A 56,174-nucleotide genomic window follows, 5' to 3' on the forward strand; every position below is an offset into this window, starting at 1 on the left:
GATGGTTGGGAAACCTTGGCTCAGCCCATCGCTCCGATCAGCCTTGACCTCGCGGCCTGATCAGGCCCAAATCCACATGCTCGGAGAACGCCGCCGGAGAATTTCTACCAGATTCGAGACACAACCTTTTGATCCTCATGTTGAGTGTTTCGATGAACATGCCCAAAGCTGGCACCAAGGGGCTGTCAGCGAGAAACTTGCCTCGCGAGGAATGCGCTGGCGCAGGGGAATTTTCTTGTTGAAGAGGGGCTTCCCCCGCGTCTGCTACGGCTGCCCGCTTATGTTCAGCAATCAGAAACACGGCGTTGAGGATCTGAGTTTGGCACTCACAAACTGAACGGTGTCGTCATGCTGCGTCGCAAGAACTGAGGACCAAGAAAAACCGCTGCGGCTTAATGGCGGTCACTCCGTCACTGCGGGGCTTCAGTCGAATATGTTGTCAAAATCAGATGCAGTGCCCTTGCTGCGTGTTCTGACCAAAAGCTCTAGGTCGAGGGCTGCCAACAGCGCCAAGATCGTGTCGAGCTTTGTACCGCCCCGCCCGGCCTCAACTTTCGATATCGTTTCCTGCCAAACACCGCTGCGCGTGGCGAGATCGGCCTGCGTTAAGTTTTTCTCTCGACGAGCCTGACGGATCGCATTTCCAAGATCTCGGGGAATTCGAACGAAGTTCTTCAAGCCTGCCTCCAGCGCCGCCTATGATGCCTAGATCATAGATCCAACATATGATCTAAAGATCATAAACGTAGCAGTCTAGCCCACGAAAACTTACGCTGCAGCGTAATTTTCCTACTTTTGCGCTGTAGCGTAAATTTCGCACCAGTTCTCCTTTTTGCCCTATGCCAGTTGCACCTACCGAGGGGTTGTTCCATGGTCCGTTGACTTTCAGAAAAACATACCATATTTTCTGACAAGGAGTTCGAACATGATTACGTCAAACATCAAGCAACGCATCATCGGAAAAGGTCGCGGCGCAATCTTTGCGCCGACCGATTTTCTCGACATCGGATCCCGCGCAAGCGTAGATCAGGCCCTGTCACGCCTTGCTGATCAGGGTGTGATCCGCCGACTGACGCGGGGGCTGTATGACTACCCGAAGAAGAGCCCGCGCTTCGGATTTCTGTCGCCTTCCGCCGATGACATCGCAAAAGCTGTTGCTCGAAAGGACGGTCAGATCTTGCAACCTTCTCCTTCGATGGCTGCCAATCAGTTGGGCCTTTCCACTCAGGTACCATCCAAGCCGACCTACATGACCGACGGCCCAACCCGCACTAAGAAAGTTGGGCGGCAAGTCATCCAGTTCCGCAAGGCATCCCCCAAAACATTGGTCGGCGCAGGACATAAGACTGGGGTTGTCTTCCAGGCGTTGCGTTATGTCGGCAAGGACCGTGTCGACAGTCAAATCGTCGACCGCCTTGCACGCGCACTGGACGACGATGATCGGAAGCTCTTGGCAACGCAAAGCAGACACGTCCCTGCATGGATGCACCCCGTCGTGCAACAGATTGTTGCACACGCTTAAGCATGGAAAATTTCGCCAACGACGCACCTGAACTCAGAGATGAAGCCTTTCAAGAAACTGCAGCGCAGCTTGGAATGTCGAAGGCAATCATCGAAAAAGATTTCTGGGTTTGCTGGTCCCTAAAGCAACTCTTTGCACTGCCATCTTTTGGCGAGCAAATGATCTTCAAGGGCGGAACTTCCCTGTCCAAAGCCTACGACGTGATCCACCGTTTCTCCGAGGATGTGGACCTCTCGCTAGACCGCGAACAACTCGGGTTTGTAGGCGACCGTGACCCAGAAGACCCGGAGCTATCGGGTAAGAAGCAGAAAAGGTTGCTTCAGGAACTGGAGGAAGCGGCGAAAGAAGCCGTCGGAGGCCAACTACTGGCCGAGATTCAAACAGCGTTTGGCTCCAGCCTAGAACAAAATTTCACGCTATCGGTCGACCCAAGTGACCCGCAGACCATTCTCTTTGCCTACCCTACGTTGGCAAAAAGCGATGCGGGCTATGTCAAACCGGTTGTACGCTTTGAGTTCGGTGCCCGTGGCGTCCAGCTGCCTGCCGAGCAGATCGACATTACACCATACCTGCATCAGGCTTTTCCCGATCTTCTGAAAGACGGTCTGGTCGGCGTGAAAGTGTTGGGGGTCGAGCGCACGTTCTGGGAAAAAGCCACCATTTTGCATATGCTCTTTCATCAAGATGCAACCAAACCCCTCGCAGATCGCATGTCCCGCCATTACTACGATATGGCACAGCTGATTGGGCATGAAGCCAAAAAACGTGCCCTCGAAAAGCTTGATTTGCTGACCCAAGTCGCTCATCACAAATCGGTATTCTTCAAATCCGCCTGGGCAAACTACGACGAGGCCAAGCCCGGTTCTTTGCGCTTGACCCCAAACGCCGATCTCTCTGTCGCTCTTCGAAAAGACTATGCTGGGATGCGGGAAATGATCATCGGTGATGCACCAAACTTCGATGAAATCATCGCTACGATCGGGACCTTCGAGACCGAGATCAACAGCTGACCAGAGGACGCGAATTCTCAAAGGCTTTGCCCTGAGTTCAAGCGCACGAAACGCACTGTTCACGCCGATCCTTTTCACGCCTGCAGCCCCGCAGCGCGAACCTGTTCGGGCGTCACCATCTTTGACGCGATCAAGTCTTCGATCTGTCGGTTGGTGATGTGGCGGCACAAGGGATGGCGCTCTTGGATCCATTCGGCAAGGCTCGCACGGCCTTTGGCTTTGGCCTCTCGTGCCTTCTCGCGGTCCGCCTGTACCTGGGCGAGCCCCTTCTCCCACCGGCGCATCTTGAACCAGTTGTCCGAAAAACAGACCTTGCTGCGCGTGTAGCCTTCGCTTTCCTTGGCATAGGCTTTGATCGCTTGCTTCAGGTCATCGGGCTCCACACCGGCTTTCACAGCCGCTGCAATCAGGCGCAGAGTAGTCCGCCGGTCTCGGATCCTGTCTTCGGGATAGGCCGCCAAGATCTTCTCAGCTTCAAGATCTTCAACCTCCTCCGCCGCCTCGCGCTTGCGCGTAGGTGGTTTATGGATGGTTTTAGGGTGGTTTGGGGTCCACCGTGAACCCCGTACCCCGTTCACCGTGGACCCCGTACCGGGTTCAGGCTGGACGGGGTTCACAGTGACCCCCGTCTCAATCTCGGGCTCTGCAGTAGGTTCGAGCGCGGCCACGCGCTCCAGAACGATGCGGTAAATGACGGTGTAGCCATTCTTGCAGTGCCGCCGCCCTGTCTCGATCAGAATGCCTTCTCGCAGGAAGTCGATGATGGTACGCTTCACCGTGCTCTCGCTGAGCTCTGTGTGGCGCTGGATCGTCCCCTTAGAGCACCAGATGCCCGAGCCATCATCGCTCGCCTTGTCGGCCAGGAACATAATGATCTGCTTGCGCACGGCGCTGCCAAAGCGGCGCTCGGCGCATTCGTTTGCGATGCGCCAGCTCATTGGACCACCTCAACGGTCAGAGGTCGCGAAAAAGCCGACTGAGCGTTTGCGGTGCGGCGCTGGCCTGTGCTAAGGTGCTTCGAAAGCTGACAGGCTTTTTTTATTTGGCCCCGGTTCACAGTTGCCGCTGTGACGGGGCCTTTTTCGTTTTGAACCGGCGAATTTGGCTTTGAAACTTTCGCTTTTTGTTCACTTTTTGTCAGGGGGTGTTTTGCACCCTTAAGCCGTTGGTTTTGCTTCTTGCCCTTCTGGATTGCAAATCCGTGTACAGGAGTTCGATTCTCCTACTCGCCTCCATTTAACTTCATTCAGCTGAAAATTGCGGTCGACGCGCACAAGCGCGTCTGTGGTTTGTGTCGCTCTCCAATGATCGCTCAGATAACGGCACCCTACCACCCTTGCAGAGAGAACCCGCCGACCTGCGCCGGCGGGTTCGAGAGGTTTCAAAGGAACTGGAAATCGTCCACGGTCAGTTGAGACGCCGCGATGCCCTCGACGAGGATCGTATTGCCGTTCACGGTCATTTGCGCGCCCGCCACCGTGTCGACGATATTCATCGCCGCAACGAAACCCGCCAGACCGTTGCCGCCGTTGTTGATGTTCTCAACTCCGGTATCGGGATCGAAACGGCGGATGAAGAAGCGGTCGATGCCATCCTCGAAATCGGTGATCACGTCCGCCTCACCCTCGAAGAAGGACGAGAACACGAATTGATCCGCACCGCTGCCACCGGTGATCTGGTCATTGCCCGCGCCTGCATTGATCGTGTCATTGCCTGCGCCGCCGTCGATCAGGTCATCCCGGCCACCGCCCGCAAGGAAATCATTGCCGTCTCCGCCAAAGATATCGTCGTCGCCTTCGCCGCCGCCCACGCGGTCGTCGCCCGCGCCGGCATCAATCGTATCACGCCCGGTGCCGCCGCCGATGTCGTCATTGCCCGCGCCCGCGTCGATCAGGTCAGTGCCGAAACTGCCCGACATGCTGTCATTGCCATCACCGCCCGAGAGCGTGTCATTGTCCGCCCCGCCGGCGACCACGTCATTGCCTGTGCCGCCCGTGATGCTATCCGCGCCAAAGCCGCCGCCGATGATGTCATCGCCGTCGCCACCGTCGATGGTGTCATTCCCCAGACCGCCACCGATGTTGTCGTGGCCGAGGCCGCCGAAGATCAGATCATTGCCATCCGCCCCGGCAATCGAGTCATTCCCATCTCCTCCGTCGAGAATATCGTTGCCAGACTGACCGAACACACCATCATCGCCCCCCAGACCGCGCAGCACGTCATCGCCTGCATTGCCGATCAATGTATCCGCCAATTCGGTGCCGACACTGGCCAAGGGCACCTCAAGCGCCGAGGTCAGGAAACTCTCGTCATTGGTGAGGGCAAAATCCAATACCGCATTGTCGAAGGCCGCGCTGCCCTCTTGCAATCCCGCCGCAAGCGCTGCATCGCGCGCCGCAGCAAGAACTCCGGGATCAAGCGTGTCCAACGAGACAATCGCACCGGGAAAATCCGACTGAAAGAACCCATCGGGGCTCTCGCCCGCGTCGTAGGTAAAGAGGCTGTCCCCAAGATTGCTGACCCGCCAATCATCGCGATAGGCGCCATAAAGCTCCGAGAAGACCAGGGGCCGTGCGAGCACGGTGCCATCAGCCCGCGCGATGTCATTGTCGGGGTTTCCATCGCCATCGCCAAGCAGCCCCTCAAGCGATCCGAGCAGTTCGGCGTTCAGACGCACGTCGAGGTCAAGCCGACCATCCCGCACCCGCACGACAACCTGACTGTCGCCGTTGCCGATCACCGCATCCGCGCCGGGATAGACAATGGTGTAAACATCGCCGCGCCGGTAAATGCGCCCCTCGCCCACATCAAGCGCCGATCCATCCGCCAGAGCAACCGCCACGCCATTCACGTGCAGCGGTTCCGCATCCGCCGCGTCGATCATCACCGGCGTGCCATCGAGATTGGTGGCAATCGCCTGATTGACGCTGACATTCTCGCCCACCGGAACCATCCGCGCCTGCAAGGCAAAGCCCTGCGCATCGGTGGATTGCAACAGAACGAACTCACCCGCCGCCTGGAAATCGTAATCCACCCCATCCAGGGTCTTGAGATGCGGATCACCAGAGACCCATCCCGGCAGGGCATCGGTCGAAAACTGCGGCAAGAGGTCAAGAAAGGCGTCGACGATGTCAGGATTGCCCGGCCCTGTAAAATCGAAAGCATCCAGCAGCAAGGTATCCGCGGGCACCCCCTCAAACACGGCCCGGATCGCGGCAAAACCAACGGTCAGGATGCTGACATCGCCCGCGGCAATGTCTTCCAGAACACCGATCGACTGATCGATGACCTCCTGCACACTCAGCCCGTCCGGTATGAGATCCGGCGTCAGTATCGCCGAGAGTTGGGCGCGGATCGTGGGGATCACGCTGAGCAGAAAGCTGAAGTCCGTGTTCAGCAGGCTCGCTTCTGCCGCGTCGAGCAAGGCAAGGTATTCTCCAACCGTGATGGTCTCGGGATCGACAGCAAGCGCATTGCTCAGATCCTGATCGTTGAGAAAGGTCAGTGCCGTCAGCAATTGACCATTCAGTGCGGTCAGATCATCGAGGCTGGTCACGTCAAATGAGTCGGGAAACATTCAGGGCTCCATTTCAATAATAGGGTATTCTCATAAATCTTGTCCGCACAGGCCAATGACTGAGGCACGCCGGACCGACACACTCCACCACTCAACCGACAAACACCCGACACCGCCCCCTGCGCGCCAAAATGCAATGCACACAGTGGGATGGATGATGTGAACCACTCACTGAGAACCCGGGTGCTCTGCTGGCTGATACTATGCAAAAGCATAGACATCACGAAACCGTGAAATCAAGCGGCGCGTGAGATGACCGCGTGGGAAAATTCCGCCGTTTGCCACAGGTGCGCAGCGCTGTTGCATGACACTATCAGGCATGCTCCGGGCAAGCGGGACTTTCGCACCAGAGACCCTTGGCGAGAGCAAGCCCATCGTAACCACCGCCCCTGAGGCTTGCCGGGTAGTGATCCGACGCGCCGTGCCGGAACGCGGGGCCACAGACGTCACGCCAGTTGAATTTTTGGTGTTAAACCATTGATCCTTTTCCTTTCTAATGATTGGTGTCCCCGACATTCAGGAGAAAGCTCTATGCAGATCGCAGTCGTCGGCGCGGGCATTGGCGGTTTGGCATGCACACTATTGCTGCGCCGACAAAATCATTCCGTCTCCATCTTTGATCAATTCACGGAACCGGCACCTGTCGGCTCTGGGCTCATGCTTCAACCCGTCGGGCTGGCGGTTCTCGATCACATGGGGCTTGGAGACGCGGCACGAGACATGGGCGCCCCGATATCAAGGCTGCTTGGACGTTCCGCGCGCAGTGGACGTCGCGTGCTTGACACACGCTACGGCGCGCAACCCGGGCTCGGAATACACCGGGCCGCTGTGTTCGACCTGCTGTTCAAGGCGGCGATGACAAGCGGGCCAACCCTGCATAAGGATCGCAAGGTCATCGCGCAAAAGGACGGTCGGCTTCACTTCGCAAACGGTGAACGGTCCGAGGCGTTTGATCTCATCATAGATTCCTCCGGTGCCGGCTCATTGCTTTCACCGCTTGTCGCCCGCCCTCTGGCTTTTGGCGCAATTTGGGGAACCGTGGATTGGGTTGACGTCGCTCTGCCCTCTCACATGCTGACCCAACGCTATCGGCTAGCCAATCGCATGACCGGCATATTACCCGTCGGGCGCATGCCCGGCGATGACATCCCCAAGGCCGCGCTGTTTTGGCTTTTGCCCCATGATGGGCACGCCGAATGGCTCGACCGGGGTCTTGAGGCCTGGAAAGCCGAAGCCTGCGACCTCTGGCCAGCCTTGGCCCCGTTTGTTGCACAGATCGACGCACCCGAGCGAATGACAATGGCCCGCTATAGCCACGGCACCCTGACACGCCCGATCGCGCCCGGCATCGCCTTTATCGGGGATGCCGCGCATCGCGCGAGCCCACAGTTGGGCCAAGGGGCCAACATGGCCCTGCTCGACGCCTTTGCCTTGGCCCATTGGCTTGAACGTGAACCGCCCACGACCGCATTGGAGCGCTACGCGGCTTCCCGCCACCGGCATGTGGGTCTTTATCAGCTTGCCAGCCGGGTGTTCACACCGCTCTATCAGAGTGAGAGCCGTGTTCTGCCCTGGCTGCGCGACACACTCCTTTTCCCGGCAAGCATAGTGCCGCCGATCTCATGGACGCTGACCTCGCTGGTTCGAGGTGACCTGCTACCACCGATACGCGGCGCAGATTTGCCTCTACTGCCTCGCAGATTCTTAACCGAGATTTCCGGCAAGAATAGCCATGGATAGGACCGTGAAGCTTTATAAACCTTTGAAGACGATCAAGCGGCGCAAAGGAACTGCTATAGTATTCAATGAAAACTCGCCTGAAAGGCCGTCGCGGTCAGCGAGACATGCGCGTCCAGCGGCGGATGCAGCTCGAACGCCTTCGGCTCGCGCGCGAAGTTCCAAAGCCTAAACAGCGACCATTCCGAACGCCGTTCCTCGGCCACAGCCAGCTCATTGCGGCTGATATGGAAAGGCGTACGCTCCCAGCCATTCGTCGTCTTCACCTCGATCAGACGTGGGCGGCCATCCGGCGCGAAGCTGGCGATATCGTAGCCCGCACCATCGCCGTCCTCCTCCGATACCCACCTGACCTTGCGCGCAAGATCGTCGCGGCCCGCTGATTTCAGGGATGCACGCTCATGCGCTAGGACGCACTCCTCTCCGGCACGGCCGAGGGCGCGGTTTCGCTCGTCTCTCGCCGCGACATCGAATTTGCGGGCGATATGCTGCATCTGCTCCAGCTCCTGCGGAGGCGGCTGGTTCGACAGCGTGGGCGGCGGCCCGATCCAGATCGGCCGCGCCTCCGCCAGGCCGGTCGTCACTCTGGTACCCGAATGGCGGCCGAGCCAGGCCGGGTTCAGCGCCAGCCAACGCGCCACGGCATCCACCAGCGTCATCTGGAAATTGAAGGCGGGCTTGTAGCCCGGGATCCAGTCCTCACCCAGCCCCTTCAGCACGGCGCTGATGTTCTGGTGCTTGAACTCGACCGATCCCTCGGACCGATTGTTCAATAGCGGCAGAAGCCCGCGCCGATGCTCGGCCTTGTTGTAGGGGCGACCAGAGACATCGTCAGCCAGCATCGCGAAGTAATCCGCAACGATCAGGTCGTTCTCTTGATCGGTCCAGGCCCCATTTGACATTGCGCCAGGCTAGGGGCGAAAACTGCTTTTGTCATCAGAGCCTTCGCGCAAAATTCCCAAGACATACCACCGACCACGCCGCCCGTGTCCCGCCTCCGTCTGCTTTGAGACAAGCCGGAACCAGCGAAACACGGGCGCAACGCAACCTCGTTATTTCACTGAAATATATGGGAGTTTTGAACCCGTCTCGCCGAGAGCGCAGGGCGGGTGGAAAGAGACGGTGGGCGTTCAGAGACCGATCTCGCGCGATTGGGCCGTCTCCGAAGGGCGGATGGCCCCCGCAAACCCCTTTGGCACATAAAGAAAAAGGCCCCGCGAGGGACCTGTTTTCGGGTTTGCACTGTGCAAGTGGCGGGGCACGCGGGATAGCGATGAGAACTACGTTTACTCTATAGCCCTCCATGACCCTCTAAAATAGCCCGGCGACCTATCCAGATGCCGTGAGCAACACACAAGGATCATCCTCCGGCGTGAGGATTGTGGTGCGTAGCTTTGCGCGTGTAACGCTGACGCGGAAATTCTGTCGAGCCTGCATCATCGGCCCGGCAGCAATATTCTCACGCACGATCCGGTCGAAGTTGGCCACGACCTTGCCTTTTGCACGCCTTGGCCATCCCTCGAAGATGATGACCTCATCGAATTGCTTCCCCTTGGCCTTGTGCATATTCATCACCACCACGCCGGTTTCCGGCTTGTGCGCCGTGGCAAAATGCTCCTGCACAAAGGATTGCCGCGTGATGGCAAGAGCATTGAGATAGCCGCCGGTATCTCGCCAATCTTGAGTTAAGCCCTGCCGAAGCTGGGTGCCGCGCTCGAGCAGGCGGACGTTGCGAACGTCTCCAGCTATCGCCCGCAATCTCGCACAACCGCCGGCCTCCAACGCCGCGCGGATCGCAGCCCAATCGCGGTCAGGATCGCCGGTCAGGCCAACATCTAGGGCGGTCGCATAAACCGCGGCAGTCGCGTTCAGCACGGAGTTTTTGGGAGGTGCCTTCCCCACTGCCAAGCACTGATTCCATTTCCCGAGCGCTGCATTGAGACGCGCCGCTTCCGTCAGATCGCCCGCTGTCGGCGCTGCGCCACCCCGGCCATGGTAGTAACTACAGAGCAGGTCCAAGAATTCGTCGAAATGGCCGGCATGACGCCCCTGTTGAAGCAGGAAGGCTACGATCTCCGCCGCGAGAATCGGCCCATCCATATCAACGGCCGCCGTATGTCCGATTGCTGGCACCTGCCCAAAGGGCTCGCGCAACACATCCGACACCAACCGGGTCATCTTCTTCGTAGGCACAAGGATCGCGAGCGACCAATTAGGTTTGCCGCTGTCTATCAGACGCTTGCGTGCTTGGAGCACATGACCAACCAAGCTAGCAAAGGCTTGGTTCTGGTTCGATTTAAACCCCTGAAAAGCGATGCCACTGTAGTTGCTTTGCCGGAATTTCCCGCTCAGGACATCGTTACCGAACAGGGCGATTTCGGTGCCTTTGCTGCGGTGGTTGTCTCCGGCTAGGTCATGTTCTGAGGGGTGAAACGCGGCGCGAAAATGATCCAAGCGTTCGGGGTCAGCACCGATGAAGTCGAATATCCGCTGCTCGGGATCAGCCAGTGCGATTAGTGTGCTGTTCGCGCCAAGCGCCTGGACTACGCGCCATTGATCCGCGCTAGTGTCCTGAAACTCATCGAGGATGATAAATGGATACATGGTTGAGATCAGTGTCCGAACCTTCGCCGAACCATGCAGCAACGTCGCAACCCGGTCGGCGAAAAGATCGAAACAGACCCGGCCTTCCTCCTTCGCCAGACGGTTCCGTTCAGCCTCTTCGCGCGCTTTCTTTTCGGCCTTCTCCGCGTCACTGAGCTTGGAGTTGGCCTTGTAGCCACTCCGCACCGCCGATAGGGCGATGGCCTCGTTAGGTGGTGTCAGGATCGCCAGCCGGCGCGGAAAGCCTACGAGATAGCCGTGCGTCTTGAGGATGCGCCAGAAGAACGCATGGTAGGTGTCCACCTCAATACGTCGCTTTTCGTCTCGTGAAATCCGGCTTTCCTCATCCATGGCCTCCAGGACGCGGGATACGGTTGCACGGGCGAAGCTGAGAAAAAGGATACGTTGCTCCGGTCGCAATGCCTCACGCGCGATTTTCGCTGCCTTGAGGATAGAAACCGTGGTCTTGCCCGATCCGGGGCCGCCGGTGACGAGTTGATAGCCGTCCGTGGCAAGCACATCCTGTTGGGCCTTCGTCAACTCGACCATAGCAGAGCACTCTAGCCAAAAATGTCAGCGAACAGGTCGCCACCATTAGCGCCCGCCGCCGGCGGCGCCGGCGGAGGATCGCATCGCTTGCGCAGTTCGATGCAGGCATCGCGTATCCATTGCGGAATCTCCGCCTCCGTGCATTGGGCGAGAAACTCCGCAATTCCCCAATTTCCCTTGGACCAGCCAAAATATGCCTTAAGAGCGGCGACAGCTTGAGCTTTGGGGTCAGGATATTGCGCGAGTAGATGCGGCGGCCAATCTAGCATCTCTGCGAACCGCCCAAGCGCGGCCGCCGTTGTGTTGTTCAGCACCAGATCCTCGATACCCTTTTCCTCGTGCATGAAAAGATGCTCAACTTGCGCCTCGATAGCTCCTTTGGCGGCATCGGTCTGCTTATCGCAAACCGCGAAGGTCCGCTTACCAAGACGTCGGTAAAGCAATGCCAGATCGGCAATCTGGCTTTCGCTACCGGCGTCGATGATGCACAGCCCCAACGCTTCCAGAGATGAATAGATTGCCGGGTTCAACTCCGCTAGCCGGCGCGCCGCTGCCGGAAAGGCGGTCGCCTCGGTCGCCCCCTCTGCGATCAGCACCCGCCGGGCGAGCAGCCCTTCGCAGAAACGTGTGCGGAACTCCTGGCGATAGCGCTTGTGTTTCACGCTGTCAGGCAGCGCGATCTTCGCTTGGCTGAGGTCGCCGCCGTCGGAACGCGCCAAAATTACGGTTTGCTCCAGCCCGAACTCCTCCAGCACATAGGGAGAGTGGGAGGTGATGATCGACTGCGCGGAGAGCTTGCGTAGCTCATGCACGATGCGCTTCTGCGCATAGGGCGGGATCGCGGTCTCGACCTCCTCCATAGCGAAGATCACGTTCTGCTTGTCCTCGGCAATTTGCGAAAGCATCGCCAGCACCAGCATGTTGATGGTGCCCGTGCCCTGTCGGTAGAACGGTGCCGCATGGTCGCCGTTGCCCGTGGCTATGAACGCGGTCACGACCTTGCGCAGATGCTCACGGGTGAGGCTGGATACTTTGAGGTGCGGCTTCGCTCCCCATTCTTGCGGGACATATTTTTTCAAAGACGTGTTGATACTTTCCAAGACGCCGGAAATCCCCAGCTCCGGGTCACTCGCCACGTCAAAGCCCGCGAGCGTCGCGATGGTTGCTTCCCACATCTGCGGCCGGATTTCCTTTAGGCGCAGGATAATGTCGAGCAGGCTGCCATGTTCGAGGCTGAGAGCGCGTGATCCGGTCCTGAGCGAGCGCAGATAGAGGAACCCGCAATGCTGCTTGTCCTTCTTTGAGAAGGTCGCTGGGGGATCGTCCTCCGTGAGACTGCGCGTGTAGTAGGTGTTGCCGTCGAAATCATCCTCATCGAAGTTGTATTCGCCAATGAATGTTACACGCAACGCTGCCACGATTGCGGCGGCATCGACACCTGCTGGGTTAGCCTCTGCATAAAGATCGCCGGTCTCGACGTTCAGCCACTCGATATGTCCGCCGAACCGCGCCTGCTGTTCGATGGAGAGATGAACGATAGTGACGTTAATCCTGATCTTGGGAGCATCGCCCTCGACGGCGTTCTCGCCCTCCGGCACGGCGGCGACATAACGACCCTGCCAGAAATCATGCTCATCCACGGGTGGACGACGGTTGAGGCGATCCGGTCCCAGAACTAGGTCGATGGCCTCGATCACCGACGACTTTCCCGTATTGTTGTCACCGATGAGCACCGCATGATCGGGCAACACGATTGTAGCCGTGCGGATGCCACGAAAGTTCTCGATGGCCACAGAGTAGATTTTCATTGCTCGCCCCCAAACATGGCAAAGTCGCTCGCCCCACTCAGGCATTTCTTCCTTGTTTGCCCACGACCCGCCGTATCATTTCGATATTCGATTTCACGGTGCTTAGAAAGGACTGAGCCTAAATCTCAGTTGCAAGGCGAAGCGGACTTGCTGCGCGGACGAGGCACTTCCGCATGGTCACGTGAAGACCTCGCCCGGCATTATGCGGCGATCAGTGTGTCAGGGCCTTCGGCTTTCCGGTTTCCCACATCCTGATCCTGTTCATACACCCGGCCGCCGCTTTGCTCTGGCCGGGCCGGTTGCTTGGGGGCGCTGCCCCCTGGCGCGGCACAAGGGCGGCCGGGCGGTATCCCCGACCTTCCGCGCGGATGCCAGCATCGCACCTTCGTCACGACTTCGATCCGCTTGTGCAGGCCGGGTGATCCCCCTCCGCCCGTCCGCCCTTGCACCTTGCACCCCCCGGTCTCGCCGACGGGCAGGGTTGCAGCGCAGCGCTGCGCTCCAACCCGAGCCCATGAAAGGAAAGACCATGACGACGAAGACACAGACCCCGACCGTTCCCGAACATGGCGAAACGGTCTTCATCCCGCTCAACAAGCTCAAGAAGCACCCGCAGAACGCCCGGAAGACCCCGCACAGCGAGGCGTCCATCGAGGCGAAGGCGGCGAGCATCGCCGCCAAGGGCATCCTGCAAAATCTGGTGGTGGAGCCGGAAACTGATGCGGAGGGCGAGCCGACCGGCTGCTATCTGGTGAGTGTCGGCGAAGGCCGCAGGCTGGCGCAGTTGCTGCGCGCCAAGCGCAAGGAGATCAAGCGGACCGAGCCCGTCCGCTGCGTCATCGACACGGCGAACGATCCCGCCGAGATCAGCCTTGACGAGAACGTGACCCGCGAAGACCTCCACCCCGCCGACCAGTTCGAGCGCTTCCGCGAGCTTGCGGAAACGCGCGGATGGGGCGCGGAGGAAATCGCGGCCCGCTTCGGCTTCACCGCGCATGTGGTGAAACAGCGGCTTCGCCTTGGCGCGATCAGCCCCAAGCTGATGCAGGTCTATCGTGACGGCGATCTGACCTTGGATCAGTTGATGGCCTTCGCCATTACCGAGGACCATGCCCGGCAGGAACAGGTTTACGAAAACCTGTCCTACAACCGCGAGCCGTGGATCATTCGCCGCGACCTGACCGCCAGCAACGTGGCGGCAACCGACCGGCGCGCGATCCTTGTCGGCGCGGAAGCCTATTCGGAGGCGGGCGGCACCATCATCCGCGACCTGTTCACCGAGGATCGCGGCGGCTTCTACGAGGATGCCGCGTTGCTCGACCGACTGGCCCTCGACAAGCTGGAAGGCATCGCGGCGCAGGTTCAGGAAGCCGAGGGATGGAAATGGGTTTCGCCCCATATCGACTGGCCCCACGCCCATGGACTGCGCCGCACCTATCCGCAGCCGGTGGAGCTTTCGGAAGAAGACAAAGCCGCCTACGACGCCGCGCAGGAGGAACTTGAACGCCTGTCGGCGGAATGGGAGGACGCGGACGTGGACCTGCCGCCGGAAGTGGATCAGCGCTTCGCGGAGCTTGAAGCCGAAATCGAGCGGATCGACGGCAAGCGTCATGCCTATGAGGCCGACGAGATCGCGCGCGCTGGCGTGTTCGTGGTTCTGAACCATGACGGAGAAGCCCGGATCGAGCGCGGGTTCATCCGCCCCGAGGACGAAGCCCCGGAACCGGAGGAACCCGACGCGGAGGACGGCAGCACCGTCATCGACGGGGTGCGCGTCAACGCCCATGGCGAAGTCATGGACGATGGCGAGCATGACGAGGACGGGAACCATGTTTCCGCGCTCGAGCCCGAGGACGAGGATGCGGAGGAAGACGGCAAGCCGCTGTCGGACTCGCTCATCCGCGACCTGACTGCGCATTGCACCCTTGCCCTGCGTCTCGCCCTTGGCGAGCAGCCGGACATGGCGCTAATCGCCGTCACCCATGCGCTTGCCGCGCAGACCTTCTATCGCGGTGGCGGGGATGCCCATTGCCTCGAAATCCGCCCGACGAGCAGCTACCTCGCCAGCCACGCGGACGGGATCGAGGACACGGCGGCGGCGAAGGCATTGGAGGATCGCCATGCCGGATGGGCGGCAGACATGCCGCGCGACGTGGCGGACCTTTGGGGCTTCATCGCCGGACTGGATCATGCCAGCGTCATGGCCCTGTTCGCGCATTGCGCTTCGCTGACCGTCAATGCCGTCAAGCAGCCGTGGGAAACCCACAAGCGCCATGCGCTCGCCACCGCCGACAGGCTGGCGACGGCGGTGGCGCTCGACATGACGGCGCACTGGACGCCCACGGTTCGGGCCTATCTCGGGCGTGTCACCAAGGCGCAAATCCTCGCCGCCGTGCGCGATGCCCTTGGCGACGAGGCGGCGGAGCGGATAGCGGACAGGAAGAAGCCGGAAATGGCGGAAGCCGCCGAGCGGCTTCTGGCCGGAACCGGCTGGCTGCCGCCCGTGCTGCGCACTGAACGGCCCGCATGGCTGGCCGACGAGCAGCCGAAGGCTTCCGCCTTGGCCGAGGACATGCCGGACGCCGAGAGCGCCGAGGCCACGGAGGACGAGGCTTTCCCCGTCGCGGCGGAATGAAAGGTGGGCCGGGGTCGCGCAAGCGGTCCCGGTCTTCCGCCCCCAAAAATCGCGGCCGCGCGGCTTCCCCGCGCGGCCGGATGACCTCGACAGTTTGGAACGATAACGGCACCATAAAGATGCGCAGCGACGGTGTTGACGACTGCGCGAAAGGCGGTGCTGCAAAGTCAAAGGAACAAAATCATGGTCGCCGTCATGTTCATGAGCGTTGCGCTGGTCGCGCTTCTCTGCCTTCTCGCCTACACGCTCGCCATTTACGCGCTACCCTTCTTCGTCGGGCTGGCCGCCGCGCAGTTCGCCTACCAGACCGGCTCCGGCCTGATCGGCGCGGGGCTGGTCGGGCTGTTCTCCGCAGGCGTCGCCTTCGGCATCCTGGCCGTGCTGTTCGAGACGATCCGCACACCTATCATCCGCCTGATCGTGGCGCTTGTCTTCGCCGCGCCCGCCGCCGTGGCCGGTTATGCATTGGTCCATGGCATCACCAAGGAAGCCGTGCCGTCCGAAATCTGGCGGCAAATCTTCTGCATCGTCGGCGGCGGATGCGTCGGCATCGCGGCATGGATGCGCCTGGCGACGGGCGTCGGCCAGCTCTCGGGTTAGCCGTGTCGCGCGATGCTGATCCTACCTTCGCCAGTTCTGTTTGAATTCATCGTCAAACCACATCTCCACGTCATAAGAGACGGAGGTGGTGGTGCGGAAATCAAGGTAAGATGAATAATTCTGCTGGACCCATGACAGGAAGCTGCCGAAGCTCAACTGGTCTGCCGGAGTGGACGAAAAGCCAGATTCTTTCCGCCATTGATGGCACAAATGCCGGACAGCCTGTTCGCATTCAGCTTTTTTCACGCGTGGTCCCCGTTCGCCGCGAAGATCACGATTTCAGGCTCCCAACCGGCAGAAAGCTCCGGTGGACTCACCGAGTCCAGATCGAGGCGGATAAACGACTTGAGAATCGACTGAAACGTGTCCGTATCCCGCGCCCAGTGAATGACGCCATCGAAATCTTTGGCGAGCTTGTGCGTCAAGTCGAGTGAAGACCGCCGATTGACCCCAACAGGACTGTCCACCTGCACGATGGCGATCCTGTCGCCGCCTACCCATCGCACGATGTCTTCAGGGAGTTCATGCGCATAGTTACGACGGCCATCCCAAACGGCGGTTCTGATGACTTTTCCGGCAGGAGTTCCAACCCGGAATATCCATGGCGAGTCTTCCTGCGTGACACCGGATGCTGGATAGAATCTGGGCGGCGGCGGTCGATTGAGCATCGAAGCTTTTTGTTCGCGTATCTTGCGCCGCTGCGCTTCGGTCAATCGGCCAAGCAAGGCGCCGCTTGGATCGAACTGACGGATATGTTTCGAGTACGAAACTTCAGCGGTGCCCGCATCGTAAACATCTGAATTCGGGAATGCGAACAACAATACCTGCCCCGTGAAGCTGCGCAGATGCCGCATCACGATGTCCCATGCGATGTCGTCGTGAACGATAGGCACAATGTGAAGCGCGGCTCCCGGCGCTTCCATCGACAGTCTTTCTATGACGGCGATACCAACAGCGCTGAAGGATTCGCCGTCACCGAGGCAGAATCCGACATGGAAGGTCCGCTCACCAACGACTGCTCTGAACGCGCGCAAGATGACCTGCGTCGTGTCCGGTATTGTATCGTCACCTGTCAGTTCGCGAATGCGTGCTCCGTCAATCTCCGCCGCCGGGGGCAAAACGTGAAGATCTATCGTGCCGTTGTAGCGATCAGAATCCAGCCAAGCCCGTTCTTGCCTCTTTCGCTTGGCTTCACCCATCGTATTTCTCCCAAACTCTAGCTAAACGCCGCGACCACGGTTTCGATAGGCAGGAACAGCGTCCGGCTGTCTTCGGGGTATTCGACGAACTCGGCACAGCGCAGATAGAAGTGTTTGGCCGCTTCATCCTTCGCCTGGACCATCACGGCCCCGATACCAATGCTTTGCGAAGCCAGCGCAATCCGGCGCAGCGCGTCCGCCAAAAGGTCCGCGCCGAGACCCTTTCCGGCGTGGTCGAGGTCAACGGCCAGCCGGCCGACGACCGAGACCGGAATCTGGTCGGGCGCGTTGCGCCGCACCTTTCCGGGAGCCGCACCGCGCTCGACTGACCCGGCCGAAATGCAAAAGTAACCGACGACCTGATTGCCCACGCACACGACATAGGTGCGCGAAAACCGGCTTTCGTTCTTCAAGGCGCGATGGCGCAACCAGTCGTTCAACGCGGGCTCACCGCAGTCGAATGCCGAAAGGTCATGCTCTGCCGTCAGAGGAACTGGAGCAGACAGTGGCAATTCGGGATGGTCGGGCGTGTCGTCTATTTCTGCCATGCCGGGGTCCGGCGCAGCAGGGCCTTGAGCTTCGGCCCCGGCGCGGGCGGATTGTCGAGCGCCTGCATGAAGGCGTCGTAGCGCTCGGGGTCGAGCGTGAACAGGCGCTGGTCGAGCAGCACGTCGACCGCTTGCCGCCGGGCGCTTTCCACCATGAACTCGGTGCGTGTCTTGCCGAGCACAGCCGCCGCATCGTCGATGAGCTGGCGCGTGCCGGTCTCGATCCGCAGATTGATGCTGCCCTTGGTGTCAGCCGTAGAGGCACGACCTGCAACCGCGGTGGTCGCAGAACGGGCAGATTCCGAAGGGACGATACGAGCTTTGGTCATGATCGCAATATGAGTGCGCGTATCCACAATGTCAATACGACGGGAGGAAGGGAAGACTCGGGCGTTGCCCTGCGGGCCGGGCTTTCGGCTGCGCCGGAACCACGCCCATGGCGCGTTTCCGCCATTCGGCTTCAATCCCTAACGCAAGGGGGCGGCGGCGTCCATTTCGCGGTAGGCTACACGCGGATAGACGGGAGCAATTCCGGGGCCTCGATCCCGGTCGCCGCGGCAGGCCCATGAGATTGGGTTTTCCATTCACTTCAATTGGCAGGCGGATCAGCACCGGGAAAGGCCAAATCATCCGCTTGGCCGAGCATGGCGCAACGCCCCGCAAGCGATCTTCCGGCCAAACCGGACACGGCAGCATCGGCGAAGGTCAGACGAAACCACACCCGCAGGCCCACGCTGGCGACAGCGCGAATTGGCCTTGCCGGTCGGATCAGGGAAAACCGCAGCCAACAAACCCGCGTAGAGTCCCCGATTCCGGCGAGGCACAGGACGGCCGCCATTGCCCTATTCCACGCGATTTCCTGTTATGAGCGCTCCATTCGCGTCCTCGATCTGGCAAGGTCTGACCGAAGACCGGCTTCGCCTCGCTCGTCTTCCCACAACGTCCGCCGCCAGCTTTTTTCCGCCGCCTTCGGCTTTGCAGCGCGAAACAAAAAAGCCGTCGCCGATCGCCTTCCACGATGTTCCAGCCCCAAGGGGTGCGGGGCTGATCGTCCCCGGTCTCACGACCGCCATCGAGGTCGCAATGGTGCGGCCCGACAGGAAAAGGAATACGACAATGGCAACCATCGGCACCTTCACCCAGAACGAGAACGGCGCGGGCTTCACCGGCGCGGTCAAGACCCTGACGCTCAACGTCAAGGCCAAGTTCACCGCCACCGAGAGCGACAGCGAGCGCGGCCCCGACTTCCGCATCTTCGCCGGAGCCACCGAGTTCGGTGCGGCCTGGAAGAAGATCGCCCGCGAGACACAGCGCGAATACCTCTCCGTCAAGCTGGATGATCCGAGCTTCCCGGCACCGATCTACGCCAGCCTGGTCGAAGCCGAGGACGGAAAATCCCACAATCTCATCTGGTCCCGCCGCAACGGCGACTGAGGCCGAAACCCGAGATCGCCCCGCTCATCCGAGCGGGGCTTCTTTTTGCTCATGGCCGCCGCCTCTCAAGGAATAAGGAGATCGGGACACACGGCTTTCCGGTTTTCAGGCTTTGCGTATCCCGATCAAATCTTATCCCCAGTCCGCCGCTTCGCTTTGGCCGGGCCGGTTGCTTGGGGGCGCTGCCCCCTGGCGCGGCACAAGGGCGGCCGGGCGGTATCCCCAGCCTTCCGCGCGGATACATGCTGCGCATTTTCGTCATCACGTCGATCCGCTTGTGCAGGCCGGGTGATGCCCCACCGCCCGGCCGCCCTTGCACCTTGCACCCCCCGGTCTCGCCGACGGGCAGGGTTGGAGCGCAGCGCTGCGCTCCAACCCAAGCCCATGAAAGGAAAGACCATGAACACCATGACCCTGAACCATCACCAGCAGCCCGTTTCCAAGGGCTTCCGCGTGGACATTTCGCGCGGCGAAAATATCGGCCGCGTTTCGTCGGAATGGTTCTCGCGCCCGGATGACGAACGCTATCTGTCGCTGACCGAGCTTTATGAAGCCGTGAAGTCCCGCGCGGATCGCGCCAAGGCCCGCACCGTGGAGAGTCGCACCGTGCGTGTGGAAGCCAGCCGCGACGATGCCGAGTGGCTTTCGCTGATCGTGCCCGGACAGGAGCAGCCCGTCGCCCCGACGCATTGGAGTTTCGGCCAGCTTTGCAGCCTTGTCGGCGCACCGGCCCGCTACCTGCGTGATCTTCCCGCACCGCTGGCGGGCATCAATCTGCAACATGGCCTTGTCAGTCATCGCGGCGAATTGGTGAAGACACTGGAAACCGAGGATGGGCGCGTTGAGCTTCGCGCCGTGACCGGCCCGGACTACGGGCGCATCTGGGACCATGAACTTGTCGCCGCCGTCATGAAGATCGCGGGCGATGGCGTCGGCGATACCATGTGGAAGGTGCCGGGCGTTCTGGATTGGGCGACCATGACGCACAATCCGTTCGTGGACGTGACCAAGGACACGACCACGCTTTATGCCAGCGACCGTGACGTGTTCCTGTTTCTGGTGGACGATACGCACCCCATCGAAGCCGGACGCCTGCCGAACGGCGACCCCGATCTTTATTTCCGGGGATTTTATTGCTGGAACAGCGAAGTCGGATCGAAGACCCTCGGCATCGCCTCTTTCTATCTCCGGGCGGTTTGCATGAACCGCAACCTTTGGGGCGTGGAAGGGTTCGAGGAAATCAGCATCCGGCACAGCAAGTTTGCCGCGCAGCGTTTCGCCCATGAAGCGGCTCCGGCTTTGACCAGCTTCGCCAATTCCTCGCCCGCGCCATTCGTGGCCGGGATCAGGGCGGCGCGCGAGCGGATCGTCGCCCGTACCGATGAGGACCGCGAGAGCTTCCTGCGCAAGCGCGGGTTCAGCAAGGCCGAGACCGGCAAGATCATCGAGACCGTGTTGCAGGAGGAAGGCCGCCCGCCCGAGAGCATCTTCGATTTCGTGCAGGGCATGACGGCCCATGCCCGCAGCAAGGTCCATCAGGACAGTCGCCTTGAACTGGAGGCGAAGGCTAAGACCTTGCTGGAGAAGGCCGCCTAATCAGCAGAGCCGCGCAGCCGGAAACCCGGTTGCGCGGCTTTCTGCTTTTCAGGCTTTCAGGGTTCCAAAATTTTCCGCCGATCCGGCGACGCGGATCGGCGTTGCGGCCATGCCCGATCACATGGCCGCGCTCGCCGGGCTGCGCCCGGCTCGCAAAATCACGCAAACACTGTTAAGAATAAAATAACTATAAGTGTTCTGGATATACGAACAACGTTTCAGATCATACAGACTATCTCCCGCATAGGTCGTGCCCGAAACTCCTTGGTCCGGGTGTCTCCCCAAGCACCCGTGAGTAAAGGGAGGGTGCGCCATGCTGAAGATCAATTGGCGGGCGCCGGCGGCCTACAGGCACACGCGCAAGATTCCCGCCGCCGGATTCGCCTGGGAGTATCTGCGTCGCAACGACGATTACCGAGAGGACTTCCGGCTTCTCGTCCGCGCGAAGCGCCCGGATGCGACCGAGCTGGAAGCCTTCGCCCGACGCTGGGGCTTGCGATTTCCCGCACGATCCCGACGCCGCGCCTGACCGCGACCCGCTGTTCTGGTCGCCCCGGTTTCAGCCGCAAGCCGTCAAACTGGTGCCGGCCGAACCGGATGAGACGGCCAGCCAGCCGACCGTCGTTCTCGCCCATCTCGACGGCCTCGACCTGCGCCGCGCCGCCGATGGCTGGCACGGCATCTGGCAGGCGGATGGCGTCGAGCACCAATTCTGGCTGTCCCAATCCGTGCCGGATGCGGCGGCGTTCTACGCCGTCGAACTGCCTCTGGACGACTTCATGGAGCTTCGCGCCCATGCGGCGCGGCGCTTCTGGCGATCCCTCAAGGGCCGAACGCCTGGCCCCGACTTCCGCAACATGCCCGCCCAGCTCCGGCAATGGCATATCCTGTCCCTGCGCGCCCTCGACGCCCGGCTGCGCGGCGAGAGCTATCGCACCATTGCCGAAGTCCTGCTTGGCTTTCGGGGCGCTAAGGAGGACTTCGAGAGCGATCCGAGCAAGAACAAGGCGCGTCGCCTCGTTGCCCACGGCATCAGGATGATGCGCGGCGGCTATCGTCTGCTGCTACACTATCCGATCAGGATTCAACCAAGGTAAGGTATCTTGCTATCGGCGTGGTCTCGACGGTAGCCGTATCAATTGTCGACCTTTGCGCGATGTGCTGCGGATGAAGCATCGCGTACTTCGCGAGTATAAACATTGAAGCGCGTTCGTTCGGTGATAGGCTCGGATGGGTGCTAATGGCAGGGGGGTAATAAAGTGAAGTTAGTTAAAGCGCGCGTTCAAAACTACCGTAGTGTTCGGGATACCGGTGAATTCGACGTAGAGGACGGCAAGACGATTCTCGTCGGGCCGAACGAGGCCGGTAAGTCCGCCGTTCTTCAGGCGCTACAACAGATATCTCGGCCCGACGAGGTGAAGCCATTCGATCAGCTTCGTGATTACCCGCGCGCGCTGCTCAACGACATCACGACAGGTAAAGTGAAGCCGACGAATGTTCCTGTCGCGACGGGTTGGTTCGCACTTGATGAGGACGACGTGGCTGAGTTGCCAGCGTCGCTTCAGTCGAGCGAAATTACTTATCGGTTCACTCGCTACCTTGATGATACGTTTACAAACCAATTGGAGGGCGCGCCCGACAGGCCATCCTACGGTGATTTGGAAGCCGATCTCGTCCGTCTCGTACGCCACCTCGACGCTCAAGCCGGTGATGAAGAGCCAAAACCAAGTGTGTCGCTATCCCAGATCACGGAGGGCTGGCAGAAGCATACCGTTGTTACGGGAGACAAGGCGCAGACTATGTCGAAGTGGCTCAGCGACATGCTCGCCGTTGTGAATGAAGATGACGAGCGCGAGAATACCCGGTTAGCAAAGATACGGGAGCGCGTGTCTATCTCCATCGACCGGGACGCCGCTGTCGCCACCCTGCGTAAGCGACTTCCGGTTTTCGTGTTGTTCAGCAATTACTTCCGTGTCCGCCCACTCATCCACCTCGGACATCTCGCGCAGCGGATCGCAAGCCAGGCATTCGATGACGATCAATACGACTACGGGAATGTTTGCCTTTTAAAGTTGCTTGGTCTCGACGCAGCTAAGCTGTCCGCGATGGGCAAGTCCGGCGTCGATGCGCATGGACAGCAGAATGCACAGCTCGATACGATCCGGGACGAACTCGACGCGCGGCAATATCAACTCAACGCGGCTAGCATCCGGCTAACGAAAGAGATCCGTTCGGCATGGAAGCCGAAAGTCGATCGAGGCGAGGCCGACACCCTCCGCATCACTTCGGACGGCCAGTACCTCAAAGTGGTTGTGGTGGACGACCTGGGCGTTGAAGTTGAACTCGATCAGCGGTCAGAGGGCTTTCAGTGGCTGGTCTCGTTCTTTGTGGTCTTCTTTGCCGAGGCTGAGGATAAGCACGAGAACGCCGTCCTGCTACTGGATGAGCCCGGCTTGCACCTTCATGGACTTAAACAGCGTGACTTCCGTGATACCCTTTCTCGCCTCGCGGAGGGCAACCAGACGCTCTACACAACGCATTCGCCGTTTCTCGTCGGACCCGACGAACTCGATCGCGTGCGTGTGGTGGAAATGACGGATCGGGAGGTCGGGACGAAAGTCCACACCAGCGTCACATCGAACGATCCCGCAGCCCTGCTGCCCCTACAGGAAGCTCTCGGCTACGACCTTGCGCAAAGTCTCTTCTCCCAGCAGCGCAACTTCATCGTCGAAGGGTTGACCGATTTTTGGTATGTCGGTGCCGTCTCGGAACTATTCGAGGAGGCGGGCCAGGACGGTCTTCGGAAAAACATAGCCGTGATTCCGGCCGGAACGGCGGGAAAGGTCGTTTATTTCGCGACGATCCTCCATGCACACAATTTGAGGGTGGCCGCACTTCTAGATTCTGACAGCGCAGGAGATTCCGCCGCCCAACAAGAAACGCTTATTCATAGTGTCGGGCATAAGGGTATCTTACGCACGGCCGATGTGCTGGATGGAACAGTGACCAATCCGGAGATCGAGGATTTGCTCCGAACCACCTTGGCCTCCGTTGCAAAGGATGAACTCGGTCATGAGTTGCCGGCGGTGACGGGCCAAACATCACGCTCGATGGCCTCGATCCTCAAGTCAGAGAAGCTGTCCAAATATCAGCTTGCCAAAGCATTTGTGCGGTGGTGCCGGAACCACAGCCTAAATGACTTGCTGGCAGAAGAGCGATCAGCTTGGGAAAAGCTATTTGCAAAGGCGAACTCTGCGCTGAAGTAGCACGCGCGACTGCCGCTCTTGCTGGCCTAGTGGTGCACGCAGACGTTCGTACAGGCCGCAGCGAACGTCCGTAGCCGCCCGACCAATCGCAACGCCGCCACTGTAGCAGCCATGTTGGGCAATTCTAGCCTACATAGTGGTCAGAATTCGCCTTTTCACGTCTTATTGGCAGCAGCCTGTTCCAGTATCCGCTTGTAACCCTCACGCGAAAGCCATTGCGCGCGTTCGAGATGGCTTTGCCAGCATCGGCGTGTCCTGAACTCGTCGCCGACCGGATCGCGGTGCAGCACGATTTGCGCCACTTCCTTCCAGTCCGCGCCTTCCGCCTTCGCGTCGAGCAGCCGCAGATAGGTCACGAAATGCGCTTCGTCATAAGGCGTGATGTCGTTTCCCGTTGGCGCTTCATCGTCCACATCGGGATCGAGTTCGACGGGCGTTCGCATCGTCGTTCCCCTTCTACCCGGGAGCCGTGGTTTGCGGTGCGCCCCCGCAATTGGCCCCTCTGACCTGGTGATCGGGGAGTTAGTAACCGTGACTAGACGGCCCTATGACCTTTAGGCGGGCAGCCCTGGACATACGCCATAGGCTCCCCGACCATAAGGTTCGAGGATGGTGGTGCCGTCACGGTCGGCACCTACCGCTAGTCAGGGGTTACTAAGCCCCAAAGCAGCGCGTCTGCTCCGCGTTCAGTCTTACCCGACCCGCACGGGATTGTCTTCGGCGAATTGGCGCGCGCCCCACTGACACGCTGAATCTCTCCATCTTTTCAGTCTGATCCCGCCCCGGAGGGGGGTGCCGCCAGCGCGCGTGCGCAAATGCGGCACGCTACAGGCCGCCGGTCCCTCGCCATGGTTCGCCATAGCGCGCCGCCGTCATCGGCAGCGCCATCCACTGACGAACCGGAGGTCATCCATGGCGAACCGCCGCAATGCGGACCTGCCGCCGCGCCTTCTGCGCACACAGGAAGCCGCACGCTTCCTCGGCATTTCGATCCGCACCCTTGAAAAGCACCGCACCTACGGAACCGGCCCGCTCTATCGAAAGATCGGCGGCCGTGTCCTCTATACCCTGCGCGATCTGGAAGCTTGGAGCGCCATCGGCACGCGCAAATCCACCAGCGACACAAGTGCCGGCACCGTCTTCGCCGCGCGCCCGCTCACCCCCGAAGAGCGGGACGAGTGCTGAATGTTGCGCGACGACGATGACAGCCCCGCGCAGCCGACCGACACCAGCGAGCGCAGCCGCCTCGACCCCTTTGTGGTCGCGACCGGCGACGCCGCGCCGCGCGACCAGCGCGACCTGATGGAACGGCCGTTCTTCTCGCTGGCGAAGCGGCCCCGCACAAAACCGATCCTCTATCAAACCGCCGATGTCGAGGTGCAGGTGTTCGCCATGCCCGAGCACGGCATGGCGACAATCTGGGATGCCGATGTGCTGATCTGGGCCGCAAGCCAGATCGTCGCGGCCGAGAATGACGGTTTCACCACGTCGCGCTTCTTTCGTTTCATGCCCTACCAGCTCCTGCGCGCCGTGGGGCGGGCCACCGGCAACCGGGATTACCTGTTGCTCAAGGCCGCGCTCGCCCGCCTGCAATCGACCGTCATCGCGACGACGATCCGTAACGGGAAGCATTGGCGGCGACGGCAATTCTCATGGATCAACGAGTGGGAGGAAATGACGACGCGCGCCGGCCGCGTCGAGGGCATGGAGTTCGTCCTGCCCGAATGGTTCTACAACAGCGTCATCGACCGTTCGCTGGTGCTGACCATCGACCCGGCCTATTTCCGGCTGACCGGCGGCATCGAGCGCTGGCTCTATCGCGTCGCCCGCAAACACGCAGGGCGCCAGCCCGAGGGCTGGGCTTTCGAGATCGCCCACCTTCACCAGAAATCCGGCAGTTCGGCGCGGCAGTCCGATTTCGCGCTCGACCTGCGCCGCCTCGCAGTTCGTCAGTCGCTGCCCGGTTACAGCCTCCAGATCGAGTGGGAAGACGGGCGTGAACTGCTGCGCTTTGTCCCCGAAAATCTATCCACAGTGCCTGTGGGAAACCATGTGAATCCCATCGGGACATTAGGCGCACGGACTATCGGGACATTAGGCGCAAATCGCACGCCGTACTCTATAGAAGAATCTAACAATAAAACTAACTCTTCTTCTTTGACGCGCGCGCACGCGACCCATGGTGCCGGTGCCGCGCGGCGCGGTGCGCCATGATCGTGGCGTTCCTCAATCAGAAGGGCGGCGTCGGCAAGACCACGCTGGCGCTGCATCTCGCCGGGGCCTGGGCGGCTGAAGGACGGCGCGTCATCCTGATCGACGCCGACCCGCAAGGCTCCGCGCTCGACTGGTCTGAGCGGCGCAGCCATGAGGGGCTGCCGAGGTCGTTTAGCACCATCGGCCTGGCCCGTGACACGCTGCACCGGGAAGCCCCGGAGCTGGCCCGCGACGCCGACATGATCGTCATCGACGGGCCGCCGCGTGTCGCCGGCCTCATGCGCTCCGCGCTGCTCGCCGCCGACCTCGTGCTGATCCCGGTGCAGCCATCCCCCTTTGATGGCTGGGCGTCGGCCGAGATGCTGACGCTTCTGAATGAAGCCCGCATCTACCGGCCCGAACTAGCCGCCCGTTTCGTCCTCAACCGTTGCGGCGCGCGCACGATCATCGCCCGCGAGACGGCCGAGACGCTGGCCGATCACGATCCGCCCTTGCTCACCGCCACCATCGGCCAGCGCGTGGTCTTTGCTGACGCCGCGCAGTCCGGCCGGCTTGCATCCGAGATCGACGTCGACAGCCCCGCCGCCCGCGAGATCGCGGCGCTGGCCGTCGAGATAGATCGGCTGCCCATCGGGAGAACCTTGCCATGACCGGGCGCATCCGCAAGCCCGGTTTCGCATCCCGGCCGGGCAATCCCGAAAGCTGGATCAGGGCGGGCGAAACGCCACCGAACGGCAAAGCCGCCGGCGAAGCGTTCACCGCCCGCCTGACCATCGACATCACGCCCGAGCTGCGCGGCCGCATCAAGGTCGCAGCCTTCCGGCGTGGGATCACCGTCACCGACATGCTGCGCGACCTGCTGGCGCGCGAATTTCCATCCTCCGAGGGAGATCAACCATGACCGGCAATGCGGCGCACCGCTTGCACGGCCGTCCGCTGCCGGACGAACCCGCGCCTTTCACCACCTTGGTCGAACTGACCTTCCAGAAACGCAAGATCGAGCACTGGATACGCTTCGGCCGCAAGAGCTACGAACAGATACTCGACCGCCGCCGCAGCATCGTCGGCTTCGCGCCCGGCAGCATCTTCGCCTTCGTGCGATGGGCGTCCGGCGCACATGGCACGATCGTTTCCCGCATCGACATCCTGCGTGCCATCGGCCGCGGCGAGCCGTTCCAGACGCTGCCCTTCGTCCGTCCCGGCGGCGACATCCTGTTGCGTCTCGATAGCTGGGCGAAGGTGCAGCGCGCATTGCAGGCCATCGACGCCGTGGAAGCGCTCGGCCTCGATCCTGCCGACATATCCCCGGAGCACTGGCGGCACGTCCACAATCGTCTGACTGCCGGTCTGGAGCCGCACGCCTATACGCCGGAGCGACACGCCGCCTGGCTCGGTCGCCAGAGGATCGACCCATGACGCGCCGCCGTATCCTCACGGTAACGGCGTTGGCCGTCACGGGCATCGCAGCCGCCAGCGTCGCCGATTGGCCTGCGAAACTGATCTGGAACGCGACCGCCAGCGCGCCCATCGGCTTCTACACGGTCAGGCCGGCCGACGCGCTCGACGTGCCGGAGCTGGTAGCCGTCATGCCGCCCGAACCGCTGGAGCGATTCATGGTCGAACGCGGCTATGTCGGGCGCGGCGTGCCGCTCCTGAAGCGCGTCCTCGGACTGCCGGGACAGCGGGTCTGCCGTTTGCGATCCGCGATCACGGTGGACGGGATCGAGATGGGCGAAGCGCTCGACCGCGACCGGATCGGCCGCGATCTACCCGTCTGGCAGGGCTGCCGCGTCATCGCCTCCAGCGAAATCTTCCTCATGAATTGGGAGGTCCGCGACAGCCTGGACGGCCGCTATTTCGGACCCATCCCAGCAAGTTCTGTCATCGGCCGAGCGGTCCCGCTCTGGACCGATGAGGAAGGCGACGGCCGCTACGAATGGCGCGCGCCGACCCAATGACCGCTTCCCCATCGGCGGGAGCGGTGCCCGCCGATGGTTTTCCCAACCTCACCGCCAAGGAGACTGTCATGCCCCAGATTGGTGAATTTGCGCGCGACGAGGCCGGCTTCATCGGACACTTCGGGACGCTCTTGCTGCATCAGGACATCATCATCGTCGCGGCTGAGTCGTCCGACGCGGAGAACGCACCGGATTATCGCGTTCACCTGTTCGACGGCATGAGCAACGAAACCGGCCCGGAGATCGGCGCGGCCTGGAAACGCACCGGCGAGAAGGCCGGCGAATATCTTTCCGTGCTGCTGGACGATCCCACGTTCCCGCATCCGATCCGCGCCAACCTGTTCCGCGACGACGACGCGGGCGCGTCGTGGTCGCTGCACTGGAGCCGCCCGAAACCGCGCGACGAGCGGGACTAAGGCCATGCAAACCCGCGTCATTCCCGCACTCAAGACCCTCATCCCGTTGTTCGCGGAAAGGCCGTCTCATCCCGTCGTCCCGCTCGGGCGCAAGACGGCCGGCGCGCGCAGCGCAGGTCAGGGGCGGCCATCGGCCGGCGCTTGCGCCTTGCCCTTGACCGCAGCGAGCACGCCGGCAGGCTGGGCTCAAAGCGGAGACAGGGCTGTATGGCGCTATGCCGTTCTGATAATGACCGCCATGCTGTCACTCGGCGCGGGATCGGCAATGGCCGTTGCGCAATCGACGCCGATGGTCCGGCCCGCCGCCGTCGATCCCAACGCCGCCCACATTGCCGAAGCGGCGCGGCGCTTCGGCATCCCCGAGCACTGGATTGTCGCCGTGCTGCGCGCCGAAAGCGCGGGCGACGTGCGCGCGGTGTCATCGGCCGGCGCGATGGGGTTGATGCAGGTCATGCCCGACACCTGGGCGGGCCTGCGCATCCGTCATCGGCTCGGCCGCGATCCCTACGACCCGCGCGATAACATCCTCGCAGGCACGGCCTATCTGCGCGAGATGTTCGACCGCTACGGCAATGTCGCGGCGATGCTGGCAGCCTACAATGCCGGTCCCGGTCGCTACGACGAATACCTTGCGACCGGCCGCGCATTGCCACCGGAGACCCGCGCCTATGTCGCCGCGCTAGCGCCGATCCTCGGCGGCGAGGCTTCTCCCGATGCAGCGCCGCCACCGCCCGACTGGCGCGAAGCCCCGCTCTTCGTCACGCGCCCGGCCGACGCGCGGACTGCCGCCGCGCCGCCATCCGGGGCGCAATCCGGCGACGGCCGCGCAACCATTCCGGTGCGCGATCCTGCCGATGCGGAGCCGGAAACCGGCAGCATTTTCGTGGCCCGCGCCGACGACGAGGGAACGCCATGAGGACGGCGATCCGGCGCACGGCGCGACCCGTTCCGGTGTCCAGTCAGGCAGGTTTGCGCCTGGCTGGAATCCCGGTGGGAAGGACGGAAAGGGCGATAAGAAGGGAGGGCAAGATTGAAGGAACCGGCACCATGTCGGGCCGGTTTCCGAAATTGTTGTTGTCTGCACACTGGTTAGGCCGCCGTTTCCGGCACCATGATCTTGAGCGGCGGAGTGCCGCGATTCCGTGCAACGCCCTGGCCTTGCAGGCTTTTGTTCGGCACCATGGCCGCCGATTGCCCGATTTTCCGCGATTTCGGCCGGAGGCGCATCCATGAGCGCCGATGACGAAAACCGCTTCCGGCCAAGGCCCGGCCGCATCCGCTCGGACACCCCACGCGCGGGCAAGACCAAGAGCTTCCTCACGCAGGCGAAGAAGATCGCCCGGCAGCAGCGCCGCACCTCGCCCCGAGGCGGTTTCGGAACGGCGGCGTTCACATCCGCAACCCCGGCCGGTTCGCATACGGTCCTGTCGAGCGGCAAGGGCGTGAAGCGCGGGCGCGGCGCGGTCTTCGTCCGCACCCGCAATCTCGGCGGCGGCTGGCATCATCGGCAGCCGGGCGCGCGTCGCGTCATGGTTCAGCAGCGCTACATCCTTCACCCTGGAAAGGGCCGGAAGGCGCACTCCCATCTGCGCTATATCCAGCGCGACGGCACCTCGCGCGACGGCGAGCGCGGCCAGCTTTATTCGCGCACCGAGGACCGCGCGGATGGCGACGCCTTCCTGGAACGCGGCCAGGATGACCGCCACCAGTTCCGGTTCATCGTCTCGCCCGAGGACGGCGCGGAGCTGTCGGACCTTACGGCCTATACCCGCGACCTCATGGGCCGGATGGAAGCCGACCTCGGCACCCAGCTCGATTGGGTGGCGATCAATCACTACAACACCGGCCATCCCCATGTGCATGTCATCGTCCGGGGCAAGGACGATCTGGGGCAGGATCTGGTCATCAACGGCGACTACATCGTTCATGGTGTCCGCGAACGGGCCAGCGAGTTGGCGACGCTGGAACTCGGTCCCGTTCGGGAGATCGAGCAGACCCGCAAGCTCACCGCCGAGATCGACCAGGATCGTTTTACCCGCATCGACAGGGCCATGGTCGAGGAAGCCGACCGACGGTTCCTCGACCTGCGCCACGAACCGGGGGAGCCAAAGCGGCAGTTCGAGCACACGCTTCGCCTGCGCCGGCTGTCCAAGCTGGGGCGGATGGGCCTCGCCACCGAACACGCGCCCGGCGTCTGGGAATTGAACGAGCGGCTTGAATCGACCCTGCGCGAGTTGGGCGAACGCGGGGACATCATCCGCACCATGCAAAGATCGCTCGCCGCCGATGGGCTTGAGCGCGATCCCATGACCTTCCGCATCCATGAGGGCGCACCCGCTGCACCCGTCACCGGCCGCGTCCTCGACAAATATCTCGCCAACGAGCTGGGCGACAATCTCACCGTCGTCGTGGACGGGATCGACGGACGGATGCACCACATCGCCAACATCGACCCCATGCAGTTGGAGGATGCCCGGATCGGCAGCGTCATCGAGATCGGTCGCACCGAGGCGACGGCCCGGCCGTCCGACCGCACCATTGCGACAATCGCCGAGGGCGGCATCTATCGCCCGAGCCGTCATTTGGAGCAGGCGAAGTTCGAGGGACATGTTCCGGGCGGAGACTATGAAGGCTATGTCGATGCCCATGTGCGCCGACTTGAGGCGCTACGCCGCACCCGGATCGTCGAGCGGATCGACGCTGACCAATGGCGCATCCCCCCCGACTTCGAGAACCGCGCCGCCGCCTATGACGCCGGTCGCGACAGACAGGCCAGCGTTCGCGTCCTTTCTCCCGTGAATCTGGACAGGCAGATCGGATCGGACGGCGCGTCCTGGCTGGACCGGCGACTGATCCATGGCGAGACGGCCGATCTTGCACCGACCGGTTTCGGCCAGCAGGTGCGCGAGGCCATCGACCGCCGCCGCGAGCATCATGTCGAACAGGGCGATGCTACCCGCGCACGCGACGGCCGCGTGCTCTATCGGCGCAACCTTCTCGCCATTCTGCGCGAGCGGGAGGTTTCCCGCGTCGGCGTGGAGATGGCTGAAAGAAAGGCGCTGCCGTTCCGCGCCACCACGGACGGCGAGAACGTCAGCGGCAAATTCACCGGAACCGTGCAGCTATCCAGCGGCAAGTTCGCCATCGTCGAGAAGGCGCACGAGTTCACGCTTGTCCCTTGGCGGCCGGTCATCGACCGCCAGCTCGGTCGCGAAGTTATGGGCGTCGTGCAGGGCGGATCGGTGTCGTGGCAATTGGGGCGACAGAGGGGTCTCGGATTGTGACGGGATCAAACTCCAACGAGAACGTCGCACACGTAGTGGCGGTTCGGGAATAACACAGCGCTCCTTTGTTCGATGCGAGGAAAATTGTTTTGACCGGAGCGCTCACGGCAATCCGAAGTTCAACGACTTATCGGCAGCCAGGGCAACAGCGGAGAGATGGTCCGGCGAAGCGGCGCCTGCCCCGCGACTATGGTCGCTTCGATACCGTCGAGATTCACGATGATGGACCAGGAAGCGTCACCTGGGATGCTCTCAACGGAACTGTTCCAGGGTGGGGCACCATGGGCGTTGTTGGCCTTATCGCCTTCGCTGCAATGCCGCTTGCCTTGCTCTCCTCTACGCCTAACGGGAAGGAAAATGCGAACATGCGCTCTGTCTGGATCTGCTCGGGCAACGATGTGATTGCCAATCTCGCTGTATGGCGGCCGGGTTCGGCTTTTTCGGCACCGGAACGGGATGGCTCGACATCATCATGGCGACACTGGCGCAGCAAAGAGCGGCACGATCGTCCGACGGGCTATGTCCGCGTTCCGGAATGAGCGTCGAGCCAATCCACTATCCAGCTCGAAATGAAGCTTCCTGTGGTTCTGAAGGGCGCCCGATCCGAAGAATGGAGGCACAGTAATTCTCTCAATCCGTTTCAGTTCGCTCTTTCTGTCATCGATTTGATCCACTTTTCATATGTGGTCTGGCTGTCCAGTTACAGATTTGTGGGCAGTTTCGTTGCTCTCAACGCATCGCTCTATCTCACGAACAGTATCTCGAGCGGTGCGTGCCGAACCGACAAGAGTTGCCGAGGCAAATCCGGTCCAGTCTCCATAACCCAGAAGCCAGAGACGCGGTTCATCGATCGAACGCGTTCCAGTCACCGCGATCTTGCCATCGGTTTGCTTGATGCCCAGGCCATCGAGATGATCCAGAGCGGGATGAAAGCCCGTGCACCAGATAACCGCGTCGACGGCGGTCGTTGTTCCGTCCTCCCAGACAACGCGGTCTTCCGTAAAGCGGACAGGAGGGCGCACGCTCCGAAGGATGCCGCGATCCCTGGCTTCGAGCACCGAAGGGACCATTACGATATCTCCCAGATCGGATAGAGGAGCACCGCCCTGAGGGCTCCCTTCACCGTAACGCGCGGAAGCCCGGTCGAACAAAACCCGTCCGTCCACATCGTCTGGCAGGAATTTCGGGGGGTGGAGCGTCGCCCAGATCGTACCGGCAACCCTCGAAAGTTCCGCGTAGATCTGGGCACCGGAGTTTCCACCGCCGATGATCAGGATACTTTTGCCCGTCAGTCCTTCTGGCGAAACGTATTCGGCAGAATGCAGCTGTTGCCCACGGAAGGTTTCAGCCCCGTCATAGTGCGGAATGTACGGCTTACTCCACGTGCCGGTCGCGCTGATCACCGCCTTTGCGAGCCACGTACCGTTGTCGGTTTGAACGCGCAGCGCGTTGGGCTGTTTCTCGATATTTTGCACGCGAACCGGTCTTTCGATCGGCAGTCGATAGCGGTTTTCGTAATCTTCCAGATAGTTGAGCACTTCGATGCGTGTTGGAAACCCATCACCTTTCGAAGGTGGCATTTGCCGTCCCGGCAGAGAACTGTACTCAGCGGGAGAGAAAAGCCGCAACGAATTCCAGCCTCGCTGCCAGGCGCCACCGGGATTACGCTGCGCATCGAGAATAACAAAATCGAGATCGCTTTTGCGAAGATAGTAGCTGGCGGACAGGCCAGCCTGACCGCCGCCAATGACAACGACGTCAACCACCAATTCGTTTGTATCGTTCATGTGTTCGGCCCCACTCATGGATTGACAGGCGATTGCAGACCGGCGCTTTCCCCGTCGCCGACTCACGGCAACAGAAAAGGCCCGGTTGGCGATCGGAGGTTTCAGCTCAAATCAGACGGAAACGTCGGTGTCGGGAGAGATTGGAACCATGCTCCGGGCGGCAGCCCTGGCATACGTCGTCAGTTTCGAGCCAAGCACCGTCTTTCCGGGTCGGTTTCCGATTTTTGCCTGTCCTTCATGCATCTGCGAAAATCGATCACGCGGCATCTTTCCCCTCCGCATCACCGGCGCAACACTCTTCCGTAAGGAAGTCGATCAGCCGTTCGAGGTTCTGGAACTCGGGAATGCAGATGGTCGTTCGGCTGTGTTTTTCCTGCCGGATGAGTCGCACCTTCGTCATTCGTGCGAGATGATGTGACAGGGTAGACGCCGGGATGCCGAGTTCTTTCTGGATTTCCCCGACCGATGCGCCCTCATGCCCAGCCCTCACCAGGAAGCGGAAGACCGCCAATCGATGCGTGTTGCCGAGCTCGGTCAGGCTGTCTGCGGCTTGTTCGTGATCCATACCGTCCTCCATTAATTCGAGACCTCTAGAAATATGGTTGACCCGAGCGCGATAAGCAACTAGATCAGTGGAAATTTCGACATATCTAGAAGGATGGTTTCATAATGTCACCCCAACTGCAAGACACCCTCGGCATGTTCGTCTTTCTCGCTGTCGAACTCTCGGTTCTGTTCATCGGGATCAGTGCACTGGTTGGCGTTCTCCAGCGTCATATTCCCCCGGCCAAAGTGGAAGCGTTGCTCAGCTCCACCGGTACTCGCGGCTATCTCCTCGCCGCAGGTCTTGGGGCAATCACGCCCTTCTGCAGTTGTTCGACCATTCCGATGCTGAAGGTTTTGATCCGAGCGCGCGCCGGGTTCGGTCCGATGATGGTGTTTCTCTTCTCCTCCCCGCTCCTGAACCCGGTTGTTGTCGTTTTGCTGGCGGCCACGTTCGGACTGACTCTCACATCCACCTACGTGATTGCCGCCCTTGCAGTATCGCTGGGTGCCGGATGGCTGATGCATGCGTTCGGTTTCGAGCGGTATATCCGTCGCACAGCAACGAAAGAGACCGGCGGATGTGGCTCGTCGCAAAGCCAGTGTGGTGCTGCACCGGCCGTACCGGATTGCGGAAGTCCGAAAACCGATAGCTGCGGCTCTCGGTCGGAAAGCGCCTGCGGCGACACCGCAATCAAGATCACTCCTGCGTCCGGCAGCTGCTGTGACAGCCAGTCTTCCGTCCGAACGAAGGAGACGGGAAAATACAGCGGTGTGTGGCGGGATGCATGGATCGACTTCGTCGACGTGTTACCCTATCTGCTCGTCGGCATTGCGCTCGGCAGCTTGATCTACGGATTCATGCCGACCGCTCTGCTTGAGCAGTATGCCGGTCCGGACAATCCGTTCGCTATTCCTGTTGCCGCCGTCATTGGCGTGCCGCTGTATATCCGCGCAGAGGCGGTCATACCGCTCGCCGGGGCTCTTATGGCGAAAGGAGTGGGCGCAGGGACCGTCCTTGCACTGATCATCGGAAGCGCCGGGGCCAGTTTGACCGAACTCATCCTGCTGCGCTCCCTCTTCACGATGAAGCTTCTCGTGGCATTCGTCGGGGTCATCTTCGCCATGGCGATGATCGCAGGCTACGCGACCTACCTGTTTTTCTGACTTAGATCAGAGATGATTAAGTCCTCAAACCACTTGGATACCTTTCGCAGTCTTGGCCTTTTCTCTCCCGGCCAAGGCCAAGACTGCCGCCGGATGACAGGGGGCAGTTAGCGATGCGACGGAGACGGCGTTTGACGCTGACTTTAGATAGTCGATCGGGTATGCCTTCCCGGCTGGGATCACGCATTCCCCTTGTGTCGCTCATCCACACACTCGCCGTTGCCGAATATCTGAACTTCCGTCACGCTGCTAACGCGCTGGGTGTCAGCGTTTCGACTGTCAGCACCCGTGTGAAAACCTTAGAGGAAGACCTAGGCATCCTTCTGTTCGAGCGTCACGCACGCGGCGTCCGGCTAACCGATGCAGGTCATCGCTTTATCGAGCAAGTATCAGCGGGCGTCGATCAACTCGACCATGCGGTGAAGACCGCCGGCTTGGCCGCCTCGGGCGAGTGCGGTCGCCTGCGTCTCGGCATCCACGCCCTTATCCCGCGCAGCTTCCTCGCGGAACTCATCGCACAATATCGGGAGACCCATCCGGGCATCGCAGTCGAGATCACCGAAAGCACGGCCCGCGATGCGGTGATCCAGCTTCGCTCCGACCTTCTGGACCTGGCGTTCGTCGCCGGCCCGGCCGAGTTGCCCGATTTCCATTCCCGGCGCATTTGGACCGAGCCGCTGGTGGCGGTGCTGCCGGAACGGCATCCGCTCGCTGGGCAGTCGACCGTCACATGGCCTGATCTGGCGGGAGAGACCTTTCTCGTGCGCTATGACAGCACCGGCCCGCAGGTCCACGACCATATCATCCTGCGCCTCGCCGGGCGCTTGCCGCCGCCCTCGATTCAGCGCTTCGGTGTGGGGCGCGGCACGCTGCTGTCCATGGTCGAGCAGGGTTTCGGCATCACCATCGTCGGGGCCGCCACCGCGTTGCTGCCGACGACCGGCCTCGTCTTCCTGCCGTTCGCCGACGAGCCGGAGCCGGTTTCGTTCTCGGCCATCTGGTCGCCGTTCAACCAAAGCCCGGCCATCCGCAACATGCTGGTCCTCGCGGGCAAGCTGGGACGCATCTGCGATTCGGCTCCGGGTGGCATCCAGAATGAGCCGCGCGAGCGCCCGCAATGACGTGACCCGTCCTATTTGCCGCCGATAGTATCCGGCAGCCCTCCCGTATCCGTTTTCCTGTTGCCTGTAGTGGATTTGCCTATTCTCTGATCGGCTCCGTCTCTTTGTCCGACTGGAGCCCGTATGCGCGGAGGCCGAATCCTTTGGGGTCAGATTGCTATCGTCTTCACCATCGTTCTGGTGATGACCTGGGCGGCGACGCAATGGGTCGCCTTTCGCCTCGGCTTCCAGCCGCAGCTTGGAGCACCGTGGTTCGAGCTGGCGGGTCTGCCGGTCTATTACCCGCCAGCCTTCTTCTGGTGGTGGTTTTCCTTCGACGCCTATGCGCCCGCGATCTTCGTCGAAGGTGCGATCATCGCCGCGTCCGGCGGCTTCATTGCCATCGCCGCCGCCATCTTTATGTCGATCATCCGCGCGCGGGAGGCGAAGAACGTCGCCACCTACGGATCAGCGCGATGGGCGGAGGACAAGGAAATCCGCGCGGCCGGATTGCTCGGCCCCGATGGCGTCCTGCTCGGCCGCTACGAACGCGACTATCTGCGCCACGACGGTCCCGAGCATGTCCTTTGCTTCGCCCCGACGCGCAGCGGCAAGGGCGTCGGCCTCGTGGTGCCCACGCTCCTGACCTGGCCGGGAAGCTGCATCGTCCACGACATAAAGGGGGAGAACTGGACGCTGACAGCCGGCTTTCGCGCAAAGCACGGCCGCGTCCTGCTGTTCGATCCGACCAACGCGAAGTCGTCGGCCTACAATCCGTTGCTGGAGGTGCGACAGGGCGAGTGGGAAGTCAGGGACGTGCAGAATATCGCGGATATTCTGGTCGATCCCGAAGGCAGCCTCGACAAAAGAAACCATTGGGAAAAGACCTCCCATTCCCTGCTTGTCGGCGCGATCCTGCATGTTCTCTATGCCGAGAAGGACAAGACGTTGGCGGGCGTCGCCAGCTTCCTGTCCGATCCGCGCCGCCCGGTCGAGGCGACCTTGCGCGCGATGATGGACACGCCGCATCTTGGGCCGAGCGGCGTTCATCCCGTCATCGCATCGTCGGCGCGGGAGCTGTTGAACAAATCCGAGAACGAACGGTCGGGCGTGCTCTCCACCGCCATGTCGTTTCTCGGCCTCTACCGCGATCCCGTGGTGGCGCGTGTGACGGCGCGCTGCGACTGGCGCATTGCCGATCTGGTCGAAAGCAAGGAGCCGGTCAGCCTCTACCTCGTTGTGCCGCCATCCGACATCAACCGCACCAAACCGCTCATCCGCCTGATCCTCAACCAGATCGGCCGCCGGCTGACCGAGGACTTGAACACCTCCGGCAAGCGCCACCGCCTGCTGTTGATGCTGGACGAGTTTCCGGCGCTCGGCCGGCTCGACTTCTTTGAGAGCGCCCTGGCGTTCATGGCCGGCTACGGCCTCAAATCCTTCCTGATCGCGCAGAGCCTCAACCAGATCGAGCGCGCCTACGGCCAGAACAATTCGATCCTCGACAACTGCCATGTCCGCGTCAGCTTCGCCACCAATGACGAACGGACGGCCAAGCGGGTGAGCGACGCTCTCGGCACCGCGACCGAGTTGCGCGATTCCACCAACTATGCCGGCCATCGCCTCGCGCCCTGGCTCGGGCATCTCATGGTGTCCCGGCAGGAGACGGCTCGGCCATTGATGACGCCGGGCGAGATCATGCAGCTTCCGCCCACCGATGAAATCGTCATGGTCGCGGGCACGCCGCCGATCCGCGCCACCAAGGCGCGCTACTTCGAGGATTCGCGGTTCACTGAACGCCTCCTGACCCCACCCGATCCGGCGGCCGGTCCCGCCACGAACCCGTCATCCGATGATTGGTCGAGCCGGTTGGTCGCGCAGAAGGGCGATGCCCAGTCCATGGCTAGCGGAACGGAAGGCGATCCGGCCAATGCCGGCATCCGCCGTGAACCGGAATTGCCCGAGCATGAGGAAATCGTTCCGCCGCCGTCTCCGGCGCGGGAGTTCGACATCCTTGACGACGAACCGGACCTGGACGCGGCCAAAGCCCGCGCCCTGCGTCAGCGCATGCGCGCGGTCGCCCGGCAGGCGTCGATGAACCCCGATGACGGGATCGAGCTTTGAGGAACCCTCCCATGGCCACACGAACCCGCATGAACGTCTATTTCGATCCCGAATTGCTGCAACAGGTCGAGATGCTGGCGCTGCGCCGCAATGTCTCCAAATCCGCCATCGTGGAGGCGTCCGTCGCTTCCTTCCTGTCCGGCGACGCAGCGGATCGGCTGGAGGCGGCCATGACGCGCCGCCTGGACAGGCTCGGCCGACAGATGGACGGGCTCGACGAAGATCTCGCCGTGCTCGGCGAGACGCTTTCGCTGTTCGTCCAGTTCTGGTTGACGATCACGCCGCCGATCTCCGACACCGGGCAATCGTCCGCCCGCGCGAAAGGCGTGGAACGGTTCGAGGGCTTCATTCAGACCCTCGGCAAGCGCCTCGCCACCGGAGACAGGTTCCTCAAGGAGCTGTCGCGCGATGTCGATTCGCTTGGGGACAGTCCCGCGCAGCGGCCGTCCGACCCCGATAGCGACCGACCCTGAATTTTCAAACCGTCCTATTTGCCGCCGATCACCGCCGGTGGCCGCACGCGCGTAAATAGTTGTTGAGTCGGCCAAAAATCAGGTTCTTTTAATCGACCCCGATGCGGGGACCGACTGTCGTGCGCCCCGTCGAAAGCGGGGCCGACATGACTGCCACACATCACAGACCGGAGGCGATCCAGCGCGGCGCGCGGATGCTGCGCACGGCGCTCGGCCCGGCCATTGCCCGGTTTCTGGAAGACCCGGCCGTGGTCGAGGTCATGCTGAACCCGGATGGCCGCATCTGGATCGACCGGCTGTCCGAAGGATTGGCGGATACGGGCGAAACGATGCCGCCGGCCGATGGCGAGCGCATCGTGCGCCTGGTCGCACACCATGTCGGCGTCGAGGTTCATGCCCGCAGTCCCCGCGTTTCGGCCGAGCTTCCCGAGAGCGGCGAACGCTTTGAAGGCTTGCTTCCCCCGGTGGTTTCCTCGCCGGCCTTCGCCATCCGCAAGCCCGCCGTCGCGGTGTTCACGCTCGACGACTATGTGTCCGCCGGCATCATGTCCGCCGATCAGGCGGAAACGCTACGCGCGGCCGTCGCATCCCGCGCCAACATCCTCGTGGCGGGCGGCACCAGCACCGGCAAGACCACACTGACCAACGCGCTTCTGGCCGAAGTCGCCAAGGGCGCGGATCGTGTCGTCATCATCGAGGACACTCGCGAGCTGCAATGCGCCGCGCCCAACCTTGTCGCTATGCGGACGAAAGACGGCGTGGCGACGCTTTCCGATCTGGTCCGTTCCTCGCTGCGCCTGCGCCCCGACCGCATCCCCATCGGCGAGGTGCGCGGATCGGAAGCCCTCGATCTGCTCAAAGCATGGGGCACGGGCCACCCGGGCGGGATTGGCACCATCCACGCAGGCACCGGCATTGGCGCGCTGCGCCGGCTTGAACAGCTCATTCAAGAGGCTGTCGTCACCGTCCCGCGCGCCCTGATCGCGGAAACCATTGACCTTGTTGCCGTCCTTTCCGGGCGCGGTTCCGCGCGCCGGCTGGCCGAACTCGCCCGCGTCGAAGGGCTGGGGCCGGACGGCGACTACCGCATCACGCATCTCAGCCCCTTGGCAACCCCCACCAGAACTGGAGACCCCGAATGATCCGTCATACCATGCGCATCCGCCGCCACGTCGCCACGGCCGCGACCTTCACCTATGTCGGCCTCTTCATGGCTCCGGCCGCCCATGCCTCGGGATCGTCGATGCCGTGGGAAGCGCCGCTCCAATCCATCCTCGAATCCATCGAGGGGCCGGTCGCCAAGATCATCGCCGTCATCATCATCATCGTGACCGGCCTGACGCTGGCCTTCGGCGACACCAGCGGCGGTTTCCGTCGCCTGATCCAGATCGTGTTCGGCCTGTCCATCGCGTTCGCCGCATCGAGCTTCTTCCTGTCGTTCTTCTCGTTCGGCGGCGGGGCGCTCGTCTGATGGCGGGCGGTCTCGAACAACTGGACGCGGTGCCGGGATTCTCGATCCCGGTCCACCGGGCGTTGACCGAGCATATCCTGCTCGGCGGCGCTCCGAGAAGCATCGCCATCATGAACGGGACGCTTGCCGGGGCCGTGGGTCTCGGCCTGCGCCTCTGGCTGGTCGGCATCGCCATATGGGCCATCGGGCATTTCGCGGCGGTATGGGCGGCGAAGCGCGATCCCCAATTCGTCGAAGTCGGGCGGCGGCATCTGCGCATCCCGGCTTTTCTGGCGGTCTGAGGGGAGCCCATCCATGATGAACCTTGCCGAATACCGCCGCACCGCCGCGCGCCTCGCCGACTATCTGCCCTGGGCGGCGCTGGTCGGTCAGGGTGTCGTGCTCAACAAAGACGGATCGTTCCAGCGCACCGCGAAGTTTCGCGGTCCCGATCTGGATTCCGCCGTCGCCGCCGAGCTAGTCGCCGTCGCCGGTCGCATCAACAACGCCGTGCGCCGTCTCGGCTCCGGCTGGAGCATCTTCGTTGAGGCGCAGCGCAGCGAGGCCGCGACCTATCCCGACAGCGCCTTTCCCGACGCCGCCTCGGCGCTGGTCGATGCAGAGCGCAAAGCGGGTTTCGAAGAAGCCGGCACGCATTTCGTGTCCGGCTATTTCCTGACCTTCCTCTGGCTGCCCCCGGCCGAGGAAGCCGCCCGCGCGGAAAGCTGGCTCTACGAGGGTCGCGAGCAATCCGGCGTGAACCCGTGGGAGGTCCTGCGCGCCTTCATCGATCGCACCGATCGCGTGCTGGCGCTGCTCGACGGATTCATGCCGGAGTGCCGCTGGCTCGATGACGGGGAGACGCTGACCTACCTCCATTCGACCATATCGACCAATCGCCACCGTGTGCGCGTGCCCGAGGTGCCCATGCACCTCGACGCGCTGCTGGCCGATCAGCCCTTGACGGGCGGGCTGGAGCCGCGCCTTGGCGACGCGCATCTGCGCGTCCTGACCATCGTAGGTTTCCCGACCGCGACGACGCCTGGCCTGCTCGACGAGATGAACCGGCTGCCGTTCCCCTACAGGTGGAGCACGCGCGCGATCCTGCTGGACAAAGTGGACGCCACAAAGCTCCTGACCCGCATCCGCCGCCAATGGTTCGCCAAGCGCAAGAGCGTCGCCGCGATTCTGAAAGAGGTGATGACCAACGAGGCGTCCGCCCTTGTGGACACTGACGCCGCGAACAAGGCGCTCGACGCCGACATGGCGTTGCAGGAGCTTGGGGCGGACGTGGCGGGCATGGCCTACGTCACAGCGACCGTCACCGTATGGGATGCCGACCCGCGCCTTGCCGACGAGAAGCTGCGCCTGGTCGAGAAGATCGTTCAGGGCCGCGACTTCACCGCCATGCCCGAGAGCGTCAACGCGGTTGACGCATGGCTCGGCAGCCTGCCCGGACACGCCTACGCGAATGTCAGGCAATCGCCCATCAGCACTTTGAATCTCGCCCACATGATCCCGCTTTCGGCGGTGTGGGCGGGGCCGGAACGGGACGAGCATTTCGGTGCGCCCCCTTTGCTCTTTGGAAAGACCGAAGGCTCAACCCCGTTCCGGTTGTCTTTGCATGTCGGCGACGTAGGGCACACCCTTGTCGTCGGCCCCACGGGCGCGGGCAAGAGCGTGCTGCTCGCCCTCATGGCGCTCCAGTTCCGCCGCTACGAGGCCAGCCAAGTCTTCGCCTTCGACTTCGGCGGCAGCATCCGCGCCGCGTCGCTCGCCATGGGCGGCGACTGGCATGACCTTGGCGGCGGGCTGACAGAAGGGGCCGAGGCGTCCGTCTCGCTCCAGCCGCTGGCCCGCATCCACGACACCTATGAACGCGCATGGGCGGCGGACTGGATTGCCACCATCCTCATGCGCGAAGGCATCGCCATCACGCCCGAGGTCAAAGAGTATCTTTGGACGGCGCTGACTTCGCTCGCCTCCGCGCCGGTCGAAGAACGCACGATCACCGGCCTTGCGGTGCTGTTGCAATCCAACGATCTGAAACAGGCGCTCCGGCCGTTCTGCGTCGGCGGTGCCTATGGCCGGTTGCTCGACGCCGAGACAGAGCATTTGGGATCGGCGGACGTGCAGGCGTTCGAGATCGAAGGGCTGGTCGGCACCGGCGCGGCCCCGGCCGTTCTGTCCTACCTGTTCCATCGCATCGGCGACCGGCTCGACGGCCGCCCCACGCTGCTCATCATCGATGAAGGCTGGCTTGCGCTCGACGACGAGGGATTCGCCGGCCAGCTCCGCGAATGGCTGAAGACGCTGCGCAAGAAGAACGCCAGCGTCATCTTCGCCACGCAAAGCCTGTCCGACATCGACGGCAGCAACATCGCGCCCGCTATCATCGAGAGCTGCCCGACGCGGCTCCTGCTGCCGAACGAGCGCGCCATCGAGCCGCAGATCGCGGCCATCTATCGCCGCTTCGGCCTCAATGACAGGCAGATCGAAATCCTCGCAAGGGCCACGCCCAAGCGGGATTATTACTGCCAAAGCCGCAGGGGCAACCGCCTGTTCGAGCTGGGCCTGTCCGAAGTCGGCCTCGCCCTCTGCGCCGCATCCGCCAAATCCGACCAGACCCTCATTGCGCAGATCGTTGCGGAGCACGGCCGCGATGGTTTCCTCGCCGCATGGCTGCGCGAGCGCGGCGTCGAGTGGGCGGTCGAGCTGATCCCCAACCTCACCAATCTTGCCGACCGGCCGGAATCCGCCGCGCCGGCCCGACTCGATACCCCACAGGAGATTCTTCCATGACCTATTCCAAGTTTGTCGGGGCCTCGGCCCTTGCGCTGGCGCTCGCCATTCCGGTCGCGCTTTCGCCCATGCTGGCAAGCCCGGCCCATGCGCAATGGATCGTCTATGATCCGACCAACTACGCGCAGAACGTGCTCACGGCCGCGCGCACGCTGGAGCAGATTAACAACCAGATCACCTCGCTCCAGAACGAGGCCCAGATGCTCATCAATCAGGCCCGCAATCTGGCGAGCTTGCCATATTCCTCGCTCCAGCAGATTCAACAGAACGTCAGCCGCACGCAGCAGCTTCTCAGCGACGCGCAGAACATCGCGTTCGACGTGCAGAACATCGACCAGGCGTTCCAGAGCCAATACGGCAATGTGTCGCTGTCGGCGACCGACGCCCAGCTTGTCGCCGATGCGCGCGACCGTTGGCAAAACACGGTCGGCGGCTTGCAGGACGCCATGAAGGTGCAAGCCGGTGTCGTCGGCAATATCGACAGCAACCGCGCCGAGATGGCCGCGCTCGTCGGCCGGAGCCAGGGTGCGACCGGCGCATTGCAGGCCACGCAGGCCGGCAATCAGATCCTCGCCCTCCAGTCGCAGCAGCTTTCCGACCTGATCGCCATGCTCGCCGCCAACGGCCGGTCGGAAGCGCTGATCGAGGCCGAGCGTGCGACGGCCGCCGAACAGGGCCGTGTCCAGCGCGAGCGCTTCCTGACCCCCGGCAGCGGCTACCAGCCGGGCAACGCGCAGATGTTCAACGGCAACAACTGACCACGGGAGGGGCCGCCCATGGACGGCAAGATGCTGGCCCGGCTCGGGGCCGTCGTATTCGTCGCCATGGCCATCGCGGCCACGGTGATCGAGATGACCCGCAAGGACGATCCCGCGCCGGCCAGCACCGCACCGGCGCTGCAACCGCCGGCCGATCCGCTCCGCGCGACGCTTCGCCGGTGCCAGCAGCTTGGGGAAGCGGCGACGAGCGATCCGGTCTGCCTTTCCGCATGGGCCGAGAGCCGCGACCGCTTTCTTGGCCGGACGCCCGCCCAGACCGCTCCGCGACAGAACGAGGAACAGTGATCCATGGGCGGAACCGGCGTCATCGACTCGTTTCTTGGGGTCTTCACCAGCTACATAGATTCCGGCTTCGGCCTGCTCGGTGGGGAAGTGGCGTTTATCGCCACCACCCTGATCGTCATCGACGTGACGCTGGCGGCGCTCTTCTGGGCCTGGGGCGCGGATGACGACATTATCGCAAGGCTGGTCAAGAAGACCCTGTTCGTCGGTGTCTTCGCCTACGTCATCGGCAACTGGAACAACCTCGCCCGCATCGTCTTCGACTCATTCGCCGGTCTCGGTCTCATGGCGTCGGGCACGGGCTTTTCCGCTGCCGACCTCATGCGGCCAGGCCGGGTGGCACAGACCGGCCTCGATGCCGGCCGACCATTGCTCGATTCCATTTCCGACCTGATGGGCTACTGGTCGTTTTTCGAGAACTTCATCCAGATCGCCTGCCTGCTGTTCGCCTGGGCGCTGGTGATCCTCGCCTTCTTCATCCTCGCCGTGCAGCTCTTCGTCACGCTGATCGAGTTCAAGCTGACCACGCTGGCCGGCTTCGTGCTGATCCCCTTTGGCCTGTTCGGCAAGACCGCCTTCATGGCCGAGCGTGTGCTTGGCAACGTAATCTCTTCCGGCATCAAGGTTCTGGTGTTGGCCGTCATCATCGGCATCGGCTCAACCTTGTTTTCGCAGTTCACCGCCGGCTTCGGCGGCGTCACCCCCACGATCGACGATGCCATGGCGATTGTGCTCGCGGCCCTGTCGCTGCTCGGCCTCGGCATCTTCGGACCCGGCATCGCCACCGGCCTTGTCTCGGGCGGCCCCCAGCTCGGCGCGGGCGCGGCCGTGGGCACCGGCCTCGCCGCCGGCGGCATGGTGCTGGCGGGCGGTGCGGCGGCGGGTGGCGCGGCGATGCTCGGCGCAAAAGGCGGCGCTGCCGCTTTGTCCGGCGGGGCCGCGGCCGTTCGCGGCGGCGCGACGGCCGCAGGAGCCGCTTCCGCAGCCTACAGCCTCGGCTCGCTCGGCCAGTCCGGCGCGGCCGGTGTCGCGTCTGGCCTTGGCGGCGTCGCTCGCGCGGCAGGATCGGCAGCCGTCTCACCCTTGAAACGCGCTGCCTCCCGCGCGTCCGAAAGCGTCAAGTCCAGTTTCTCCGAAGGCGCGAAGGCTGGCTTCGGTGCGAGTGGCGGCGCGTCCACCATGGGCACGGCCGGAGGCGCGGCGGAAGCATCCGCCCCGGCCGCGTCCGCCTCGGCCACAGGCGCACCGCCTGCCTGGGCGCAGCGGATGCGCCGCTCGCAGGCCATGAACCACGGCACGACCATGGCCGCACACGCCGTCCGCTCCGGCGACAGCCATGGCCCCGGTTCTTCCGTCAACCTTTCCGAAAGTGACTGCTCATGAGCATCTTCAAACGACCCGCAGCCCATTACGGCAAGACGCCGGAACCCGAGACCCCGTATCAGAAGGCCGCGCAGGTCTGGGATGAGCGCATCGGCTCGGCCCGCGTGCAGGCGCGAAACTGGCGCTACATGGCGTTCGGTTCCCTGATCCTGTCGGCGGGCTTCGCCTCGGCGCTGGTGTGGCAGTCGGCGCGCGGGACCGTGGTGCCCTGGGTGGTGCAGGTCGATGCGCTCGGCGAAGCCCAGACCGTCGCACCGGCGAACGCCGACTATCGCCCGACCGATCCGCAGATCGCTTTCCATCTCGGCCGCTTCATCGAGCAGGTCCGCGCGATCCCGGCCGATGCGATCATCGTCCGCCAGAACTGGCTTCGCGCCTACGAGTTCACCACCGACCGGGGCGCTGCGGCTCTGAACGACTATGCCCGCGCCAACGATCCGTTCACCCGTGTCGGCCGCCAACAGATCGCCGTCGATGTGTCCAGCGTCATCCGGGCATCGCCCGGATCGTTCCGGGTCGCCTGGACCGAGCGCCACTACGAAAACGGCCAGCTTTCCGGCACCGAGCGATGGACCGCGATCCTGACCATCGTGATCCAGCCGCCGCGCACCGCCGAGAGGCTGCGCGCCAATCCGCTCGGCATCTATGTCAATGCGATTTCATGGTCGCGGGAGATGAGCCAATGACCCGCACGTCTTTCTGCAAAGCCGGCTTTCCGGTTTTCCGCAAACCCGCACTGGCGGCGTTGCTGCTTTCCGCGACCGTGCTGGCCGGCTGCGCCACCAACCGGACGCCGCAATTCTCCTATGACGACGCCGTGCCGCCGCTGCCGACGCCGCCTGCCGCTTCGGCAGAGGACACGCCCCGGCCGCTGCATGTTCCGCCCGCCTGGACCGTCGCGCGCGGCGGCGAGAGGGCGGGCACACCGACCGGCCGCGTCGAGAACGCCAACGCCGCCGCCCGCGTCGAGCCGCGCCGCGAAGGCTACTACAACGCCATCCAGATATACCCGTGGTCGGAAGGCGCGCTCTATCAGGTCTATGCCGCCCCCGGTCAAATCACCAATATCGCGCTGGAGCCGGGTGAAAACCTGACCGGCGCAGGACCGATTGCGGCCGGCGACACCGCCCGCTGGATCATCGGCGATACCGAGAGCGGCAGCGGCGCCAACCGGCGCGTCCATATCCTCGTGAAACCGACCCGCGACGACATCTCGACCAACCTTGTCGTGACCACCGACCGGCGAACCTACATGATGGAGCTGCGCGCGCGGGAAGCGCTCTACATGCCCGCCGTCGCCTGGGCCTATCCCGCGCCGCCGGCAGGCCAGCGCCGGGCCGTCCCGTCCGCGCCGGTCATCCCTGCCGAGGCGGCGCGGAACTATCGCTATGGATTGCAGGTGCAGGGCGACAGCCCGCCATGGCGGCCGGTTTCCGTCTTCGACGATGGCCGGCGCGTCTATGTCGTCTTCCCGCGCGGGATCGTGCAGGGCGAAATGCCGCCGATCTTCGTGCTCGGGTCGGACGGCGAGCCGCAGATCGTCAATTCCCGCATCTACCGGAACGTCCTGATCGTGGACCGTCTGTTTGGCGCGGCCGAACTGCGCCTTGGCAGCGGCAACCGCCAGCAGGTCGTCAGGATCGTCCGTATCGAGCAACGACAGGCCGCCGCTCAGCCCGCAGCCACCGGAGACTCGCCGTCATGACAGACAACCCGATCACCGACACCACAGCGCCCATGCGGCTGCGCGCAGAACCGCCGCGCGTCACCCGCCTGTCCCGCAAGATGCTGGCAGGCATTGGCGCGGTCGCGCTTCTCGGCATCGGCGGCGCGCTGATCTACGCGCTCCAGACCCGCGAGGCCGGACCGGGCGGCGAAGAACTCTATTCGACAGAAAACCGGCCCACGGCGGACGGACTCACGGGCTTGCCCTCCGACTACACCGGCCCGGTCCTCGGCCCCGCGCTGCCCGGCGACCTTGGCCGTCCGATCCTCGACGCCGAGAGGCGGGGCCAGCCGGTCGCAACGCCTGCGATCACAGCGCCCGCGGTCGATCCCGAGGAAGAACGCCGCCGCGCCGAGGAAGAAGCCGCGCGCCTGAGCAGCGTGTTCTTCCAGACCGGACCGCGCACAGGAACACCAGCCGGGACGGCCATGCCCGGCCTGGCCGGTCTCGGCGGGCAACCGGAGGGAGCGGCCGGTCAGAACCGCCATGCCGCCTTCCTGGGCGGCCCGGTGGACCGCCAGACCGTCGCGCCGGATCGCGTCACGCCGCCGGCCTCGCCCTATATCCTGCAGGCCGGGGCCGTGATCCCGGCCGCGCTCATCACCGGCATCCGTTCCGACCTTCCGGGCCAGATCACAGCGCAGGTGACGGAGAACGTCTATGACAGCCCGACCGGCTCGCTGCTCCTGATTCCGCAGGGCACCCGCATCATCGGCCAATATGATGACGGCGTGACCTTCGGCCAGCGCAGGGTGCTCTTGGTGTGGAATCGCCTGATCCTGCCGGGCGGCCGCTCCATCGTCCTTGAGCGCCTGCCGGGCGCGGACGCATCGGGCTATGCCGGCCTTGAGGATGGCGTCGATTATCATTGGTGGGATCTGATGAAGGCCGCAGGACTATCCACGCTGCTCGCAGTCGGCACGGAGCTCGCGACCAGCGACGAGGACCGGCTGATCCGCGCCATCCGCGACGGGGCGCAAGATACCGTCAATCAGGCAGGCCAGCAGATCGTCCAGCGCCAGTTGCAGGTCGCGCCCACGCTGACCATCCGGCCCGGCTTCCCGGTCAGGATAATCGTCACCCGCGATTTGATATTCGAGCCGGCAGGAGGTTGACCATGACCAAGCTGAAACTCGGCCCGCTGCCCGACGACAAGCCCGTAAAGGTGACCCTGGAGCTGCCCGCGCCGCTCCACCGCGATCTGGTCGCCTATGCCGAGGTGCTGGGGCGCGAGACGGGGCAAGCCGTTGCCGATCCCGTCAGGCTGATCGTGCCCATGCTGGAGCGGTTCATCGCCACGGACCGCGGCTTCGCAAAGGCGCGGCGGGGGGGGAAGTGGTCCAGTGGGATAAATGGCAACTGAGCGGCACGAAGCCGACATTGCCCGCACTCAGGCACGGGCGCTCGAAGCGTCGATCTCGGCTGTGAGTTGCCGGCACTTGGCGCTGGCCCATTCGTGCGCATCGGCGCCGAACAGGAGCCGTCGCGCTGGGTCGGGAGAGGACGCTTCAGAGACGATCAGGGCGGAAAGCGCCGCCGGATCGTTCTGCTGCGCGCCGTTCGCTTCTGCGATGAAGGTTCGGAAACCGGCCACCGCCTCGGCATAGTCGGCAATGTCCATATCCCCCTGCCGTGCAGTGGACGGATCAAGGAAGTTTGTGCGCATCATCCCCGGCTCCACGATGAGTGATCGGACGCCAAGCGGCGCGATTTCTTCGGCGAGGCCCTCCATCCAGCCTTCGAGCGCGAACTTGGACGCCGAGTAGACCGATCCACCGGGGTTCGAGACCAAGCCGTTCACCGAGGAGATCGTGACCACGAGGCCCGAGCGCTGACGGCGCATCGTCGGCAGCACCGCGCGCGCCACGTTCATCGCCCCGAAGAGGTTGATCTCGAACTGCCGGCGCACGTCCTCCTCCGGGATCGTCTCGAACCATCATCCAAGCTGGGCGCGGCCGGCGTTGTTGACCAGGATGTCGATCCGGCCAAACACCTCCATGGCTGCGTCATGTGCTGCCGAAGCCGCCCGGGCATCGGTCACATCGAGCGGTAACACGAGCAGGCTGTCGTCCGGAGCGGAGAGGCTTTCTGCAAGCCCGTCGACGCTTCGGCTGGTTGCCACGACCTTGTCGCCAGCGCGCAGCGCATCGCGAGAGAGCAGATGCCCAAGTCCCCTGCCAGCGCCGGTGATGAACCATACCTTTTCTGTCATTGTCAGCTCCTCTTGTCGTGCCGACGCGATATTAGCGCATCTATGCAGTGGGAGATTAGTACCTCGAAATTTGTCGGACCAAGTAGTATAGCTACTGAATGGACCCGCGTAAGTTCTCGGACCTCGTCATCTTCAATCGCGTTGCCGAAGAGCGCAGCTTCACCGCGGCGGCACGCAGCCTCGGCGTGACCCAGTCCGCCGTCAGCCAGACCGTAAAGCGCCTTGAGGCCGATCTGGGGATCAGGTTGCTGTCACGCTCGACACGCAGCATTGCCCCCACCGCGGCGGGCGAGCGGCTTCTGGCCACACTCGCGCCGGTCATCGCGGAGATTGATGCGGAAATCGACGATCTGGAACAGTTGCGTGAGGAACCGGGCGGACGTCTGCGGGTGACCTGCGGCAAACATGCCGCCGATACGCTCGTCTGGCCGGCCTTCTCGCGACTGATCGCTGCCCATCCCGAGATCGACGGCGAGCTGAGCGTGGAGAACCGGCATGTCGACATCGTTGCCGAGCGGTTCGATGTCGGGATACGGCTGCGCGAAGACTTGGAAATGGACATGGTCGCCGTGCCCGTTGGGCCCCACTTGCGCGCTGTCGTTGTGGGGGCGCCCCGGTATCTCGACAGCTGCGATCCTCCGCACACGCCGCGTGACGTGTCGGCCCACCGCTGCATCGGTTTCAGAAACGCGGGTGGCACCCTGTCGCCGTGGTCGTTTGAGAAAGACGGACATGCGGAGACGGTAAAAGTGTCGCCGTCCCTGATCGTCAATGACGGCGACGCACTCGTAGGGGCTGCCAGCGCGGGGATGGGTCTGGCCTACATGCTCGAAGATCTCGCCGCGCCCTTTCTGAACGACGGGCTGCTCGTCGAGGTCCTTGCCGATTGGTGTCCGCCGTTTCCGGGCTATCACGCCTTCTATTCGAGCCGGCGCCATCCGACCCGTGCTTTCACTCTCTTCCTGGAGAGTTTGCGGGCGGAGACCAGCGCGACAACCAGCAAGTAAGGCGCAACGGGCTCTGCGCCGACACTAGTAACAGGGGTGCCGTCAACGCATCGACGCAAATGCGGCACGCTACAGGCCGCCGATCCCCCTCCATGCTTCGCCTATTCCGGGCTTCCAGCCCCCGGAAAATCCCGCGAACCACGGAGGATTCCATGTCCACGAAACACCGCCACGGCAGCAGGGGCCGCCCACGGCAGCCGGTCCCCAAAACGCTCCCCGACGATCTCTACGACTACGACGACGACCCGACGCCGCGCGTCAGTCCGCCGCGTGGACGCCCGCTCCATCTCTTCGATGTCGAGCGGCTGCCGGTCATCGACGACTGGCCCGAGGACGTGCCGATCACCGAGGCCGAGATTCAGGTGTTCGAGCGCTGGTTCGCCGATGTGTTCGACGAGTTGTTCGGCTCGGTCGATCTGCCCGATGACTTGAAATCGTTATCGTATTATGATAATGAAAAACCCTGAACGATAATCGAGTCTTGCCATGTCCACATTGAAAGTCGGGATCGCCGATCCCGAGGAAATGAAGGCCCGCACCCTTCGGATCGCGCGTGGCGAGGAAAAACCGAAGCCCGGCGAGCCGACGGTCTGGTTCATCTCCACGACATCCTTCGCCAAATTCATGTCAGCGAGCAATTGCGAGATGCTGCGCATCATCTACGAACAGCAGCCAGCCTCGTTGGAAGAGCTGGCGCAGATGACCGGCCGCGCCAAGTCCAACCTGTCCAGAACCCTCAAGGCCATGGTCGGATACGGGCTTGTGCGCATGGAAAAAGGCCGGGGTCTGAGACTGGTCCCGAAGCTCGTTCATGACCGTGTGGAACTGGTCTTGCCTCTGGTCGAGCCTCGCAGGAAAGGAACCCGCAAATGAACGTCCACAATCCCAATGTCGCCCTGCGGGCTGCCCTCTACCTGCGCGTCTCCACCAGCCGGCAGGCCGAACATGACGTGTCGATCCCCGACCAGCGCAGGCAGGGCGAAGCATGGTGCGAAGCGAGGGGCTATCAGCTTGTCGAAACCTTCGTGGAGGCCGGCGCGTCGGCCACCAACGACCGCCGCCCCGAGTTCCAACGAATGATTGAGGCGGGAACGTCGAAGCCCGCGCCCTTCGATATTGTCGTGGTTCACAGTTTCTCGCGCTTCTTCCGCGATCATTTCGAGCTTGAGTTCTATGTCAGGAAGCTGGCGAAGAATGGTATTCGCCTCGTCTCCATCACGCAGGAGATGGGCGACGACCCCATGCACGTCATGATGCGGCAGATCATGGCGCTGTTCGACGAATACCAGTCCAAGGAGAACGCCAAGCATGTCCTGCGCGCCTTAAAGGAAAACGCCCGGCAAGGCTTCTGGAACGGCTCGCTGCCCCCGGTCGGCTATCGCGTCGTCGCAGCCGAGCAGCGCGGCGCGAAGGTCAAGAAGAAGCTGGAAGTCGACCCGCTGCACGCCGACACGATCCGCCTGATCTATCGCCTGGCGCTGGAAGGTGATGGCGATTCCGGTCAGATGGGCGTTAAGGCCATCGTCAAGCATCTGAACGGCAAAGGCATCTTCACCCGTGACGGCGGCCGTTGGGGCGTCGGCCAGGTTCACCGCATCCTGACCCGGCGCACCTATATGGGCGAGCATCAATGGGGCAAGAACCGGAAGAACAAGGCGGACAAGGAAGCCGATGAAATCGTCATCGTGCCGGTACCGCCGATCATCGACCGCGAGACCTTCGAGGCGGTGCAGAAGCTCTTGCAGGCCCGCAACCCCAAGACCGAACTGCCCGCGCGCGTCGTGATCGGTCCCACGCTTCTGACCGGCATCTGCTATTGCGGCAATTGCGGGGGCGCGATGACCATCCGCACCGGCAAGAGCGGCCGCTATCGCTACTATGCCTGCTCGATCCGGGCACGGCAGGGCGAAACCGGCTGCAAGGGGCGCGCGATCCCCATGGACAAGCTCGACACCATGGTTGCCGGTCATATCGAGGAACGCCTGCTTGATCCCGACCGGCTGGAGAAGCTGCTTGGCAGCGTCCTCGGTCGCCGAGAAGATCAGGCCGAGCGCCGCCGCCAGCACATCGCCGAATTGCAGCGCCGGGCTTCCGAATCGGAACTACGCCTCAAGCGTCTCTATGACGCCATCGAGGCCGGGGTTGCCGATCTGGACGACCCGGCGCTGACCGAACGCATCGCCGGCCTAAAGGTCATCCGCGATCAGGCGCGGGCGGACGCCGACCGCGCTCAGACGCTGCTCGACAGCCCCGGTCACAGCGCCGTCAGCCCGGCGATGATCCGGCAATTCTCGCAGATCGCTCGCGACCGTATCCGGGACCGTGAGGGCGGCTATCGGCGGGATCACCTGCGCGCCCTGGCGCAGCGTGTCGAGGTCGCCGACGACGCAATCCGCATCATGGGATCGAAAACGGAACTGCTGAGGACGCTTGCGGGCGGCCAGGTGCGGCAATCGGCGGCGATTGGCGTGCCCAGAGGCGGACTGAAGTGGCGGAGCCGATGGGATTCGAACCCACGAGACCCTTCCGGGCCTACTCCCTTAGCAGGGGAGCGCCTTCGACCACTCGGCCACAGCTCCGTTGACGCGTATAGCCGCCCCCGTGGGAGAGTTACAAGGCAAAATTTCGACTGTTTATCCGATCCCTTGTGCCCGTACCGAAAAAGGTCAAGGCCGCCCCAAACCAGGGGCGGCCAGACCTGTGCACATCCGGTGAAATGCCCTGCGGATCACCTCCGCACGGCGCGGCCTCAATTCGCCATCAAGGCCGGCACGATGGTGACAATCGACGGGAAGAACCACAAAAGGCCAAGTGCCCCGAGTTGGATCAGCACGAAGGGGATCACGCCGCGATAGATATGGCCGGTTGTGACCTCTTTTGGGGCCACCCCGCGCAGGTAGAACAGCGCGAAACCAAAAGGCGGCGTCAGAAACGAGGTCTGAAGATTGACCGCGATCATGATCGTCACCCATTTCGGATCAAACGTTCCGCCATAGATCACCGGGCCCACGATGGGGATCACGATATAGATGATCTCCAGGAAATCGAGCACGAAACCCAGCACGAAAAGCACCAGCATCACGATCAAGAAAACCTTGAGCTCGTTGTCAAAGCTCTTGAGGAATTCCTGGATGTAATGCTCGCCCCCGAAACTGATGACGACGAGGTTGAGAAGCTGCGAGCCGATCAGGATGGTAAAGACCATGCTCGTAACCTTTGCCGTTTCACGCACCACAGGCGTCAGCACCCCACCGGAATAAAGCACCCAACACGCGAACAAGAGACCGAAAACAGCATAGAGATAGGCGGCATAGGCAAAGAAGAACGCAACCCACGACTCAAAACTCACGCCGCCCTGATTGATCCGAAGGTCAAAGTTGATGCCGATCAGGATCGACAGCACCACCGCCAGCGTGGCCAGGATGATGATCTTGGGCGAGCGGTCCTGATCGCGCAGCTTGCGATAGGCCGCGAGCATGATGGCCCCACCTGCCCCCAGCGCCGCTGCCGGGGTCGGGTTGGTGATCCCGCCCAGGATCGACCCGAGCACCGCGACAATCAGCACGAGCGGCGGAAAGACCACGCGGATCAGTTCGTTCTTGGCCATTCGCACCGCGCCATGGGCACAGCCGAAACAGGCCATGGCAAGCGGAATGAGCAACAGCAGAAGCGTGACCCCTGCCGAGGTCGACGGACGAATCAAGGTGACATCCACCAGCAGCCCCAACAGGATGCCAAGCGCCCCGATCAGGAGCGGTGCCGGATTGGCCGATGGCGCAACACCCCGCGCCACCGCGAGCGTCAGACCAAAAATGACCATCAATGTGGCAACACCCGTGCCGATGGGGGCAGCATCCGCTTCCTTTTGTACTCGCAACGCATCGATTTCTTCAGGCGTCAGACGCACGCTTTCCGCCACACCACCTGCGGCGTCGATTCCCTGTTGCTCAGCGACCGCCGCGTCCCATTTCGACTGCCCGTGCAACTCGATCATTGCCGCCTGACACTCGGGGCTGACATTGGTGCGCAGCGACGCGGCTTCGCCCTGATCGCTGAAACTGTCCACGATCAGACTCTGACTGCCGACCACGCCCAGACTGGACAACAGCATGACCCCGGCAATCAGCGCAACCGGCACACCCAGAAACCACGTGAACCCCTCACCACGGGTGACAACCTCACCGCGCGCGCCCCCGGCGATCTGCACCGCCGGGGCCTTGGAGGGATTCACCAAGGCATACCCAAAGGCATAAAGCCCGTAGAGCAGCGCAAGCATCACACCCGGCAACAGCGCCGCCTGAAACAGCGTGCCCACCGATACCACCGCCGGCTCTCCCAGATAGGTCAGCGCGTCCGAGCACCCCACGGCCAGCGCCCGGTTTTCCTGCGCCACGGAATAAAGATCCCCCGCCAAGGTCCCCAAGAGCACGATCACGATCGAGGGCGGAATGATCTGGCCCAGCGTGCCCGACGCCGCGATGACGCCGGTCGCCAGTTGCGGGCTATAGCCAGCGCGCAGCATGGTGGGCAGGCTCAAAAGACCCATCGTGACCACCGTGGCCCCAACGATCCCGGTCGAGGCCGCAAGGAAGGTTCCCACCACGACGACCGACACCGCCAGACCGCCCGGCAGCGGGCCAAAAACCCGCGCCATTGTGGTCAAGAGATCATTGGCGATCTTTGAGCGCTCCAGGGTGATCCCCATCATCACGAACATCAGCACCGCCAGCAGCGTCTCGATCGACGCGCCCGCCAGGACCCGCTCGTTGATGCGGTTCACAAGGAAGGACACATTGCGATCCAGCGCCACGTCCCACCCCAGCGGGAACACCGGCTGCGCCGCGCGCGGCAAATCCGGATAGCGAAAGATCGAAATGGCATCGGGCCGCACGCCGCTCGCCACAACGGAATTATACGCCTCGCTCGTTGTGTCGATGGCCTGATGGATCAGCAACCCCGCGCTGTCCAACCCGGCAATAATGCCAAATGCCACAACCCCCGCGCCGCCAATGGCAAACGCCACGGGAAAGCCCGATAGAATACCTCCAAAGAGGCACAAGAATACGATGATCAGCCCGATCTCGACGCCGTCCAGTCCGAATAGCATTGGTCCCTGCCCCTTTAATGTGTGCCTTCGAAGGCTTCTTCACCCTCGCCCAGCGTGTCGCGGTCGAGGTATTTGCCCAGACTGTCGGGGCCTTCCCTGAATTCCAGATACGAGCGCCAGAAAAACGCCATGGCATGCAGGAACACCATGCCTGCGAACAGCACCAGCAACACCTTGAACAGAAAGTACCCGTTGAACCCGTTGGGGCTGAACCCGATGGTTTCCACATTCCAGCGCAGCGCGCGGGACTTCATCAAGAGCCGGTCCAGCGGTTC

54 protein-coding genes, 1 tRNA gene and 3 pseudogenes (1 of these 58 running past the window's edge) are annotated in these 56,174 nt (G+C 62.7%); 40 read left to right on the plus strand and 18 right to left on the minus strand.

The window, feature by feature from the left end; genetic code table 11:
* Positions 1–423: 423 nt before the first annotated feature.
* Positions 424–678, minus strand: a complete 255-nt coding sequence (locus MVC20_RS06040) for a helix-turn-helix domain-containing protein (protein ID WP_297539450.1) — start codon at positions 676–678, stop codon at positions 424–426.
* A gap of 247 nt (positions 679–925) precedes the next feature.
* On the opposite strand from MVC20_RS06040, the gene MVC20_RS06045 reads away from it, so the two are divergent.
* Both MVC20_RS06045 and MVC20_RS06050 read left to right on the plus strand, forming a co-directional pair.
* On the plus strand, positions 926–1,522 hold the full coding sequence (locus MVC20_RS06045) for a DUF6088 family protein (protein WP_297539452.1): 597 nt from the start codon (positions 926–928) through the stop codon (positions 1,520–1,522).
* 2 nt (positions 1,523–1,524) lie between these two features.
* Positions 1,525–2,532, plus strand: a complete 1,008-nt coding sequence (locus MVC20_RS06050) for a nucleotidyl transferase AbiEii/AbiGii toxin family protein (RefSeq protein ID WP_297539454.1) — start codon at positions 1,525–1,527, stop codon at positions 2,530–2,532.
* A gap of 74 nt (positions 2,533–2,606) precedes the next feature.
* Here the strand turns inward: MVC20_RS06050 and MVC20_RS06055 are convergent, their stop codons facing one another.
* Complete coding sequence (locus MVC20_RS06055; protein ID WP_297539456.1) at positions 2,607–3,470, minus strand: hypothetical protein; 864 nt, start codon at positions 3,468–3,470, stop codon at positions 2,607–2,609.
* A 443-nt stretch (positions 3,471–3,913) separates the two neighbouring features.
* On the minus strand, positions 3,914–6,109 hold the full coding sequence (locus tag MVC20_RS06060) for a VWD domain-containing protein (RefSeq protein ID WP_297539458.1): 2,196 nt from the start codon (positions 6,107–6,109) through the stop codon (positions 3,914–3,916).
* A gap of 531 nt (positions 6,110–6,640) precedes the next feature.
* On the opposite strand from MVC20_RS06060, the pseudogene MVC20_RS06065 reads away from it, so the two are divergent.
* Both MVC20_RS06065 and MVC20_RS06070 read left to right on the plus strand, forming a co-directional pair.
* A pseudogene (locus MVC20_RS06065) lies at positions 6,641–6,838 on the plus strand (NAD(P)-binding protein); the annotation flags it as partial.
* Between the two features lie 375 nt (positions 6,839–7,213).
* Positions 7,214–7,849 (plus strand): FAD-dependent monooxygenase, encoded by a 636-nt coding sequence (locus MVC20_RS06070; protein WP_297539719.1) that lies wholly within the window; start codon positions 7,214–7,216, stop codon positions 7,847–7,849.
* A 62-nt stretch (positions 7,850–7,911) separates the two neighbouring features.
* Here MVC20_RS06070 and MVC20_RS06075 read toward each other — a convergent pair whose 3' ends face one another.
* The 3 genes from MVC20_RS06075 to MVC20_RS06085 form a co-directional block, all read right to left on the minus strand.
* Entirely contained in the window at positions 7,912–8,748 is an 837-nt protein-coding gene (locus MVC20_RS06075) for a DUF3883 domain-containing protein (RefSeq protein WP_297539459.1), read from the minus strand.
* A gap of 427 nt (positions 8,749–9,175) precedes the next feature.
* Positions 9,176–10,999, minus strand: coding sequence for a UvrD-helicase domain-containing protein (locus MVC20_RS06080; RefSeq protein ID WP_036173060.1), 1,824 nt, complete (start codon positions 10,997–10,999; stop codon positions 9,176–9,178).
* Between the two features lie 11 nt (positions 11,000–11,010).
* Positions 11,011–12,807 carry an AAA family ATPase gene (locus MVC20_RS06085; protein ID WP_036173056.1) on the minus strand — a complete coding sequence of 599 codons (1,797 nt, stop codon included), beginning with the start codon at positions 12,805–12,807 and terminating at the stop codon, positions 11,011–11,013.
* Positions 12,808–13,336: 529 nt separating this feature from the next.
* Between MVC20_RS06085 and MVC20_RS06090 the strand changes: the two genes are divergently transcribed.
* Together MVC20_RS06090 and MVC20_RS06095 are read left to right on the plus strand one after the other, a co-directional pair.
* Entirely contained in the window at positions 13,337–15,442 is a 2,106-nt protein-coding gene (locus MVC20_RS06090) for a ParB/RepB/Spo0J family partition protein (RefSeq protein WP_036173052.1), read from the plus strand.
* A 183-nt stretch (positions 15,443–15,625) separates the two neighbouring features.
* Entirely contained in the window at positions 15,626–16,042 is a 417-nt protein-coding gene (locus MVC20_RS06095) for a hypothetical protein (RefSeq protein ID WP_036173047.1), read from the plus strand.
* A 21-nt stretch (positions 16,043–16,063) separates the two neighbouring features.
* Here the strand turns inward: MVC20_RS06095 and MVC20_RS06100 are convergent, their stop codons facing one another.
* The 4 genes from MVC20_RS06100 to MVC20_RS06115 are packed head-to-tail and all read right to left on the minus strand — an operon-like array spanning position 16,064 to position 18,118.
* Complete coding sequence (locus tag MVC20_RS06100) at positions 16,064–16,288, minus strand: hypothetical protein (RefSeq protein WP_139837385.1); 225 nt, start codon at positions 16,286–16,288, stop codon at positions 16,064–16,066.
* The gene (locus MVC20_RS06105) at positions 16,285–17,241 is read right to left on the minus strand and encodes a hypothetical protein (protein ID WP_085816617.1); all 957 of its coding nucleotides are present in this window, start codon (positions 17,239–17,241) and stop codon (positions 16,285–16,287) included. The genes MVC20_RS06100 and MVC20_RS06105 overlap by 4 nt, the downstream gene beginning before the upstream one ends.
* 17 nt (positions 17,242–17,258) lie before the next feature.
* A complete protein-coding gene (locus tag MVC20_RS06110; RefSeq protein ID WP_036176787.1) occupies positions 17,259–17,789 on the minus strand; it encodes a GNAT family N-acetyltransferase in 531 nt (176 codons plus the stop codon).
* The gene (locus MVC20_RS06115; protein ID WP_036176790.1) at positions 17,777–18,118 is read right to left on the minus strand and encodes a DUF1778 domain-containing protein; all 342 of its coding nucleotides are present in this window, start codon (positions 18,116–18,118) and stop codon (positions 17,777–17,779) included. The genes MVC20_RS06110 and MVC20_RS06115 overlap by 13 nt, the downstream gene beginning before the upstream one ends.
* 787 nt (positions 18,119–18,905) lie before the next feature.
* On the opposite strand from MVC20_RS06115, the gene MVC20_RS06120 reads away from it, so the two are divergent.
* From MVC20_RS06120 to MVC20_RS06140, 5 genes are all read left to right on the plus strand, one after another.
* On the plus strand, positions 18,906–19,223 hold the full coding sequence (locus MVC20_RS06120; protein ID WP_034827213.1) for a DUF736 domain-containing protein: 318 nt from the start codon (positions 18,906–18,908) through the stop codon (positions 19,221–19,223).
* Between the two features lie 399 nt (positions 19,224–19,622).
* Positions 19,623–20,819 (plus strand): hypothetical protein, encoded by a 1,197-nt coding sequence (locus MVC20_RS06125; protein ID WP_036176793.1) that lies wholly within the window; start codon positions 19,623–19,625, stop codon positions 20,817–20,819.
* A 313-nt stretch (positions 20,820–21,132) separates the two neighbouring features.
* On the plus strand, positions 21,133–21,348 hold the full coding sequence (locus MVC20_RS06130; protein WP_036176795.1) for a DUF6499 domain-containing protein: 216 nt from the start codon (positions 21,133–21,135) through the stop codon (positions 21,346–21,348).
* Positions 21,275–21,916, plus strand: a complete 642-nt coding sequence (locus MVC20_RS06135; protein WP_081904500.1) for a DUF2285 domain-containing protein — start codon at positions 21,275–21,277, stop codon at positions 21,914–21,916. The genes MVC20_RS06130 and MVC20_RS06135 overlap by 74 nt, the downstream gene beginning before the upstream one ends.
* 162 nt (positions 21,917–22,078) lie before the next feature.
* Entirely contained in the window at positions 22,079–24,085 is a 2,007-nt protein-coding gene (locus MVC20_RS06140; RefSeq protein ID WP_036176798.1) for an AAA family ATPase, read from the plus strand.
* A gap of 155 nt (positions 24,086–24,240) precedes the next feature.
* On the opposite strand, the gene MVC20_RS06145 is transcribed toward MVC20_RS06140, so the two are convergent.
* Entirely contained in the window at positions 24,241–24,528 is a 288-nt protein-coding gene (locus MVC20_RS06145; RefSeq protein WP_036176810.1) for a DUF2285 domain-containing protein, read from the minus strand.
* Positions 24,529–24,997: 469 nt separating this feature from the next.
* On the opposite strand from MVC20_RS06145, the gene MVC20_RS06150 reads away from it, so the two are divergent.
* From MVC20_RS06150 to MVC20_RS06195, 10 genes are all read left to right on the plus strand, one after another.
* A complete protein-coding gene (locus MVC20_RS06150; RefSeq protein WP_036176815.1) occupies positions 24,998–25,270 on the plus strand; it encodes a helix-turn-helix domain-containing protein in 273 nt (90 codons plus the stop codon).
* Positions 25,271–26,299 carry a replication initiator protein A gene (locus MVC20_RS06155; protein ID WP_036176818.1) on the plus strand — a complete coding sequence of 343 codons (1,029 nt, stop codon included), beginning with the start codon at positions 25,271–25,273 and terminating at the stop codon, positions 26,297–26,299. It abuts the gene before it with no gap.
* Positions 26,296–26,949: a ParA family partition ATPase gene (gene parA, locus MVC20_RS06160; protein ID WP_036176821.1), complete on the plus strand. Its 654-nt coding sequence runs from the start codon at positions 26,296–26,298 to the stop codon at positions 26,947–26,949. Before MVC20_RS06155 ends, parA begins: the two co-directional genes overlap by 4 nt.
* Complete coding sequence (locus MVC20_RS06165; RefSeq protein ID WP_036176824.1) at positions 26,946–27,200, plus strand: hypothetical protein; 255 nt, start codon at positions 26,946–26,948, stop codon at positions 27,198–27,200. The genes parA and MVC20_RS06165 overlap by 4 nt, the downstream gene beginning before the upstream one ends.
* A complete protein-coding gene (locus MVC20_RS06170; protein WP_036176827.1) occupies positions 27,197–27,715 on the plus strand; it encodes a DUF2840 domain-containing protein in 519 nt (172 codons plus the stop codon). Before MVC20_RS06165 ends, MVC20_RS06170 begins: the two co-directional genes overlap by 4 nt.
* On the plus strand, positions 27,712–28,257 hold the full coding sequence (locus tag MVC20_RS06175; RefSeq protein WP_036176830.1) for a S26 family signal peptidase: 546 nt from the start codon (positions 27,712–27,714) through the stop codon (positions 28,255–28,257). Before MVC20_RS06170 ends, MVC20_RS06175 begins: the two co-directional genes overlap by 4 nt.
* A gap of 68 nt (positions 28,258–28,325) precedes the next feature.
* Positions 28,326–28,673 (plus strand): DUF736 domain-containing protein, encoded by a 348-nt coding sequence (locus MVC20_RS06180; protein WP_036176833.1) that lies wholly within the window; start codon positions 28,326–28,328, stop codon positions 28,671–28,673.
* Between the two features lie 238 nt (positions 28,674–28,911).
* Positions 28,912–29,589 (plus strand): lytic transglycosylase domain-containing protein, encoded by a 678-nt coding sequence (locus MVC20_RS06185; protein WP_363320707.1) that lies wholly within the window; start codon positions 28,912–28,914, stop codon positions 29,587–29,589.
* A gap of 1,135 nt (positions 29,590–30,724) precedes the next feature.
* Complete coding sequence (locus MVC20_RS06190) at positions 30,725–31,957, plus strand: DUF3363 domain-containing protein (protein ID WP_081815013.1); 1,233 nt, start codon at positions 30,725–30,727, stop codon at positions 31,955–31,957.
* Between the two features lie 89 nt (positions 31,958–32,046).
* Entirely contained in the window at positions 32,047–32,496 is a 450-nt protein-coding gene (locus MVC20_RS06195) for a hypothetical protein (protein ID WP_146617194.1), read from the plus strand.
* 138 nt (positions 32,497–32,634) lie between these two features.
* On the opposite strand, the gene MVC20_RS06200 is transcribed toward MVC20_RS06195, so the two are convergent.
* Entirely contained in the window at positions 32,635–33,744 is a 1,110-nt protein-coding gene (locus MVC20_RS06200; RefSeq protein ID WP_034827223.1) for an ArsO family NAD(P)H-dependent flavin-containing monooxygenase, read from the minus strand.
* A gap of 256 nt (positions 33,745–34,000) precedes the next feature.
* Positions 34,001–34,309, minus strand: a complete 309-nt coding sequence (locus MVC20_RS06205) for a helix-turn-helix domain-containing protein (RefSeq protein ID WP_297539479.1) — start codon at positions 34,307–34,309, stop codon at positions 34,001–34,003.
* 104 nt (positions 34,310–34,413) lie between these two features.
* Between MVC20_RS06205 and MVC20_RS06210 the strand changes: the two genes are divergently transcribed.
* From MVC20_RS06210 to MVC20_RS06280, 15 genes are all read left to right on the plus strand, one after another.
* A complete protein-coding gene (locus MVC20_RS06210) occupies positions 34,414–35,454 on the plus strand; it encodes a permease (RefSeq protein WP_297539481.1) in 1,041 nt (346 codons plus the stop codon).
* Positions 35,455–35,585: 131 nt separating this feature from the next.
* Positions 35,586–36,575 carry a LysR family transcriptional regulator gene (locus MVC20_RS06215; protein WP_233346795.1) on the plus strand — a complete coding sequence of 330 codons (990 nt, stop codon included), beginning with the start codon at positions 35,586–35,588 and terminating at the stop codon, positions 36,573–36,575.
* Positions 36,576–36,698: 123 nt separating this feature from the next.
* Positions 36,699–38,678: a conjugal transfer protein TraG gene (locus tag MVC20_RS06220; RefSeq protein ID WP_036173421.1), complete on the plus strand. Its 1,980-nt coding sequence runs from the start codon at positions 36,699–36,701 to the stop codon at positions 38,676–38,678.
* Positions 38,679–38,689: 11 nt separating this feature from the next.
* Positions 38,690–39,151 carry a CopG family transcriptional regulator gene (locus MVC20_RS06225; protein ID WP_034828596.1) on the plus strand — a complete coding sequence of 154 codons (462 nt, stop codon included), beginning with the start codon at positions 38,690–38,692 and terminating at the stop codon, positions 39,149–39,151.
* 146 nt (positions 39,152–39,297) lie between these two features.
* On the plus strand, positions 39,298–40,293 hold the full coding sequence (gene trbB, locus MVC20_RS06230) for a P-type conjugative transfer ATPase TrbB (protein ID WP_034828597.1): 996 nt from the start codon (positions 39,298–39,300) through the stop codon (positions 40,291–40,293).
* Positions 40,290–40,622 carry a TrbC/VirB2 family protein gene (locus MVC20_RS06235; protein ID WP_034828598.1) on the plus strand — a complete coding sequence of 111 codons (333 nt, stop codon included), beginning with the start codon at positions 40,290–40,292 and terminating at the stop codon, positions 40,620–40,622. Before trbB ends, MVC20_RS06235 begins: the two co-directional genes overlap by 4 nt.
* A complete protein-coding gene (locus tag MVC20_RS06240; RefSeq protein ID WP_026782251.1) occupies positions 40,622–40,903 on the plus strand; it encodes a VirB3 family type IV secretion system protein in 282 nt (93 codons plus the stop codon). Before MVC20_RS06235 ends, MVC20_RS06240 begins: the two co-directional genes overlap by 1 nt.
* Positions 40,904–40,916: 13 nt before the next feature.
* Positions 40,917–43,403, plus strand: a complete 2,487-nt coding sequence (trbE, locus tag MVC20_RS06245) for a conjugal transfer protein TrbE (RefSeq protein WP_034828599.1) — start codon at positions 40,917–40,919, stop codon at positions 43,401–43,403.
* Positions 43,400–44,161 carry a P-type conjugative transfer protein TrbJ gene (trbJ, locus tag MVC20_RS06250; protein WP_034828600.1) on the plus strand — a complete coding sequence of 254 codons (762 nt, stop codon included), beginning with the start codon at positions 43,400–43,402 and terminating at the stop codon, positions 44,159–44,161. Before trbE ends, trbJ begins: the two co-directional genes overlap by 4 nt.
* 18 nt (positions 44,162–44,179) lie before the next feature.
* Positions 44,180–44,467 carry a putative entry exclusion protein TrbK-alt gene (trbK-alt, locus tag MVC20_RS06255; RefSeq protein WP_034828601.1) on the plus strand — a complete coding sequence of 96 codons (288 nt, stop codon included), beginning with the start codon at positions 44,180–44,182 and terminating at the stop codon, positions 44,465–44,467.
* A gap of 3 nt (positions 44,468–44,470) precedes the next feature.
* Positions 44,471–45,847, plus strand: coding sequence for a P-type conjugative transfer protein TrbL (gene trbL, locus MVC20_RS06260; protein ID WP_085816616.1), 1,377 nt, complete (start codon positions 44,471–44,473; stop codon positions 45,845–45,847).
* Complete coding sequence (gene trbF / locus MVC20_RS06265) at positions 45,844–46,533, plus strand: conjugal transfer protein TrbF (RefSeq protein WP_034828168.1); 690 nt, start codon at positions 45,844–45,846, stop codon at positions 46,531–46,533. The genes trbL and trbF overlap by 4 nt, the downstream gene beginning before the upstream one ends.
* Positions 46,530–47,552, plus strand: coding sequence for a P-type conjugative transfer protein TrbG (trbG, locus tag MVC20_RS06270; RefSeq protein ID WP_034828167.1), 1,023 nt, complete (start codon positions 46,530–46,532; stop codon positions 47,550–47,552). Before trbF ends, trbG begins: the two co-directional genes overlap by 4 nt.
* Positions 47,549–48,688, plus strand: a complete 1,140-nt coding sequence (locus MVC20_RS06275; protein ID WP_034828166.1) for a TrbI/VirB10 family protein — start codon at positions 47,549–47,551, stop codon at positions 48,686–48,688. The genes trbG and MVC20_RS06275 overlap by 4 nt, the downstream gene beginning before the upstream one ends.
* 2 nt (positions 48,689–48,690) lie before the next feature.
* Positions 48,691–48,936: a DUF2274 domain-containing protein gene (locus MVC20_RS06280; RefSeq protein ID WP_036173413.1), complete on the plus strand. Its 246-nt coding sequence runs from the start codon at positions 48,691–48,693 to the stop codon at positions 48,934–48,936.
* Between the two features lie 27 nt (positions 48,937–48,963).
* Here the strand turns inward: MVC20_RS06280 and MVC20_RS06285 are convergent.
* Positions 48,964–49,785 (minus strand): annotated as a pseudogene (locus tag MVC20_RS06285) (SDR family oxidoreductase).
* A gap of 98 nt (positions 49,786–49,883) precedes the next feature.
* Between MVC20_RS06285 and MVC20_RS06290 the strand changes: the two are divergent.
* From MVC20_RS06290 to MVC20_RS06305, 4 genes and pseudogenes are all read left to right on the plus strand, one after another.
* On the plus strand, positions 49,884–50,792 hold the full coding sequence (locus tag MVC20_RS06290; RefSeq protein WP_034828162.1) for a LysR family transcriptional regulator: 909 nt from the start codon (positions 49,884–49,886) through the stop codon (positions 50,790–50,792).
* Positions 50,793–50,944: 152 nt separating this feature from the next.
* Entirely contained in the window at positions 50,945–51,259 is a 315-nt protein-coding gene (locus MVC20_RS06295) for a hypothetical protein (protein ID WP_034828160.1), read from the plus strand.
* Between the two features lie 19 nt (positions 51,260–51,278).
* Positions 51,279–51,665 carry a MarR family transcriptional regulator gene (locus tag MVC20_RS06300; protein WP_034828158.1) on the plus strand — a complete coding sequence of 129 codons (387 nt, stop codon included), beginning with the start codon at positions 51,279–51,281 and terminating at the stop codon, positions 51,663–51,665.
* Positions 51,662–52,705: pseudogene (locus MVC20_RS06305) on the plus strand (recombinase family protein); the annotation flags it as partial. The gene MVC20_RS06300 and the pseudogene MVC20_RS06305, both read left to right, overlap by 4 nt.
* Before the next feature lie 273 nt (positions 52,706–52,978).
* Here the strand turns inward: MVC20_RS06305 and MVC20_RS06310 are convergent.
* From MVC20_RS06310 to MVC20_RS06325, 4 genes are all read right to left on the minus strand, one after another.
* Entirely contained in the window at positions 52,979–53,245 is a 267-nt protein-coding gene (locus MVC20_RS06310; RefSeq protein ID WP_034828152.1) for a hypothetical protein, read from the minus strand.
* A gap of 36 nt (positions 53,246–53,281) precedes the next feature.
* Positions 53,282–53,371 (minus strand) — tRNA-Ser (locus tag MVC20_RS06315).
* Between the two features lie 170 nt (positions 53,372–53,541).
* Positions 53,542–55,899, minus strand: a complete 2,358-nt coding sequence (locus MVC20_RS06320) for a TRAP transporter large permease subunit (protein WP_297539498.1) — start codon at positions 55,897–55,899, stop codon at positions 53,542–53,544.
* Positions 55,900–55,913: 14 nt separating this feature from the next.
* Positions 55,914–56,174, minus strand: partial view of a TRAP transporter small permease subunit gene (locus MVC20_RS06325; RefSeq protein ID WP_297539500.1) — the end only. It continues 630 nt past the right edge of the window; only the last 261 of its 891 coding nucleotides appear in the window; the start codon falls outside the window, past its right edge; the stop codon is at positions 55,914–55,916.

The organism is Roseovarius sp., assembly GCF_027019125.1.
Taxonomy (GTDB): Bacteria; Pseudomonadota; Alphaproteobacteria; order Rhodobacterales; family Rhodobacteraceae; genus Roseovarius.

Excerpts from the sequence above, each read along its gene's own strand:
- MVC20_RS06175 (WP_036176830.1), top strand. The coding sequence starts at position 27,712 with ATGACGCGCCGCCGTATCCTCACGGTAACGGCGTTGGCCGTCACGGGC.
- MVC20_RS06085 (WP_036173056.1), bottom strand. The coding sequence starts at position 12,807 with ATGAAAATCTACTCTGTGGCCATCGAGAACTTTCGTGGCATCCGCACG.
- MVC20_RS06275 (WP_034828166.1), top strand. The coding sequence starts at position 47,549 with ATGACAGACAACCCGATCACCGACACCACAGCGCCCATGCGGCTGCGC.
- MVC20_RS06125 (WP_036176793.1), top strand. The coding sequence starts at position 19,623 with ATGAACACCATGACCCTGAACCATCACCAGCAGCCCGTTTCCAAGGGC.
- MVC20_RS06060 (WP_297539458.1), bottom strand. The coding sequence starts at position 6,109 with ATGTTTCCCGACTCATTTGACGTGACCAGCCTCGATGATCTGACCGCA.
- MVC20_RS06240 (WP_026782251.1), top strand. The coding sequence starts at position 40,622 with ATGGCGGGCGGTCTCGAACAACTGGACGCGGTGCCGGGATTCTCGATC.
- MVC20_RS06070 (WP_297539719.1), top strand. The coding sequence starts at position 7,214 with ATGACCGGCATATTACCCGTCGGGCGCATGCCCGGCGATGACATCCCC.
- trbE (WP_034828599.1), top strand. The coding sequence starts at position 40,917 with ATGATGAACCTTGCCGAATACCGCCGCACCGCCGCGCGCCTCGCCGAC.
- MVC20_RS06205 (WP_297539479.1), bottom strand. The coding sequence starts at position 34,309 with ATGGATCACGAACAAGCCGCAGACAGCCTGACCGAGCTCGGCAACACG.
- MVC20_RS06290 (WP_034828162.1), top strand. The coding sequence starts at position 49,884 with ATGGACCCGCGTAAGTTCTCGGACCTCGTCATCTTCAATCGCGTTGCC.
- MVC20_RS06295 (WP_034828160.1), top strand. The coding sequence starts at position 50,945 with ATGTCCACGAAACACCGCCACGGCAGCAGGGGCCGCCCACGGCAGCCG.
- MVC20_RS06120 (WP_034827213.1), top strand. The coding sequence starts at position 18,906 with ATGGCAACCATCGGCACCTTCACCCAGAACGAGAACGGCGCGGGCTTC.
- parA (WP_036176821.1), top strand. The coding sequence starts at position 26,296 with ATGATCGTGGCGTTCCTCAATCAGAAGGGCGGCGTCGGCAAGACCACG.
- MVC20_RS06200 (WP_034827223.1), bottom strand. The coding sequence starts at position 33,744 with ATGAACGATACAAACGAATTGGTGGTTGACGTCGTTGTCATTGGCGGC.
- MVC20_RS06115 (WP_036176790.1), bottom strand. The coding sequence starts at position 18,118 with ATGACCAAAGCTCGTATCGTCCCTTCGGAATCTGCCCGTTCTGCGACC.
- trbB (WP_034828597.1), top strand. The coding sequence starts at position 39,298 with ATGACTGCCACACATCACAGACCGGAGGCGATCCAGCGCGGCGCGCGG.
- MVC20_RS06080 (WP_036173060.1), bottom strand. The coding sequence starts at position 10,999 with ATGGTCGAGTTGACGAAGGCCCAACAGGATGTGCTTGCCACGGACGGC.
- MVC20_RS06220 (WP_036173421.1), top strand. The coding sequence starts at position 36,699 with ATGCGCGGAGGCCGAATCCTTTGGGGTCAGATTGCTATCGTCTTCACC.
- MVC20_RS06210 (WP_297539481.1), top strand. The coding sequence starts at position 34,414 with ATGTCACCCCAACTGCAAGACACCCTCGGCATGTTCGTCTTTCTCGCT.
- MVC20_RS06155 (WP_036176818.1), top strand. The coding sequence starts at position 25,271 with ATGTTGCGCGACGACGATGACAGCCCCGCGCAGCCGACCGACACCAGC.
- MVC20_RS06130 (WP_036176795.1), top strand. The coding sequence starts at position 21,133 with ATGCTGAAGATCAATTGGCGGGCGCCGGCGGCCTACAGGCACACGCGC.
- MVC20_RS06165 (WP_036176824.1), top strand. The coding sequence starts at position 26,946 with ATGACCGGGCGCATCCGCAAGCCCGGTTTCGCATCCCGGCCGGGCAAT.
- MVC20_RS06050 (WP_297539454.1), top strand. The coding sequence starts at position 1,525 with ATGGAAAATTTCGCCAACGACGCACCTGAACTCAGAGATGAAGCCTTT.
- MVC20_RS06180 (WP_036176833.1), top strand. The coding sequence starts at position 28,326 with ATGCCCCAGATTGGTGAATTTGCGCGCGACGAGGCCGGCTTCATCGGA.
- MVC20_RS06185 (WP_363320707.1), top strand. The coding sequence starts at position 28,912 with ATGCTGTCACTCGGCGCGGGATCGGCAATGGCCGTTGCGCAATCGACG.
- trbL (WP_085816616.1), top strand. The coding sequence starts at position 44,471 with ATGGGCGGAACCGGCGTCATCGACTCGTTTCTTGGGGTCTTCACCAGC.
- MVC20_RS06095 (WP_036173047.1), top strand. The coding sequence starts at position 15,626 with ATGGTCGCCGTCATGTTCATGAGCGTTGCGCTGGTCGCGCTTCTCTGC.
- trbJ (WP_034828600.1), top strand. The coding sequence starts at position 43,400 with ATGACCTATTCCAAGTTTGTCGGGGCCTCGGCCCTTGCGCTGGCGCTC.
- trbG (WP_034828167.1), top strand. The coding sequence starts at position 46,530 with ATGACCCGCACGTCTTTCTGCAAAGCCGGCTTTCCGGTTTTCCGCAAA.
- MVC20_RS06150 (WP_036176815.1), top strand. The coding sequence starts at position 24,998 with ATGGCGAACCGCCGCAATGCGGACCTGCCGCCGCGCCTTCTGCGCACA.
- trbF (WP_034828168.1), top strand. The coding sequence starts at position 45,844 with ATGAGCATCTTCAAACGACCCGCAGCCCATTACGGCAAGACGCCGGAA.
- MVC20_RS06090 (WP_036173052.1), top strand. The coding sequence starts at position 13,337 with ATGACGACGAAGACACAGACCCCGACCGTTCCCGAACATGGCGAAACG.
- trbK-alt (WP_034828601.1), top strand. The coding sequence starts at position 44,180 with ATGGACGGCAAGATGCTGGCCCGGCTCGGGGCCGTCGTATTCGTCGCC.
- MVC20_RS06135 (WP_081904500.1), top strand. The coding sequence starts at position 21,275 with ATGCGACCGAGCTGGAAGCCTTCGCCCGACGCTGGGGCTTGCGATTTC.
- MVC20_RS06190 (WP_081815013.1), top strand. The coding sequence starts at position 30,725 with ATGGTCGAGGAAGCCGACCGACGGTTCCTCGACCTGCGCCACGAACCG.
- MVC20_RS06320 (WP_297539498.1), bottom strand. The coding sequence starts at position 55,899 with ATGCTATTCGGACTGGACGGCGTCGAGATCGGGCTGATCATCGTATTC.
- MVC20_RS06145 (WP_036176810.1), bottom strand. The coding sequence starts at position 24,528 with ATGCGAACGCCCGTCGAACTCGATCCCGATGTGGACGATGAAGCGCCA.
- MVC20_RS06045 (WP_297539452.1), top strand. The coding sequence starts at position 926 with ATGATTACGTCAAACATCAAGCAACGCATCATCGGAAAAGGTCGCGGC.
- MVC20_RS06170 (WP_036176827.1), top strand. The coding sequence starts at position 27,197 with ATGACCGGCAATGCGGCGCACCGCTTGCACGGCCGTCCGCTGCCGGAC.
- MVC20_RS06110 (WP_036176787.1), bottom strand. The coding sequence starts at position 17,789 with ATGGCAGAAATAGACGACACGCCCGACCATCCCGAATTGCCACTGTCT.
- MVC20_RS06105 (WP_085816617.1), bottom strand. The coding sequence starts at position 17,241 with ATGGGTGAAGCCAAGCGAAAGAGGCAAGAACGGGCTTGGCTGGATTCT.
- MVC20_RS06280 (WP_036173413.1), top strand. The coding sequence starts at position 48,691 with ATGACCAAGCTGAAACTCGGCCCGCTGCCCGACGACAAGCCCGTAAAG.
- MVC20_RS06055 (WP_297539456.1), bottom strand. The coding sequence starts at position 3,470 with ATGAGCTGGCGCATCGCAAACGAATGCGCCGAGCGCCGCTTTGGCAGC.
- MVC20_RS06300 (WP_034828158.1), top strand. The coding sequence starts at position 51,279 with ATGTCCACATTGAAAGTCGGGATCGCCGATCCCGAGGAAATGAAGGCC.
- MVC20_RS06075 (WP_297539459.1), bottom strand. The coding sequence starts at position 8,748 with ATGTCAAATGGGGCCTGGACCGATCAAGAGAACGACCTGATCGTTGCG.
- MVC20_RS06235 (WP_034828598.1), top strand. The coding sequence starts at position 40,290 with ATGATCCGTCATACCATGCGCATCCGCCGCCACGTCGCCACGGCCGCG.
- MVC20_RS06225 (WP_034828596.1), top strand. The coding sequence starts at position 38,690 with ATGGCCACACGAACCCGCATGAACGTCTATTTCGATCCCGAATTGCTG.